Origin of the sequence: Phyllobacterium sp. CCNWLW109 (assembly GCF_037203905.1) — a bacterium.
Classification (GTDB): domain Bacteria; phylum Pseudomonadota; class Alphaproteobacteria; order Rhizobiales; family Rhizobiaceae; genus Phyllobacterium; species Phyllobacterium ifriqiyense.
This window is the reverse complement of sequence record NZ_JBBCBK010000003.1, coordinates 342,247-399,917: the sequence shown is the minus strand read 5'-3', so window position 1 is coordinate 399,917 and position 57,671 is coordinate 342,247. Positions and strand designations below refer to the sequence as shown.

50 protein-coding genes, 1 tRNA gene and 1 pseudogene (2 of these 52 only partly in view) are annotated in these 57,671 nt (G+C 52.4%); 26 read left to right on the top strand and 26 right to left on the bottom strand.

The window, feature by feature from the left end; translation table 11 throughout:
• On the bottom strand, window positions 1-880 hold the 5' portion of the coding sequence (locus V9K92_RS12420; RefSeq protein ID WP_337354132.1) for an aldo/keto reductase. The gene continues 116 nt to the left of window position 1, outside the view; the window shows 880 of its 996 coding nt (coding positions 1-880); its start codon is at window positions 878-880; the stop codon falls past the left edge of the window.
• Between the two features lie 138 nt (window positions 881-1,018).
• On the opposite strand from V9K92_RS12420, the gene V9K92_RS12415 reads away from it, so the two are divergent.
• From V9K92_RS12415 to V9K92_RS12380, 8 genes are all read left to right on the top strand, one after another.
• Window positions 1,019-1,909 carry a LysR family transcriptional regulator gene (locus V9K92_RS12415; protein WP_115054798.1) on the top strand — a complete coding sequence of 297 codons (891 nt, stop codon included), beginning with the start codon at window positions 1,019-1,021 and terminating at the stop codon, window positions 1,907-1,909.
• 74 nt (window positions 1,910-1,983) lie between these two features.
• Complete coding sequence (locus V9K92_RS12410) at window positions 1,984-2,970, top strand: Gfo/Idh/MocA family protein (protein ID WP_337354131.1); 987 nt, start codon at window positions 1,984-1,986, stop codon at window positions 2,968-2,970.
• Between the two features lie 240 nt (window positions 2,971-3,210).
• Window positions 3,211-5,130, top strand: coding sequence for a molecular chaperone DnaK (gene dnaK / locus V9K92_RS12405; RefSeq protein ID WP_115054552.1), 1,920 nt, complete (start codon window positions 3,211-3,213; stop codon window positions 5,128-5,130).
• 300 nt (window positions 5,131-5,430) lie between these two features.
• Window positions 5,431-6,561 carry a molecular chaperone DnaJ gene (gene dnaJ, locus V9K92_RS12400; protein ID WP_115054553.1) on the top strand — a complete coding sequence of 377 codons (1,131 nt, stop codon included), beginning with the start codon at window positions 5,431-5,433 and terminating at the stop codon, window positions 6,559-6,561.
• Window positions 6,562-6,644: 83 nt separating this feature from the next.
• The gene (gene pmtA, locus V9K92_RS12395; protein WP_115054554.1) at window positions 6,645-7,241 is read left to right on the top strand and encodes a phospholipid N-methyltransferase PmtA; all 597 of its coding nucleotides are present in this window, start codon (window positions 6,645-6,647) and stop codon (window positions 7,239-7,241) included.
• A gap of 62 nt (window positions 7,242-7,303) precedes the next feature.
• Complete coding sequence (gene pyrF, locus V9K92_RS12390; protein WP_337354130.1) at window positions 7,304-8,014, top strand: orotidine-5'-phosphate decarboxylase; 711 nt, start codon at window positions 7,304-7,306, stop codon at window positions 8,012-8,014.
• Between the two features lie 103 nt (window positions 8,015-8,117).
• Window positions 8,118-8,405, top strand: a complete 288-nt coding sequence (locus V9K92_RS12385) for a DUF1330 domain-containing protein (protein ID WP_115054556.1) — start codon at window positions 8,118-8,120, stop codon at window positions 8,403-8,405.
• A gap of 186 nt (window positions 8,406-8,591) precedes the next feature.
• Complete coding sequence (locus tag V9K92_RS12380; RefSeq protein WP_337354129.1) at window positions 8,592-9,863, top strand: polyhydroxyalkanoate depolymerase; 1,272 nt, start codon at window positions 8,592-8,594, stop codon at window positions 9,861-9,863.
• 138 nt (window positions 9,864-10,001) lie between these two features.
• Here the strand turns inward: V9K92_RS12380 and V9K92_RS12375 are convergent, their stop codons facing one another.
• Entirely contained in the window at window positions 10,002-11,441 is a 1,440-nt protein-coding gene (locus V9K92_RS12375; protein WP_337354128.1) for a calcium-binding protein, read from the bottom strand.
• A 550-nt stretch (window positions 11,442-11,991) separates the two neighbouring features.
• On the opposite strand from V9K92_RS12375, the gene V9K92_RS12370 reads away from it, so the two are divergent.
• From V9K92_RS12370 to V9K92_RS12355, 4 genes are all read left to right on the top strand, one after another.
• Window positions 11,992-13,518 (top strand): UxaA family hydrolase, encoded by a 1,527-nt coding sequence (locus tag V9K92_RS12370; RefSeq protein WP_337354127.1) that lies wholly within the window; start codon window positions 11,992-11,994, stop codon window positions 13,516-13,518.
• Window positions 13,519-13,694: 176 nt separating this feature from the next.
• Window positions 13,695-14,885, top strand: a complete 1,191-nt coding sequence (locus V9K92_RS12365; protein WP_337354374.1) for an ABC transporter substrate-binding protein — start codon at window positions 13,695-13,697, stop codon at window positions 14,883-14,885.
• 12 nt (window positions 14,886-14,897) lie between these two features.
• Window positions 14,898-15,938 carry a Gfo/Idh/MocA family protein gene (locus V9K92_RS12360; protein WP_337354126.1) on the top strand — a complete coding sequence of 347 codons (1,041 nt, stop codon included), beginning with the start codon at window positions 14,898-14,900 and terminating at the stop codon, window positions 15,936-15,938.
• Window positions 15,935-16,951 carry a Gfo/Idh/MocA family protein gene (locus tag V9K92_RS12355; RefSeq protein WP_337354125.1) on the top strand — a complete coding sequence of 339 codons (1,017 nt, stop codon included), beginning with the start codon at window positions 15,935-15,937 and terminating at the stop codon, window positions 16,949-16,951. Before V9K92_RS12360 ends, V9K92_RS12355 begins: the two co-directional genes overlap by 4 nt.
• A gap of 56 nt (window positions 16,952-17,007) precedes the next feature.
• On the opposite strand, the gene V9K92_RS12350 is transcribed toward V9K92_RS12355, so the two are convergent.
• The 6 genes from V9K92_RS12350 to uxaC all read right to left on the bottom strand — a co-directional run bounded on the left by V9K92_RS12350 (window position 17,008) and on the right by uxaC (window position 24,084).
• On the bottom strand, window positions 17,008-17,853 hold the full coding sequence (locus V9K92_RS12350) for an ABC transporter permease (RefSeq protein ID WP_337354124.1): 846 nt from the start codon (window positions 17,851-17,853) through the stop codon (window positions 17,008-17,010).
• Between the two features lie 2 nt (window positions 17,854-17,855).
• Window positions 17,856-18,761 (bottom strand): ABC transporter permease, encoded by a 906-nt coding sequence (locus V9K92_RS12345; RefSeq protein WP_440808066.1) that lies wholly within the window; start codon window positions 18,759-18,761, stop codon window positions 17,856-17,858.
• 5 nt (window positions 18,762-18,766) lie between these two features.
• Window positions 18,767-19,834, bottom strand: coding sequence for an ABC transporter ATP-binding protein (locus V9K92_RS12340; RefSeq protein ID WP_115054564.1), 1,068 nt, complete (start codon window positions 19,832-19,834; stop codon window positions 18,767-18,769).
• A 61-nt stretch (window positions 19,835-19,895) separates the two neighbouring features.
• Window positions 19,896-21,074 carry an ABC transporter substrate-binding protein gene (locus V9K92_RS12335; protein ID WP_115054800.1) on the bottom strand — a complete coding sequence of 393 codons (1,179 nt, stop codon included), beginning with the start codon at window positions 21,072-21,074 and terminating at the stop codon, window positions 19,896-19,898.
• Between the two features lie 117 nt (window positions 21,075-21,191).
• Complete coding sequence (locus V9K92_RS12330) at window positions 21,192-22,670, bottom strand: mannitol dehydrogenase family protein (RefSeq protein ID WP_337354123.1); 1,479 nt, start codon at window positions 22,668-22,670, stop codon at window positions 21,192-21,194.
• A 16-nt stretch (window positions 22,671-22,686) separates the two neighbouring features.
• Window positions 22,687-24,084 (bottom strand): glucuronate isomerase, encoded by a 1,398-nt coding sequence (uxaC, locus tag V9K92_RS12325; protein ID WP_337354122.1) that lies wholly within the window; start codon window positions 24,082-24,084, stop codon window positions 22,687-22,689.
• 195 nt (window positions 24,085-24,279) lie between these two features.
• Here uxaC and V9K92_RS12320 point away from each other — a divergent pair, with 195 nt between their 5' ends.
• The 6 genes from V9K92_RS12320 (at window position 24,280) to V9K92_RS12295 (ending at window position 30,277) form a co-directional block, all read left to right on the top strand.
• On the top strand, window positions 24,280-25,050 hold the full coding sequence (locus V9K92_RS12320; protein ID WP_337354121.1) for a GntR family transcriptional regulator: 771 nt from the start codon (window positions 24,280-24,282) through the stop codon (window positions 25,048-25,050).
• A 36-nt stretch (window positions 25,051-25,086) separates the two neighbouring features.
• Window positions 25,087-26,277 carry a mannonate dehydratase gene (gene uxuA, locus V9K92_RS12315; RefSeq protein ID WP_337354120.1) on the top strand — a complete coding sequence of 397 codons (1,191 nt, stop codon included), beginning with the start codon at window positions 25,087-25,089 and terminating at the stop codon, window positions 26,275-26,277.
• Window positions 26,278-26,704: 427 nt separating this feature from the next.
• Window positions 26,705-27,058, top strand: coding sequence for a septal ring lytic transglycosylase RlpA family protein (locus V9K92_RS12310; protein WP_307281671.1), 354 nt, complete (start codon window positions 26,705-26,707; stop codon window positions 27,056-27,058).
• A gap of 87 nt (window positions 27,059-27,145) precedes the next feature.
• Window positions 27,146-28,087: a glutathione synthase gene (gshB, locus tag V9K92_RS12305; protein ID WP_337354119.1), complete on the top strand. Its 942-nt coding sequence runs from the start codon at window positions 27,146-27,148 to the stop codon at window positions 28,085-28,087.
• 106 nt (window positions 28,088-28,193) lie between these two features.
• Window positions 28,194-29,744, top strand: coding sequence for a YifB family Mg chelatase-like AAA ATPase (locus V9K92_RS12300; RefSeq protein WP_337354118.1), 1,551 nt, complete (start codon window positions 28,194-28,196; stop codon window positions 29,742-29,744).
• 74 nt (window positions 29,745-29,818) lie between these two features.
• Window positions 29,819-30,277 carry a metallophosphoesterase gene (locus V9K92_RS12295; RefSeq protein WP_337354117.1) on the top strand — a complete coding sequence of 153 codons (459 nt, stop codon included), beginning with the start codon at window positions 29,819-29,821 and terminating at the stop codon, window positions 30,275-30,277.
• 49 nt (window positions 30,278-30,326) lie between these two features.
• Here V9K92_RS12295 and V9K92_RS12290 read toward each other — a convergent pair whose 3' ends face one another.
• From V9K92_RS12290 to V9K92_RS12275, 4 genes are all read right to left on the bottom strand, one after another.
• The gene (locus V9K92_RS12290; protein WP_435530097.1) at window positions 30,327-30,941 is read right to left on the bottom strand and encodes a transglutaminase-like cysteine peptidase; all 615 of its coding nucleotides are present in this window, start codon (window positions 30,939-30,941) and stop codon (window positions 30,327-30,329) included.
• A 421-nt stretch (window positions 30,942-31,362) separates the two neighbouring features.
• Entirely contained in the window at window positions 31,363-31,692 is a 330-nt protein-coding gene (locus tag V9K92_RS12285; protein WP_115054573.1) for a PepSY domain-containing protein, read from the bottom strand.
• 115 nt (window positions 31,693-31,807) lie between these two features.
• A complete protein-coding gene (locus V9K92_RS12280; protein ID WP_337354116.1) occupies window positions 31,808-32,422 on the bottom strand; it encodes a dihydrofolate reductase family protein in 615 nt (204 codons plus the stop codon).
• A 105-nt stretch (window positions 32,423-32,527) separates the two neighbouring features.
• Entirely contained in the window at window positions 32,528-33,418 is an 891-nt protein-coding gene (locus tag V9K92_RS12275; RefSeq protein ID WP_337354115.1) for a helix-turn-helix domain-containing protein, read from the bottom strand.
• Between the two features lie 86 nt (window positions 33,419-33,504).
• Between V9K92_RS12275 and V9K92_RS12270 the strand changes: the two genes are divergently transcribed.
• From V9K92_RS12270 to V9K92_RS12250, 5 genes are all read left to right on the top strand, one after another.
• Window positions 33,505-34,785, top strand: coding sequence for an ABC transporter substrate-binding protein (locus tag V9K92_RS12270; RefSeq protein ID WP_337354114.1), 1,281 nt, complete (start codon window positions 33,505-33,507; stop codon window positions 34,783-34,785).
• A gap of 72 nt (window positions 34,786-34,857) precedes the next feature.
• The gene (locus V9K92_RS12265; protein WP_337354113.1) at window positions 34,858-35,718 is read left to right on the top strand and encodes a carbohydrate ABC transporter permease; all 861 of its coding nucleotides are present in this window, start codon (window positions 34,858-34,860) and stop codon (window positions 35,716-35,718) included.
• Window positions 35,715-36,551: a carbohydrate ABC transporter permease gene (locus V9K92_RS12260; protein WP_337354112.1), complete on the top strand. Its 837-nt coding sequence runs from the start codon at window positions 35,715-35,717 to the stop codon at window positions 36,549-36,551. Before V9K92_RS12265 ends, V9K92_RS12260 begins: the two co-directional genes overlap by 4 nt.
• 14 nt (window positions 36,552-36,565) lie before the next feature.
• Complete coding sequence (locus V9K92_RS12255; protein ID WP_307281696.1) at window positions 36,566-37,654, top strand: ABC transporter ATP-binding protein; 1,089 nt, start codon at window positions 36,566-36,568, stop codon at window positions 37,652-37,654.
• A gap of 145 nt (window positions 37,655-37,799) precedes the next feature.
• The gene (locus V9K92_RS12250; protein WP_337354111.1) at window positions 37,800-39,806 is read left to right on the top strand and encodes an aldo/keto reductase; all 2,007 of its coding nucleotides are present in this window, start codon (window positions 37,800-37,802) and stop codon (window positions 39,804-39,806) included.
• Between the two features lie 304 nt (window positions 39,807-40,110).
• Here the strand turns inward: V9K92_RS12250 and V9K92_RS12245 are convergent, their stop codons facing one another.
• The 3 genes from V9K92_RS12245 to V9K92_RS12235 form a co-directional block, all read right to left on the bottom strand.
• The gene (locus V9K92_RS12245) at window positions 40,111-40,626 is read right to left on the bottom strand and encodes a hypothetical protein (protein ID WP_337354110.1); all 516 of its coding nucleotides are present in this window, start codon (window positions 40,624-40,626) and stop codon (window positions 40,111-40,113) included.
• Window positions 40,605-42,008, bottom strand: a complete 1,404-nt coding sequence (locus V9K92_RS12240) for an HD domain-containing protein (protein WP_337354109.1) — start codon at window positions 42,006-42,008, stop codon at window positions 40,605-40,607. The genes V9K92_RS12245 and V9K92_RS12240 overlap by 22 nt, the downstream gene beginning before the upstream one ends.
• 629 nt (window positions 42,009-42,637) lie before the next feature.
• Complete coding sequence (locus V9K92_RS12235; RefSeq protein ID WP_337354108.1) at window positions 42,638-43,723, bottom strand: extracellular catalytic domain type 1 short-chain-length polyhydroxyalkanoate depolymerase; 1,086 nt, start codon at window positions 43,721-43,723, stop codon at window positions 42,638-42,640.
• Between the two features lie 377 nt (window positions 43,724-44,100).
• Here V9K92_RS12235 and V9K92_RS12230 point away from each other — a divergent pair, with 377 nt between their 5' ends.
• Window positions 44,101-44,322, top strand: a complete 222-nt coding sequence (locus V9K92_RS12230) for a hypothetical protein (protein ID WP_337354107.1) — start codon at window positions 44,101-44,103, stop codon at window positions 44,320-44,322.
• A gap of 304 nt (window positions 44,323-44,626) precedes the next feature.
• Here the strand turns inward: V9K92_RS12230 and V9K92_RS12225 are convergent, their stop codons facing one another.
• The 7 genes and pseudogenes from V9K92_RS12225 to V9K92_RS12200 all read right to left on the bottom strand — a co-directional run bounded on the left by V9K92_RS12225 (window position 44,627) and on the right by V9K92_RS12200 (window position 52,896).
• Window positions 44,627-45,364, bottom strand: coding sequence for a calcium-binding protein (locus V9K92_RS12225; protein ID WP_337354106.1), 738 nt, complete (start codon window positions 45,362-45,364; stop codon window positions 44,627-44,629).
• Complete coding sequence (locus tag V9K92_RS12220) at window positions 45,291-46,757, bottom strand: calcium-binding protein (RefSeq protein WP_337354105.1); 1,467 nt, start codon at window positions 46,755-46,757, stop codon at window positions 45,291-45,293. Before V9K92_RS12220 ends, V9K92_RS12225 begins: the two co-directional genes overlap by 74 nt.
• A 144-nt stretch (window positions 46,758-46,901) precedes the next feature.
• A pseudogene (locus tag V9K92_RS22860) lies at window positions 46,902-47,024 on the bottom strand (calcium-binding protein); the annotation flags it as partial.
• 681 nt (window positions 47,025-47,705) lie between these two features.
• On the bottom strand, window positions 47,706-49,403 hold the full coding sequence (locus tag V9K92_RS12215) for a Hint domain-containing protein (protein WP_337354104.1): 1,698 nt from the start codon (window positions 49,401-49,403) through the stop codon (window positions 47,706-47,708).
• A gap of 455 nt (window positions 49,404-49,858) precedes the next feature.
• Window positions 49,859-51,406 (bottom strand): calcium-binding protein, encoded by a 1,548-nt coding sequence (locus V9K92_RS12210; RefSeq protein ID WP_337354103.1) that lies wholly within the window; start codon window positions 51,404-51,406, stop codon window positions 49,859-49,861.
• Window positions 51,407-51,609: 203 nt separating this feature from the next.
• A complete protein-coding gene (locus V9K92_RS12205; RefSeq protein ID WP_337354102.1) occupies window positions 51,610-51,897 on the bottom strand; it encodes a DUF982 domain-containing protein in 288 nt (95 codons plus the stop codon).
• Between the two features lie 138 nt (window positions 51,898-52,035).
• Window positions 52,036-52,896, bottom strand: coding sequence for an FkbM family methyltransferase (locus V9K92_RS12200; protein WP_337354101.1), 861 nt, complete (start codon window positions 52,894-52,896; stop codon window positions 52,036-52,038).
• 596 nt (window positions 52,897-53,492) lie between these two features.
• On the opposite strand from V9K92_RS12200, the gene V9K92_RS12195 reads away from it, so the two are divergent.
• A complete protein-coding gene (locus tag V9K92_RS12195; protein ID WP_337354100.1) occupies window positions 53,493-55,268 on the top strand; it encodes a calcium-binding protein in 1,776 nt (591 codons plus the stop codon).
• A gap of 230 nt (window positions 55,269-55,498) precedes the next feature.
• The gene (locus tag V9K92_RS12190) at window positions 55,499-55,960 is read left to right on the top strand and encodes a hypothetical protein (protein WP_337354099.1); all 462 of its coding nucleotides are present in this window, start codon (window positions 55,499-55,501) and stop codon (window positions 55,958-55,960) included.
• Here the strand turns inward: V9K92_RS12190 and V9K92_RS12185 are convergent.
• The 4 genes from V9K92_RS12185 to dapB form a co-directional block, all read right to left on the bottom strand.
• Window positions 55,919-56,398 (bottom strand): Arm DNA-binding domain-containing protein, encoded by a 480-nt coding sequence (locus V9K92_RS12185; RefSeq protein ID WP_337354098.1) that lies wholly within the window; start codon window positions 56,396-56,398, stop codon window positions 55,919-55,921. The genes V9K92_RS12190 and V9K92_RS12185 overlap by 42 nt on opposite strands.
• A gap of 94 nt (window positions 56,399-56,492) precedes the next feature.
• A tRNA-Leu gene (locus V9K92_RS12180) sits at window positions 56,493-56,577 on the bottom strand.
• Between the two features lie 178 nt (window positions 56,578-56,755).
• The gene (locus tag V9K92_RS12175; RefSeq protein ID WP_115054581.1) at window positions 56,756-57,376 is read right to left on the bottom strand and encodes a 2,3-bisphosphoglycerate-dependent phosphoglycerate mutase; all 621 of its coding nucleotides are present in this window, start codon (window positions 57,374-57,376) and stop codon (window positions 56,756-56,758) included.
• Between the two features lie 26 nt (window positions 57,377-57,402).
• On the bottom strand, window positions 57,403-57,671 hold the 3' portion of the coding sequence (gene dapB / locus V9K92_RS12170; protein WP_115054582.1) for a 4-hydroxy-tetrahydrodipicolinate reductase. The gene runs 568 nt beyond the window's last position; only the last 269 of its 837 coding nucleotides appear in the window; its start codon lies off the right edge, out of view; it ends in the stop codon at window positions 57,403-57,405.

Sequence of the window (57,671 nt, the reverse complement as noted above, 5' to 3'; positions counted from 1 at the left end):
CGGCAGTGTTTTCCTCCAGGTGCTTGATCTTGCGGGCACCGGGAATAGGCACGATGAAGTCGCCCTGATGGAGCACCCAGGCAAGCGCCAATTGCGCTGCTGTCACGCCCTTATCGGCAGCCAGCCCCTTCAATGTTGCGATCAGTGCGGCATTGGCGTTCATGTTTTCCGTTTGAAAACGCGGCAATGTCTTGCGCCAATCGTCAGCGCCAAGTTCGTCAGGTTTGTTGATCGTCCCGGTCAGGAGGCCACGGCCAAGCGGGCTGTAAGGCACAAAGCCGATTCCGAGCTCACGGCAAACTGCAAATACTTCGTCTTCCGGCTCGCGGCTCCATAGGGAGTATTCGCTTTGGACCGCAGCAATGGGATGCACCTTGTGGGCGCGGCGGATCGTGGCGGCGCTTGCTTCCGATAGGCCCAGCGCCTTCACCTTACCCTGCTGGACCAGTTCGGCCATGGCTCCGACTGTTTCCTCAATAGGAACATTGGGATCCACCCGATGTTGGTAGAACAGGTCAATCTGTTCAATACCCAGTCGTCCGAGCGAGGACTCGGCAACAGCCTTCAAATGTTCCGGTCGGCTATCGACGCCTATCATGCGGGCGGCGCCTTCACCCTCATCGGCAATCTTGAATCCGAATTTGGTGGCGATCACAACCTCGTCGCGGCGGCCCTTGAAAGCCTTGCCAAGCAGAATTTCATTGTCGAACGGACCATATACCTCGGCAGTATCGAAGAATGTAACGCCGATATCGATAGCGCGGTGAAGGGTGCGGATCGCATCCGCTTCGTCCTGTCCGCCATAGGCAAATGTCATGCCCATGCAGCCGAGACCGACCGCTGATACGTTAAGATTGGTTCCAAGTTTACGCTGTTCCATCACTTATCTCCTTTTACGCAATTCCTGACGGAAAACCGCTTCGCTGAAATTGCCTGGTGTGGTGAAGCAAACATAGGTCGTAAATTGCTGTTCGATAATTCGCTTAAAATTTCACAGCTTGTTCTATATTATAGATCAATGGATCGTTCTCATTTGCCCCAACTCGCCATTTTCACCACTGTCGCCGCCTGCGGTGGTTTTCGCGGTGCCGCCAAGGAGCTTCGCATTGCGCCTTCGGCGGTCAGTCATGCCATAGCCGCGCTGGAGCAATCGCTGGGGGTTCGATTATTGACCCGCACCACGCGCAGCGTCGCCCTGACGGATGAAGGGGCGATGCTGCTGAAGCGCTTGAAGCCTGCCCTTGGTGAGATCGACCTGGCGCTGGGTGCAGTTAAAGAAGCCAATAATCGTGTGGCAGGCAATCTGCGGCTCAGCGTACCGCCCTTCGCCGCGCATTGGCTGCTGGGTCCAAGACTCGCGGATTTTAGCCAGACCTATCCCGGAATCACGCTGGAATTGCGGGTAGAGGAACAATTCAATGATATCGTTGCCGCTGGCATGGATGCGGGCATGCGGCTTGGAGAGAGCCTGGAATCGGATATGATCGCTGTGCGCATGAGCGATACGATTTCTGGAAGTGTCGTTGCTACGCCGGACTATTTCAAACGCAATCCGGTGCCGTTACACCCGAGAGACTTGCTCAATCATCGCTGTATCCGCCGCCGGTTTTCCAGCGGCCAAGTCTATCGCTGGGAATTTGAAAAAGGCGTGGAAGAAATCGTCCTTGATGTCGATGGCCCGCTTATTCTGGGTGATGATACGTTGGTTCTTGAAGCAGTGCTTGGCGGCGTGGGCATTGCTTTTCTTTTGGAGCATATGGTGCCCAAAGCAATTGCCGACGGGCGGCTGCAACGCGTTTTGGAGGATTGGTGCACGCCATTTCCCGGCGTCTATCTTTATTACCCCAGCCGCAGGCAAATGCGTCCGGCACTGCGCGCATTTATCGATTTCTTCAAATATACCGGTTGAGCGGTCTTTCCTTCCGTAACCGAAATACAATAGGGTGCTGACCGCCTATCGGGCCGGTCATAGAAGGAGTTTGCATGTTTCGCTGGGGTATTCTGTCTACTGCCAAAATTGGCGTCACCGTGGTTATTCCCGCCATTTGCGATGCGGAAAATTCGGTTCTATCGGCCGTTGCCAGCCGTGACTTGTCGAAAGCACGCGCGGTGGCGGATCGTTTTGGCGCTCCCCATGCATTCGGCTCCTACGAGGAAATGCTCGCCTCCAAGGATATTGACGGCGTCTATATTCCCTTGCCGACCTCGCAGCATGTCGAATGGTCGTTGAAGGCAGCCGAAGCTGGAAAGCATGTCCTGTGCGAAAAGCCGATTTCGCTGCATGCCGATCAGATTGCCGCCTTGCAGCATGCCCGCGATACGCATGGCGTCTTGATTTCAGAAGCCTTCATGGTCACCTATCATCCGCAATGGCTGAAAGTTCGTGAGTTGGTGCAGGGTGGAACCATCGGAACCTTGCGTCGGGTTCAGGCAGCGTTCACCTATTTCAACAAGGATGCGGGCAATATGCGCAATCAGCTATCGCTGGGTGGCGGTGCCTTGCCCGATATTGGCGTCTATCCGACTGTTGTCACGCGTTTCGTCACCGGCAAGGAGCCGCTTCGGGTTAGCGCCACAGTCGAGCGCGACCCGGATTTCGGCACGGACCGCTATGCCAGCGTCCGTGCTGATTTTGATGGTTTTGAACTGGGTTTCTATGTCGGGACCCAGCTTGCGTCGCGCCAGTCCATCGTTTTTCATGGCGACAAGGGCTATATCGAGGTTCTGGCGCCGTTCAACACAGGCAAGTATGACCACGCAAAGGTTTGGCTGCATAACGCGGCACATGACGGTGCGCAGGAATTCAACTTTGGTGGCGTCAACCACTACAGGTTGCAGGTCGAGGCATTTGCCCGCGAGGCCCAAGGCGAGAAGGCCGGTGTGTTTTCGCTGGAAGATTCGGTACGGAATCAAAAGCTCATTGATGCCGTTTATCGCTCCGACAAGAGCGGCAAGTGGGAAACCGTCTGACGACTCTTATAAGTATCCGCATAAAACGGGCTGAAAACGCCATTTTATGTGTCTTTTTGGGCTATTAAGGGTGTAAATTGCACTGCTTCTTACTTGCATGGCAATTTACCCCTTCTTATATAGCCCTCAACACTGTAAGGAACTGCCCGCCCCGGCAGCCCTGATTTTGTTAAACCCTAGGGGCTGCCCGTATGGAATGCTCGGCAGAGGTCCCGGCAGCCTGCTGAATGGAGAAGAGTAATGGCTAAAGTTATCGGTATTGATCTGGGTACGACCAATTCCTGCGTTTCCGTTATGGACGGCAAGAGCGCGAAGGTCATCGAAAATGCAGAAGGTGCACGTACAACGCCTTCGATCATCGCTTTTACGGATAGTGATGAGCGCCTTGCTGGCCAGCCGGCCAAGCGTCAGGCTGTAACAAATCCGGAAGGAACCGTTTTTGCGGTCAAGCGCCTTATCGGCCGCCGCTACGAAGACCCGACTGTTGCCAAGGACAAGAAGCTTGTTCCTTATGAAATCGTCAAAGGCGATAATGGCGACGCTTGGGTAGAAGTGCACAAGAAGAAGTATTCGCCTTCGCAGATCTCCGCAATGATCCTGCAGAAGATGAAGGAAACAGCTGAAGCCTATCTGGGCGAAAAGGTTGAAAAGGCCGTTATCACCGTTCCGGCTTACTTTAACGATGCCCAGCGTCAGGCAACCAAGGATGCCGGTAAGATTGCCGGTCTTGAAGTTCTGCGTATCATCAACGAACCGACTGCTGCTGCTCTGGCCTATGGCCTCGACAAGAAGGAAGGCAAGACCATTGCCGTCTACGATCTTGGCGGTGGTACATTCGACGTATCCGTTCTGGAAATCGGCGATGGTGTCTTCGAAGTTAAGTCCACCAATGGCGATACATTCCTTGGCGGTGAAGATTTCGACATGCGTCTCGTTGAATATTTCGCAGCCGAGTTCAAGAAGGAACAGGGCATCGACCTGAAGAACGACAAGCTTGCTTTGCAGCGCCTCAAGGAAGCTGCCGAAAAGGCCAAGATCGAGCTTTCCTCGTCGCAGCAGACTGAAATCAACCTGCCATTCATTACGGCAGATGCTTCGGGTCCAAAGCACTTGACCATGAAGTTGTCGCGCTCGAAGTTCGAAAGCCTCGTTGACGATCTGGTCCAGCGCACGGTTGAGCCATGCAAGGCCGCGCTCAAGGATGCAGGCCTCAAGGCTGGCGAAATCGATGAAGTGGTCCTCGTCGGCGGTATGACCCGCATGCCGAAGATCCAGGAAATCGTCAAAGCCTTCTTCGGCAAGGAACCACACAAGGGTGTGAATCCGGACGAAGTTGTGGCCATGGGTGCTGCCATTCAGGCTGGCGTTCTGCAGGGCGACGTCAAGGACGTTCTTTTGCTCGACGTAACGCCATTGTCACTTGGCATCGAAACACTTGGCGGCGTGTTCACACGTCTGATCGAACGCAACACCACGATCCCCACCAAGAAGTCGCAGACTTTCTCCACGGCTGAAGACAATCAGTCCGCCGTGACGATCCGCGTCTTCCAGGGCGAGCGTGAAATGGCTGCTGACAACAAGTCGCTTGGCCAGTTCGATCTCGTTGGTATTCCGCCAGCACCACGCGGCATTCCGCAGATCGAAGTCGGTTTCGACATTGATGCGAACGGTATTGTCAACGTTTCGGCCAAGGATAAGGGCACTGGCAAGGAACATCAGATCCGTATTCAGGCATCGGGCGGTCTTTCCGACGCCGATATCGAGAAGATGGTCAAGGACGCCGAGGCCAATGCCGAGAGCGACAAGAAGCGCCGCGAGGCCGTTGAGTCGAAGAACCAGGCTGAAGCTCTGATCCATTCGACTGAAAAGTCGCTGAAGGATTATGGCGACAAGGTTTCGGCTGAAGACAAGGGCTCCATTGAGACCGCCCTTGCCGAGCTGAAGACTGCTGTCGAAGGCGATGACGCTGAAGACATTAAGGCCAAGACGCAAGTTCTTGCCGAAGTTTCGATGAAACTTGGTCAGGCCATGTATGAAGCCTCACAGGCTGCGGAAGCTGGCGAAGGTGCTGAAGCCGATGCGACTGCAAAGGCAGATGATGATGTTGTCGATGCCGATTTCGAAGAGATCGACGAAGACGGCAAGAAGAAGTCTGCCTGATCCTAACGCCCTGCGTTTAACGAAAAGCCCGGCCATTGAGCCGGGCTTTTTGTTTGCTCGGCGGTCAAGCTGGAACGGCCTTCGAAGTTCAAGAAAATTTTGGTCGTTCGATTTGCCGCGTTATTGATTGGCTGGCTTGGCCCAGATTGTTGCCACATAAACGCTTTAAACAGCAAATATGCGCCATTTGATTAGAATCAATGTAAGTTAACTATGGCATTTACGGGCGTGAGCACCTAAATACCGCTCTTAAACGAGCTTCTGCGGAAGTTCTGGCGATCCCATGGAACGAGTATTTGGATGAAGGCTGACTATTACGAAACCCTCGGCGTAGGCAAAGGCGCTGATGAGAAAGAGCTGAAGAGCGCTTTCCGTAAACTGGCAATGCAATTCCACCCTGACAAGAATCCGGGCGATGCCAATGCCGAGCACAAGTTCAAGGAAATCGGCGAAGCCTATGAAACGCTGAAAGATCCGCAAAAGCGCGCGGCCTATGATCGCTTCGGTCACGCTGCCTTTGAAAATGGCGGCATGGGCGGCGGTGGTTTCGGTGGCGGCGGCAGCGGTGGCTTTGCCGACATATTTGAAGACATTTTTGGCGAGATGATGGGCGGCGGACGCCAGCGCCGTTCCGGTGGTCGCGAGCGCGGTGCGGACCTGCGCTACAATATGGAAATCACGCTTGAAGAAGCCTATGCAGGCAAGACGGCGCAAATCCATGTCCCGACATCGATTACTTGCGACGAATGCTCCGGCAGTGGTGCCAAGCCCGGCACGCAACCGGTCACATGCGGCACCTGTAGCGGTTCCGGCCGCGTGCGTGCAGCTCAGGGTTTCTTTTCCATTGAACGCACCTGCCCGACCTGTCACGGCCGCGGCCAGATCATCAAGGACCCTTGCCCGAAATGCAGCGGCCAGGGACGTATCACCGAAGAGCGTTCTCTCTCGGTCAATATTCCAGCCGGCATTGAAGATGGAACACGCATTCGCCTCACGGGTGAGGGCGAGGCAGGACTTCGCGGCGGCCCCTCAGGCGATCTTTATATTTTCCTCTCGCTGAAGCCACATGAATTCTTCCAGCGCGATGGTGCCGATCTTTATTGCAAAGTCCCGATCTCGATGACTACAGCCGCGCTTGGCGGACAGTTCGAGGTGGCGACACTGGATGGCACCCAGACGCGCGTCAAGATTCCAGATGGTACGCAAAACGCCAAGCAGTTCCGCCTGAAAGGCAAAGGCATGCCGGTTCTACGGCAACCCGCCATGGGCGATCTCTATATTCAGATCGCAATTGAAACCCCGCAAAACCTCAACAAGAAGCAGCGCGAATTGCTGGAAGAATTCGAACGCGTTTCTTCGCAGGACAATAGCCCGCAATCGACAGGCTTCTTTTCCCGCATGAAGGATTTCTTTGAGGGGTTGAGCGAGTAGTTTATTGAGTTTTTCGCAAGTTGCAGCCTTGCATCTATCGTCGGTTGCGTCATAAATTGTTCTTGCTGCGACGGAGGAATGGCATGTCACGACCACTGGGCAAGAAGTTTGCCGAAAAATTCGGCGAGGAAATTCGCTTCTTCAAGGGTTGGATGCACGGGCCGAAGGCTGTCGGGTCAATTTTGCCGACAAGTTCTGTCACGGCTCGCCGCATGGCAAGCGTCATCAATCCGCATTCCGGCCTTCCTGTGCTGGAGTTGGGGCCGGGCACGGGTGTTATCACCAAAGCCATTTTGAAGCGCGGTGTAGAGCCATCCGACCTTTACTGCGTTGAATATTCAGCGGATTTTGCTGAACATTTGCGAGAAGATTTTCCAGGCGTAAACATTATCGAAGGCGATGCTTTCGATCTGGATACGACCCTTGGCGACAAGCGTGACCAGAAGTTTGATTCGGTCATTTCGGCGGTGCCCTTGTTGAACTTCCCCGTCGGCGACCGCGTTAAAATCATCGAAGATCTGTTGCGCCGTATCCCCCATGGCCGCCCGGTCGTTCAGATCACCTATGGCCCCATGTCGCCTGTTCCTGCTGGACGCGGTAATTACAAGGTCGAACATCTCGACTTCATTATCCGCAATGTGCCGCCAGCCCGGCTTTGGGTGTATCGGCGCGCCGATTAGGTTCTTTCCTGTTGGCCGTTTCTGTGCGATTGGAATACGATCAACAGAAAAGGTGATTTGTCATGACGAATGCGGCTTTGCGCGAGCGCCTGATCGTGGGCCTTGATGTGCCTACGGTTGAAGTGGCCAATGAGGTTGTCGGCGAACTTGGCGATATGGTGACCTTCTATAAAATCGGCTATCAGCTGGTATTTGCCGGGGGATTGGATTTTGCATCTGACCTGGTCCGGTCGGGCAAAAAAGTCTTTCTGGATATGAAGCTTCTCGATATCGACAATACTGTCGCCAAGGGCGTCGAGAATATTGTTAAAATGGGCGTGTCGATGCTCACCTTGCATGCTTATCCGAGGGCCATGAGGGCAGCGGTTGAAGCAGCGCACGGATCGGATCTGTGCTTGCTCGGTGTCACTGTTCTGACTTCGATGGATGGGCAAGACCTCATTGAGGCCGGTTACGCCGACAGTCCCGAAGCTCTTGTTCTAAAGCGCGCAAAACAGGCCGCCGACGCCGGCATGGGCGGCATTGTGTGCTCTGCCGCCGAAGCATCGGGCGTACGCGAGATTGTCGGGCCGAAACTCAATATTGTGACACCGGGTATCCGCCCGGCAGGTGCGGATGTTGGAGACCAAAAACGGGTAATGACACCTGCGGATGCGCTTCGTGGCGGGGCGACACATCTTGTGGTCGGGCGTCCAATTATTGCCGCGCAAGATCGGCGTTCAGCGGCTGAATCGATATTGAGCGAAATGGCAAACGGATTTGCGCCAGCATAAGCTCGATTAGGATGGGATGTGATTCTCAAATCGAGCTAATGGCTGGAAATGAGAGCACAGTCTCAAGCTGTAAGAGTAACCAATTGCAGAAGGTAGAGGGACTATGGCCAAGGGATATTGGATAGCACGTGTCGACGTTCGGGATGCTGAACGGTACAAGGATTACGTCTCGACGGCAAAACCGGCCTTTGAAAAGTTTGGCGCCAATTTCCTGGCACGGGGCGGTCCATTTCACACATTGGAAGGGCAAGCCCGTGGCCGCAATGTCGTGATCGAGTTTCCGTCGGTCCAAGCAGCATTAGATTGTTACAATTCGCCGGAATATCAGGCGGCTAAAGCAATTCGGCAAAGCGTGGCTGACGCTGAAATGCTGATTGTCGAGGGCGCTTGACACTTTAGCTAATAATTTCAATGGTTTCTGGCTATGCCGGGCTAAGGCATTTTTATCCAGCCTTAGCTGTTTGTTGCATTGCAATATTACCAAAACCGGATAGGCTCACTGATCAATCAAGAACTTTTTCACCTGTGAGTGAGATGGTCTTTAGGTTGCAGTTGTGCTGATGGATCGGACAGTGGAATGTTTTACCAGCTTTATGAACTCAACCATGCGGCGCTTCAACCCTATCGCGCTCTGGCTGACGCTACCAAGTTGTTTTACGACAACCCGTTGAATCCATTGTCACAAACGGTTTTAGGGCGTTCGATTACTGCTGGCTGCGAGCTGTTTGAGCGCGCCACGAGAGCCTATGCAAAACCAAAGTTCAACCTTCCGACGACTGTCGTTGATGGCGTTGAAACGGAAATTCGCGAGAAAACGGTCTGGTCAAAGCCATTCTGCAACGTGGTTCATTTCAAGCGCTCATTGTCGGCAAAACGGGCTGCCGATCCCAAGATCTTGATCGTGGCTCCCATGTCCGGGCACTATGCGACTTTGCTGCGCGGCACAGTCGAGGCCTTGCTGCCGGATGCCGAGGTTTACATTACCGATTGGGTCGACGCGCGCACTGTTCCTTTGAGCGATGGTTCTTTCGATCTTGACGACTATATCGATTATGTCATCGAAATACTTCATGCATTGGGCGAGGATACCCACGTTGTCGCGGTCTGCCAGCCCTCTGTGCCCGTGCTTGCTGCCGTGGCAGTCATGGAAGCCAATGGCGATCGGTTTGCCCCGTCGAGCATGACGCTGATGGGCGGGCCAATTGATACCCGCAAGAATCCGACAGCTGTGAACAAGCTTGCCGAAGAAAAGGGTATCGACTGGTTCCGCGAAAATGTAATCATGTCTGTTCCATGGCCGCATGCCGGTTTCATGCGCGATGTATATCCAGGGTTTTTACAGCTTTCCGGGTTCATGAGCATGAATCTCGACCGGCATATTACTGCCCACAAGGAATTTTTTGTGCATCTGGTCAAGGAAGATGGCGATTCCGCAGACAAGCATCGCGAGTTCTACGATGAATATCTTGCGGTAATGGATCTGACAGCCGAGTTTTATTTGCAGACTGTGGATACGGTTTTTGTGCGCCAGGCTTTACCAAAAGGGGAGATGACGCATCGCGGCCTGCCGGTTGACCCATCTGCGATTCGCAATGTGGCGCTTCTGACTGTTGAGGGAGAGAACGATGATATTTCGGGCGTGGGTCAGACAAAGGCCGCGCAAACGCTATGCGTCAATATCCCTGAAGACATGCGGCTACATTATCTACAGCCCAAGGTTGGCCACTACGGCGTTTTCAATGGGTCGAGATTCCGCGCTGAAATCGCGCCGCGGATCGTCAAATTCGTCAATGACCACGCACAGGCAAAACGTCAATCAAATGTAACACCCATCACGCGACGCGCTTGATACGAGCGGAAACGTCGGGCGCGTTAGAGATTAGTTTGCCGACTTAAAAAGCGCCCGGCGCTCTGGCAAAATTAGCCGCATCATCCAAATAGTCCATAAGATAAGGGCCGCTTGTTCAGCGGCCCTTTCTCATTTCCATTACAGATTGAAGTCGTTTGCCGACCAGTCATGGTCCGTATTATTGACCTCAATGATAAGGTCGGCAATTCCGTCGCCGTCACTATCAGCCTCGATATGCAGATATTGCGTATCGCTTGCCTGTTCCGGCACCACGATCCGCAATTCGCCTGCCGCACCGGAGAAGTCGCTTTCGCCAATGAAATGGTAAGGCTGGTTGCCAGCGGTATTTGTATCCGCATCGAGACGGCTCAGATCGATCTTGTCACCGTCAGTTGCGCTGAAGTCGGTAATGTGGGCAGTCCGCCCGAACGTCTCGAAGATAAACGTGTCTGCTCCAGACCCACCGCTCAGCCAATTATTGCCGTCGCCACCATTAAGAATGTCATTGCCTTCGCCGCCGTTCAAGCGGTCATCGCCCGCACTGCCATTCAGGACATCGTCGCCTGAGCCGCCACGAAGGAAATCATCGCCTTCGCCGCCTAACAACGTGTCATTGCCATCGCCGCCATCAATCCAATCCGTGCCGGCTCCACCATTGAGCTGATCATCGCCGCCATCGCCGCTGATCCTGTCATCGCCGGAGCCACCAAATACCTTGTCATCGCCATCGCCAGCATTGACCCAGTTTGCAGCACCGCTGGTGTGGATCTCGTCATCACCAGCCCCGGCATCAATCCAATTGGTTCCTTCGCCGCCGTCAATTGCGTCATTGCCGGTGCCGCCACTGATGCGGTCGTCGCCGTCGCCGCCATTCAGAACGTCATCGCCAGCGCCGCCGATCAGTGTGTCGTCGCCAGCATCGCCGCGAATATGATCATCGCCCAGACCGCCATTGAGATAGTCATTTCCCGTACCGCCGTCGAGCCAGTCATTACCGGCACCGCCGAGCAATTGGTCGTCGCCTTCGTCGCCACTAAGCCGGTCATCGCCATTGCCGCCGTCGAGAACATCATTGCCAGCGCCACCATAGGCGTAGTCTTCGCCTGAGCCGCCGAGCAGCTTGTCGTCGCCTGTTCCGCCGTCCAGCCAGTCATTGCCGGCACCGCCGACCAATGTGTCATTGCCGGCGCCGCCGCCAAGGCCGTCATCCCCGTCGAGGCCAGCCAGAACATTGTCTCCGGCATCGCCGGAAATGACATCGTTGAAACCGGAACCCACAACGTTTTCGAAACCGACGGCAAGCCGGTCACCTTCCGCATCGCCATGCCAACCGCCGAGCGTGCCCGAACCGTTAAGTCCGCCCAGACGTACCATGACTCCTTCTTTCGAACCGGCATAACCCAGCGTGTCGATACCCTCATTGCCGAACAGCAAATCGGTTCCGCTCCCACCTTCGATATATTCGTTGCCGCTGCCACCGAAAATTGTGTCGTCGCCATTATTGCCGATAATGACCTCGTCGAGACCATTTTCCGGATGAATATTCAAAAGGTCGAGCAGGGATTGATTGAGCGCCATGGCAGTCCTCGATTTGGAGAGTTTCACTCAGATAAGCTTGGATATATTTTGAATATGAACTACAAATTTAGTTCTATTCCAACCCAAATTTTTATGACAAAGTATGTTTGAAATATAGCTTCAATATATTTCAAAAGTTGAATTAAAATATATTTGGAATTTCGCTTATCTTTCAACGAACGCAGGTTTGAGTAACGAAGGGTACGGCGCCCTATGCCGCCAATTGCCTCCGAAAAAAAGTTTGGCCATGGCCGCCGAAATTCATGGGGGGTCTGTGAATTTTGCTTCCTGGAAAATTGAAAAGAAAGCTTTGTCTCCTGCGTGATTTGACCATATCGGTTGGAAACTTCGCAATGTTTGCCGATTTTTCCCCAAAACCTGGCAAATTTTGCCGAATATTCTCTATCGCAGCGTGTGTTTTAGTTGTGATCGGTTGATAATTCACCGTGAGCTCAGCCTTTTAACCCGGAATGTTTCCGCTGTTTCATCTTGACACATTGCAAGCCAGCGCGACGCGACTAATATATTAATTGACCAATTGGAGAGTTACATGGACACCCTCACCGCACCGCGGCATTTGCGCCTGCATGCCAGCGACAATGTCGTCGTTGCTGTCGACACGTTTCAGGTCGGGCAACGCATTGAAAATGTTACCGTAACGGATCGCGTGCCGCGCGGCCACAAACTCGCTTCGCGGTTGATTGCCAAGGGTGAGCCGGTTCGCAAATTTGGCCAGATCATTGGTTCTGCTTCCAAGCAGATCGAGCCAGGCCAATGGGTGCATGAACATAATCTCGACTACAGCGATTTCGCGCGCGAACCTGATGCGGCTCACGCGACCTCCGTGCATGGCGTACTGCCCATTAGCCAACGTGCTGTTTTTGAAGGGTTTCGCCGCGCCAATGGGCGTGCCGGAACGCGCAATTATATCGGCGTTTTGACCTCCGTGAACTGCTCCGCTTCGGTTGCCCGGTTCATCGCTGAGGCAGTGCAAAAGTCCGGTATTCTTGACGAATATCCGATGGTTGACGGCATAATTCCGCTGGTTCATGGCGGTGGATGCGCGCTTGATGTGAAGGGTGAGGGTTACGAGGTTTTGAAGCGTACCCAGTGGGGCTATGCAACCAATCCCAATATCGCCGCAGTGCTCATGGTCGGCCTTGGATGCGAGGGATTCCAGATCGGACGCTGGAAAGAAGCCTATAATATTGTCGAAAGCGACACATTCCGCAGCCTGACAATTCAGGAGGTAGGCGGCACGCGTAAGACCATGGAAGCGGGTGTCGCTGCCGTGCGTGACATGCTGCCGACAGCGGCAAATGTGAAGCGCGAAACCATTCCCGCATCGGAACTCATGCTCGCCTTGCAATGCGGCGGCTCGGACGGTTATTCCGGCATCACCGCCAATCCGGCGTTGGGCGCGGCCGTTGATCTTCTGGTGCAGCAGGGTGGCACCGCCATTCTTTCCGAAACGCCGGAGATTTATGGTGCAGAACACCTGTTGATTGAGCGCGCTTCAAACCCTGAAGCGGTCGAACGCCTGCAATCGGTCATCGCTTGGTGGGAAGATTACACGGCGCGTAACCGCATGGAAATGAACAATAATCCTTCACCCGGCAATAAGGCGGGCGGATTGACCACCATCCTTGAGAAGTCGCTTGGCGCGGTGGCAAAGTCTGGCACAACGCCGCTCGAAGCGGTCTATGGCTATGCGGAACCAGTTACGGCGCGCGGTTTGGTTTTCATGGATACTCCCGGCTACGATCCAGTTTCCGCGACGGGCCAGGTGGCAGGCGGTGCCAATATTCTTGCCTTCACCACGGGCCGTGGTTCTGCCTATGGCTGCAAGCCGACGCCTTCCATCAAGCTCGCCACCAATACCCCGATGTATACGCAGATGATCGAGGATATGGATATCAATTGCGGTGACGTCCTCGACGGTGTCTCCATCGAAGACAAGGGACGCGAAATATTCGAGCATATCCTGAAGATCGCCTCAGGTGAGCGCAGCAAATCCGAGGCCCTGGGCTATGGCGATGCGGAATTCGTGCCATGGCAAATCGGGGCCACAATGTAAGGTCTCTCCAAAGAAATGAGTTAAATCAAGGGAGCCGGGGCTCCCTTTTTTATGGAATTCCCGACTTAAGCGAATATTGAGGCCGGGTTGCTTTTCCTCCGATTAATATACTAATATGATTATTCTTGTTTTGGGAGAAATAAGAATAATCGGTCATTTCTGGGAGGAAAATAATGATCCGAATTAATCGCAGACAAGCAATCGGGGGATTGGCTGGCATTGCCGGAATAACTGCATTGCCGCGCTTTTCTTTTGCGCAATCACTACCTCTGCCATCGTCACCTGTCGCGCTGCACATCATCGATGTAGCTGGAAATCTGCAGCTGACACAGGCGGCAATCGAGAAGTTTGCCAAGGAAAATCCAGCACTTATATCGAAAGTGATTTTCTCGCGCGCCCCCTCACCGGAGCTTCCGGCCAAGCTCAAGGCGCAGCAGACTGCCAACCGGGTCGATATTGATCTGGTGCTGACAGGCCCCGGCGCTATGTCAGATGGCATTACACAAGGTCTTTGGATCGATGTCTGGACGAAATACCCGGACCTCTTGCCGAAAGCAGATGAAATCTATCATGAGAAGGCACTCATGATGCAGAAGAATTTCGGCCAAAATGAAGGCGTGGCTGTCGTCTACTCACCCTCCGGACCATTGTTTGAATATGCGCCGGATCGCGTCAAAACAGTGCCGAAGAATGCGGAGGAATTGCTCGCTTGGGTCAAGGCGAATCCTGGCCGTTTTTGTTACGCGCGCCCGGTTAATTCGGGACCTGGATGGACCTTCTTGATGGCCATGCCCTATATTCTCGGCGATAAAAACCCCAGCGATCCCATCAATGGCTGGGAAAAGACATGGGCATATTTGAAAGAACTCGATCAGGGCATCGATTATTACCCGCCCGGCACCACCGCGACCATGAAGGAGTTTGCTGAAGGCACGCGTGATATGATCGTGTCCACCTTCGGTTGGGACATTAATCCGCGCGTCCTTGGCGTGGTACCCAAGGAAGCAGAAACCTTTGCGCTTGATGGCACCCATTGGGTTCCGGACACCCAGTTCATGTGTATTCCGCGCGGGGTTGGTGATGACAAGGTTGCCGTGCTGCTCAAGCTCATGTCCTACATGCTCGAACCGGCGCAGCAGGCCTATACCTATGACAAGGGCTATTTCTATCCCGGTCCGGCAGTAAAGGACGTTCCGCTCAATATGGCGCCGCAGGAAAGCCAGGATGTCATCGCCGAGTTTGGGCGCCCAATCTATGAAGATTTGATCGCGAAATATCCGGTGGAGGCTCCCTTGAAGCCGCAATTGCTTGTTGCAGCTTTTGAAAAATGGGACCGTGAAGTCGGTGCCAATAAGATGAACAAGTAGCAGGTAAAAGTCATGCGGTTTGCCGTCATTGGCATTGATCATCGTCATATCTACCATATGATCAATGGTCTGATTGAAGCCGGCGCTGAGTGCGCCGGTTTCGTTTCGCAAACATCAGACGGGAAAATTCTTGAAGGCATTGCCGAGCGTTTTCCCGACCTCAAATCCGTACCCGATGGCCGGGTTTTTATCGATGATCCATCGATTGATATAATCGTTACAGCGGCAGTGCCAAGTGAGCGCGCAGCAATTGCCATTGCAGCCATGAAGGCTGGCAAGGACGTGATGTCGGACAAGCCGGGGATCACCGATTACGCACAGCTTGCAGAGATCGAAAAGGTCGTAGCGGAAACGGGACGCATATTTTCCATCTGCTTTTCGGAGCGTTTCGTTGTTCCAGCAACCGGAGTGGCGCAGAAGCTGATTGATGAGGGTTCCATCGGGCGTGTAATCCAGACTATCGGTCTTGGACCCCATAGACTGAACCGCCCCATTCGGCCTGACTGGTTCTTCGATTCTGCATTTTACGGCGGCATTCTGGTCGATATTGCTTCGCACCAGATCGATCAGTTTCTGACCTATACAGGGTCTGACACTGCGGAGATCATATCCAGCGCAATTGGCCATTTTGGTGCCGACGATATTCCGGCGTTTCAGGATTTTGGCGAAGTGTTACTGCGCAGCGATCAGGCAACCGGCTATGTTCGCGTGGATTGGTTCACCGCCGATGGGCTTTCCACCTGGGGCGACGGCAGGCTGATCATACTTGGCACAGAAGGCACGATCGAGCTGCGTAAATATGTCGATATTGCCGGTCGCGACGGGACGGACCACGTGTTCCTCGTGAACGGCAAGGGCACAAAACATATGGATGCCAGCCGGGAACCGATCACTTACTTCAGGACCTTTCTGACGGATGTGCGCGAGCGCAGTGAAACCACGATGAAGCAAAGCCACGTCTTTACCGTGAGCAGACTGGCGCTTGACGCACAAAAACGCGCGACCATCCTCGCGCACCGCCCCGCGTTTCGACCGCAGGAGAACAAGCAATGAAAATGCTCGGCCTTGCAATCATCGGCCTTGGGCCCGCGGCGCTGCCCCATGCGAAAAGCCTTGTCGACCTTCAGGACAAGGTGGATGTGATATGGGCGGCCAGCAGGACAAAGGAGCGTACGGAAGAGTTTTCGAAGAGTTTTCCTTTTCCGGTGACCAACGATGTTGATGCTGCCATCGCAGACCCTGCTGTGGACATTGTGCTGGTGTTGACACCGGCCAATGCCCACCTTGAAATCGCCGAGAAGAGTTTTGCCGCTGGCAAACATGTGCTTCTGGAAAAGCCGTTGGACATTACGTTGCAACGTGCGGAGCAAATTGTTTCACGCGGCCGTGCCAGCGGGCTGACATTCGGTGTTGTATTGCAGCACAGGTTCAGGCCCGCCAGCCTCAGGCTACGCCAAGCGCTGGAAGACAAGAGTCTGGGTGATGTGCAGGCAACGTCGCTACGCGTACCCTGGTGGCGTCCGCAGAGTTATTATGATGAAGGTGGAAGGGGAACCTTCGCTCGCGATGGGGGAGGCGTGCTGCTATCGCAGGCAATCCACGCATTGGATTTGTTCCGTTCGCTTCTTCCCATCAGCACTATTGTGGCCTCGCAGGTACGAACGACCGCTCTGCATCGCATGGAATCGGAAGATCATGTGACAGCCTTAATGACCCTGGCCAATGGCGCGCCTGCATCTCTTTTGGCCACGACAGCCGCCTTTCCGGGTTTTCCGGAAACCTTGGAAATCACCGGATCGCTTGGTTCGGCTCATCTTGCGGGCGGCGCCTTGAAGCTTTCCTGGTTGGATGGACACGAGGAAATCATCGAGGCGGAAGGCAAGTCCGGCAGTGGGGCGAATATCATGGATTTCCCCCATGATGCGCATCGGGCGCTCATTGCGGATTTTCTGGCCGCAGTCGCCGAAAAACGGGACCCAATAGTGACAGGGGAAGAAGCTCTGGCGACCCAAAAATTTATCGCGGATATCATCCGGGCGGATCCATCCAATTTCCAGCCAGTTTGAGCAGCTTTGAAATGAAAACCCGCCGGAATGATTCCGGCGGGTTTTGCATGTGCAGATCAGGCCGTTGTCTGTTGTGTCTTTGCCCGTGCCACGATCTGTGTCGGGTTGACGAAACGCAGTGCGATAAGCAACCAGACCAGCGTGGTGACCATATAGACAACCGCCATCGCGTCGATGGACTGCACAGCACGAACGCCAGATGCAAATACAGAGTAGTAAAGGGCGACCACAAGCGTCTGGCTGGTTGGTCCGGCGGTCAGGAAGGTCAGCTCGAACATAGCCACCGTGCGCACCAGTACCAATAGCAGCGCTGCTAGTATGCCGGGCAGGAGCATTGGCAGCAGCACATATCGGAACAATTGGAATGTGCCGGCTCCAAACACCCGTGCGGCAGCTTCAACCTTCGGATCGATCTGCTCTATGAAGGGGATCATCACCAGAATAACGAAGGGCACTGTCGGCACCAGATTGGCAAGAACCACACCCCAGAAAGTGCCGCCTACGCCCGCTTGATAGAGCACCGTGGCCAGTGGAATACCAAAAGTAATCGGCGGCACGAGCAGGGGCAAAAGAAATAGGAGCATGATCAGTTTCTTGCCGGGAAAGTTGCGGCGCGCCAAAGCATAGGCAGCCGTAACGCCGAGCAGGCCCGAAAGCGACACCACCGTGAAGACAATCTGGAATGTAACGATCAGCACGTCGCTAAGCTGGAATTCCGACCATGCGGTGAAATACCATTTTGTCGTCCATCCGGCCGGTAGCCAAGTGCCAAGCCAACGCGTACCGAAAGACGATATGATGACTGTTGCGATCATCGCCAGAAGATTGATGATGAAGAAGGCGACCACCACCCATACGGCAGTGATCCAGAGCTTTGCTCCAATGGTCGTATCGCGGATCATCGTCAGCCCTTTCCGCCAGCGGTCGAGCCGCGATAGAACAAGTTACGAATAGAGAGCAGTGACACCACAATCAGTAACTGGACGGCTGCCATGATCATGGCGATGGCCGATGCCATTGAATAGTCATACTGCTCGAAAGCTGCCTGATAGGCCGCAATGGAAATGACGCGGGTGGGTCCTGCCGGCGCGCCAAGCAGAACGGCTGAAGGAAAGACTGCGAAGGCCTGCACAAAGGACAGACAGAACGCAATGGTGAGGCCGGGCACAAGCAAAGGCCACATCACATAACGAAAACGCTGCCAACTTTTTGCGCCATGCGTGGCGGCAGCCTGCTCCAATGCCGGGTCGATGCCTGAAACATAGGACAGGGTCAGCAGGAAGGTGAATGGAAAGCCGGTAATGATGAGCGATGCGAAAACGCCCCAATAATTATTGGTGAGCTTTACCGGACTGTCAATCATGCCGATCATCATCAATGTACGGCTGAACCAGCCTTGCGGACCAAGGTAGTTCAACAATCCTTCTGCTACCAGCACCGTGCCAAGCGTGACTGGCAAAACCAGTATCGTCGTCAACAAACGCTGGTGGGTCATCAGACGAACACGGAAGGCTACCGGCAAGGCTATGGCAATGCTTATCAGGGTAACCGGCACCGCAAGCCAAAGCGTCGTCAGGATCGTGTCATAGAGAAACGGGTCGGAGAAGAATTTCTGATAATTGGCAAACATGCCTCCCTCTTTGGGTTCAAAGGAGAGGATAAGACCGTAAATGAACGGGTAGATAAAAACCGCCAGCAGGAAAATAACCGCAGGCAAGACAAGCAATGTCACACCGTCAATCCCGCGCAGGGCGAGCCGCTGGCGCAAAGATAAATGGTTGACCGAAGGCGTTGAGGTCACACTGATCATGGCTGTCACGCCGCAAAAGCCAGCGCGCGCGCCGGATCGACTGAAAGCCAGATAGCGCTGCCAAGTGCAGCCGTCTGAGGGGCATGAAATACAAGCTCAAGCCCTTCAGCAGTGCGAGCGGTCCCAACGAATTCACGACCGCGATATTCGATGGTTTCGACGACAGCTTCGACAGTCGTTCCGGATTTCGTCCCCGCGACAACATCATCGGCACGAGCTGCCACAACTGCAGTGTCACCAACCTTCAACGTGTCTCGGGCAATTCCGGATAGCGTTGAAGCGCCAACGGCAATGCTGGTCTTATCTCCGTCAACCGCAATGACTTTCCCGGTCAGGCGATTGCGATATCCCATGAATTCAGCCACATCCAAATGGTCGGGACGCTCATAGAGATCGCTCGGCACGCCAACCTGACGGATTTCGCCATCTCGCAGCACGACAACCCGATCAGCAAGCGACAAAGCTTCATCCTGATCATGCGTTACATAGATGGTTGTCGCACCAAGCTGGTTGTGAATACGGCGGATTTCGGCGCGCATTTCAAGGCGCAGCTTCGCATCGAGATTTGAAAGCGGCTCGTCCATCAGCACCAAAGGCGGTTCGATGACAATGGCACGGGCAATGGCGACACGCTGCTGTTGACCGCCGGAAAGCTGGCCTGGCAATTTATGTCCCTGTCCTTGCAACCGCACCAGGTTCAAGGCTTCTTCGATGCGCTTTTCAGCCTCAGCCTTGGGCACGCGGCGCATCTTTAATCCAAAGCCGATATTCTGTCTGACGGTCATATGCGGAAAAAGCGCATAGTTCTGAAACACCATACCAAAGCCGCGATCCTCGGGCTTCAACGTGTCAATGCGCTTGTCGTCAATGAAGATACCTCCACCCGTAGTGGACAGAAGACCGGCGATGCAGTTCAGCGCCGTGGATTTGCCACAGCCGGAAGGGCCGAGCAAAGCGATGAATTCTCCTTTTCGGATCGAAAGAGAAACATCTTTAAGCGCATTGTGCGAACCGAAGGCACGGCTCATCCGATCGAGACGGATTTCCTTGAACGGGGATGACGCAAGCAGCATCGATTACCTCATAATTATAAGCCATCCGGTCTCACCGGATGGCTCCATGTTCGTCTAGGGATCAGGACTTTTTGGCTGCGACTTCTTCATCCCAGCGGCGGAAAGCCACGACCATGGATGATGGCTCGAGGGGAATTTCGACCGGGTTATTGGCGATCCAGTCAGCATATTCGGCACGACCGAATTCAGCGATGGCATCCTGACTTTCCTGGGGGGCCATCGTAATGGGAACATCCTTCACCGCAGGACCCGGATAGAAGTAACCTTGATCATAAGTATATGCCTGCTGCTCTGGTGTAAGCAGGAAGCTCATCAGATCAAGCAGAACAGCAAGCTTCTCATCGGCGATACCTTTTGGCACGCACATGTAATGCGCGTCAGCGACCCAATGGAAACCTTTCAACGGTGCAACAGCGGCTTCCTTCGGGACAACGCCCAGCACACGTGGATTGATATCCCAGCCGGTGGTGGAAACGGTCATGTCGCGCGTTCCTTCGCCGAGTTCCTTCATCAAGGCGCCCGTGCCGGTTGGGTAGTATTCAATATATTTGTGCAATTCCTTAAGATAGGCCCAGGTCTTGTCCCAGCCTTTGACCGGATCTCGCGGGTCGATATCGCCCAGCAAATAGGGCAGGCCCATCAAAAATGTACGGCCCGGGCCGGAGTTTGCGGGGCGCGCATAGAGGAACTTGTTTGGATTTTCCTTTGCCCACGCAAGCAGTTCCTCGGCGGTCGTTGGAACTTTTTTCACACGCTCCGGCATATATTCGAGGAGCGGCCCAGAGGGATAATAGGTTACGATTACGCCGTGATCCTTGCCCAAGGCAAGCATGCGGTGCGCAGGCTCGAGATAGATTTTAGCAAGATCGGGCAAGGAAGCCGAATGATCAGGCAAAAGCTTGACCCACAAATCCTGGTCAAGACCCGCCGAAAGCGCATCTGTGCCCGTCAATACAAGATCGATATCGAGCCTGTTTGCGGCCTGCTGCGCCTTGATTTTTCCGGGAAGTTCCGGTGCCGGCGCTTTCGTGAAGGTGATCTTAGAAACGAGTTCCGGTTTTGCCTTGGCGTAGTTTTCGATCGCCGTTTGCGTCAGTGCAAGGTTGCCCGCCACGTCAGCAATATTCAATGTGATGGGTGAACTCGGCAAAGCCAGTTTGGATTGAGCAAAAAGACGTGTTGCCGGCAAGGTGGCAACCGCCGCCAATCCGGCAATAGCGTGCCTGCGTGTAATGCGGATCATGACTTCCTCCCTGTTTAATTCTCTCGCCCTATTTTCGGGCACGACCAGCTTCCCGACTGGTCAGTATTGTCTAATATATTAATCTATCAGATGGAGATAGCAAGGGCCTTCATCTTAGACTATCTGTGTAACGGTTTTTGCTGCTCCAAGTCGCATCAACTTCGCAAGTTGGGTCTTTACCAATTGAACGAATGCTTCATTTTCTGGCAAATCCCGTCCAAATATTTGGTCCATTCCGATAAATGCGGTCACCAACTCCTCGGCATTGTTCTTGTTCGCTGCGCGCTTCTTGAGTTCAGCTGCAAGCGGATCGCGAACGTCGATAGCGTCTCCTTTTTCGTCTGCGCCAGTCACGTATCGCATCCAGGCGGCTACTCCGAGCGCCAGACGATCAAACGGCAAGCCGTTGTCGATACATTTGCGGATAGTATTCAAAAGGCGTTGGGGCAGTTTCTGTGAGCCGTCCATGGCAATCTGCCACGTACGATGCCTAAGAGCAGGATTACAGAAGCGTTCACGCAATTGCGCCTTGTAAGCCTCCAGATCGAAACCCGGAAGCGGTGGAAGCGTAGGGGAAATTTCCTCATCCATCATCGCTTTGATGAGTTCGCTGAAACCTGGAGCTTTCATAACGTCCGAGACCGTTTCATGGCCCGCCAGATAGCCAAGATATGCCAATGTGGAGTGGCTGCCATTCAGGAGCCGAAGCTTCATCAGTTCAAAAGCATCAACATCTTCCACGAAGGTTGCGCCGAAATTTTCCCAAGCTGGTCGGCCAGCCGGAAAATGATCTTCTATAACCCACTGCGTGAAGGGTTCGGTCATAATCGGCCAGGCATCAACTAGCCCTGTTGCGCTCAAAGTCGTTGCGCGGTCAGCTTCAGTGGTCGCTGGAACAATTCGATCAACCATCGTTGATGGAAAGGCGATTTTCTCCTTGATGTAATTTGCAAGTTCGGAATCGCGCAGTTCAGCAAAGCGTGTCACTACACGTCGCAACGTCTCGCCATTTGCGGGAAGATTGTCACACGATAGAAGCGTAAAAGGTTCGATCTTATTGGCGCGCCGACGAGAAATAGCTTCAACGATGAAGCCTATCGCCGATTTCGGAGCAGCGGGGTTCGCAAGATCGTGAACAATGTCGGGATGAGCTTCGTCGAGCGCTGCGGAAGCCGGTGAATAGCAATAGCCCTTTTCGGTCACGGTAAGCGAGACAATCCGAACCGCCGCATTCGTCATGGCGTCGAGAACGGCAGCCGGATTTTCCGGGGCGACCATAAGCCCACCAATGCTTCCGATCACACGGAAGCTGTCTTCATCTCCACTGCGTGTTGCAACGGTATAAAGCCCGTCCTGTGGCTCCAAAGCATCACGTGTATCACCACTGCGCAAAGACACGCCGAGGATACCCCAGCTATTATCGCCGCTGGCCAATACGCTATCCGTATAAACTGCCTGATGCGCGCGATGAAAAGCTCCAATGCCAAGATGAACTATGCCAATTTTTGTCTGGCTTCGATCATATCCAGGGCGCGTCACCTCCTTTGACAGATGTGAAAGTGTTGCATTGGAGAGACGTGCTGGTTTAGTCATTTTTGTATTCTTTCAGTCAAAGCTTGTAGGCTTGTTTTGCCAGGCGGTAGGCCAAGTCATGGGCGATTTCATGCGCCTCGTCTTCGTCCAGTCGATGATCGGCAACAAGCCGGGCAAGATATGAGCAATCGACCCGCCGCGCCATATTATGACGCGCCGGGATGGAGAGATAAGCTCGCGTGTCATCGTTGAAGCCGACCGTATTGTAGAAACCAGCGGTTTCAGTCGTCAATTCACGAAACCTGCGCATCCCTTCAGGACTATCATGAAACCACCATGCAGGTCCGAGCCGCAGGGCAGGGTAATGACCTGCCAAAGGTGCAAGTTCCCGGCTGTAACTCGTCTCATCCAGCGTAAACAGAATGAGTGTCAGGCGGCTATCATTGCCGAATGCGTCTAATAGCGGCTTCAATTCCTCCACATAGCCTGTTGATCGCGGAATGTCGGCGCCCTTATCCAGGCCAAAGCGCTCGAACACCGATGCATTATGGTTTCGGAAGGAACCCGGGTGTATCTGCATGACCAGCCCGTCTTCGGTGCTCATGCGCGCCATTTCGGTCAACATTTGAGCTCGGAAAAGATTCGCATCGGCTACTGAGGCGTTCTTCAGCACACGCTCAAACAATGCCGAAGCTTCCGAAGCCGAAAGATTGGCGGTACGCGCGTTCGGATGGCCATGATCTGATGATGTAGCGCCACGCTTCTTGAAGTAGGCTCGCCTTATGCGATGAGCTTCAAGATAACCTTGGTAGTCAAGCTTCGTGCCAGCCAAAGCGGTGAAGCTCTCAACATTGCTCCGGAAATCCGGACGCGATGCGTCAATCACGGCATCGGGGCGATAGGCTGGCACCACGCGGCCATCCCAGCCGGATTTTAGTATCGCATCATGTGCGGCCAGATCGTCTGTAGCGGCATCCGTGGTGGAGATGGCTTCAATCCCGAACTGTTTGTAGAGGGCCCGGGGACGCATGGATGGATCAGCCAACCGACCGGCGATTTTGTCATAGAGCGCGTCTGCATTTTTCTCCGTAAGGCGCTCTTCAATCCCAAATACGGTTTCGAGTGCATGCTCGAACCAAAGTCGTGATGGAGTGCCTCGAAACAGATAAAAATGCTTCGCAAACAAGCGCCATATCTTGCGCCCGTCGGTCTCGACCGGCCCGCCGTCCTGTCTTGGCACACCAAGATCCTCAAGCTGGATACCTTGCGAGTAAAGCATGCGGAAAATATAGTGGTCGGGCTTCACAAAAAGGCTGGCCGGATCGGGAAAAGCCTCGTCCTTGGCATACCATGATGGATCCGTATGGCCGTGCGGCGAGATGACAGGTAGATGCTCCACTGCGTCGAACAAGCGTCTCGCAATCAAACGCGCGTCAGATTCAATTGGGAATAGTCTGTCTGGGTGGAGTGCCATGGATGTTCCTCGCCGCCGTTCAATTGATGTGAACGATGATCTTGGCGAAGAGTAAATAATAATATATTAGTATGTCAACAGCGTGCGATTGCGTTTATATCGCCGGATAACGATGCCATTGGACTATGAATTTATACGGAATTCCATCATTCAATGAGACTGACGGTCTGTGATAGGTGGAAATGGAGTGCTGAAATGACAGCAGAGAATGTCGGGGGGAAGACTGCGGAGCTAGTATCGCCAGCGCCGGAATCCAAGCCTGATCGCGCCGTTCAAGCTGCGCGATCCAGTTCGAGAGGCGCTCCTGCAGGGCGTATGACCACCGCGATGGCTATTTATCGCGAACTTCATGCAGCCATTGTCGCCATGGAAATGACGCCTGGCACCGCACTTAACGAGAAAGTTTTGACGGAGCGTTTCGGTGTGAGCCGCACGCCTGTCCGCGAAGCATTGATCCGCCTCGTTGAAGACGGACTTGTCGACGTGTTTCCGCAATCGGGAACTTTCGTTGCCCGTATTCCTGTAGCATTGATACCGCAAGCGGTGATCATCCGGCAGGCGCTTGAAGGCGCTACGGTCGAACGCGCGGCGGCGGTTGCGACGGCGAAGGATGTTGAATGGCTGGACGAGATACTCGCCCGCCAGCATTTCTTTGCCGATAGGCAGAATATGAGTGCATTCCACGAAGCTGATGAGGCCTTTCATGAGGCCATCGCGGGAATTTCCGGACATCCTGGCATCTGGCACTATTTAAAACCCGTGAAAGTGCAGATTGACCGGGCACGGCGTATGACGCTTCCGGGTCTGGGCCGCATGAACCATGTTCTTTCCGAACACAAGATCATTCGCGACGCGATTGAAAGCCATGACGTTCCCGCCGCTTGCGCGGCAATGAAGCAGCATTTGAATGCCGTCATTCCCGACATTGAAACATTGAGAAAAACCCACCCTGGATCATTTGTCTGATCCGCGGTTGGAATACGAAAATTTGACGGAGGAATAATGCGTCAGGCATGGAGATGGTTTGGACCCAAGGCCGGGGTTTCGCTTGATAATGTGCGTCAGGCAGGCGCGACCGATATTGTATCTGCCCTGCATGAAGTGCCAATCGGCGAGGCTTGGACGACAGATCAGGTTCGCGCTCGTAAATCATTAATTGAATCGACTCCATCGGATCGTACACCGCTCACATGGTCCGTGGTGGAAAGCATTCCAATTCCTGATGCCGTAAAGCGTCTTGGTGGCGCGGCAAAACACGAAATTGCCGCGTGGATCGCCAGCATGGAGGCGCTTAGCGCCAATGACATCAAGGTCATTTGCTACAACTTCATGCCCGTCGTCGATTGGTGCCGTACAGATCTTGATTATGTAACGCCTACGGGCTCGACGGCCATGCGTTTCGACCATAACAGCTTCGCCGTATTCGATCTGCATATCCTGCAGCGTAACGGCGCTGAAAAAGACTATTCTGCTGCCGATCGTGAAATCGCCAGCGATCTTTACGAAACTATGGGCGCACAGGAGATTTCTGACCTCACCCGCAATATTGCGAGTGCGCTTCCAGGGTCGACTACTGAACCGCTTACTATTCCAGCCTTCCGCGACAAGCTTGAAGCCTATTCTGGCATTGATGCACCGCGTTTGCGCAAGCATCTGATCGAATTTCTTGAAGCTGTGACGCGTGTGGCCGACGATCTTGGCGTGAAGCTTACCTTGCATCCGGATGATCCGCCCCGTTCGCTCTTTGGCTTGCCGCGTATTGCTTCGACAGAAGCCGATTATGCCGCCTTGTTCGACGCTGTGCCATCTGCTGCAAATGGCATGTGTTTCTGTACAGGGAGCCTTGGCGTACGCGCCGATAATGATTTGCCAAAGATTGCGCGGCGCTTTGCCTCGCGCATTCATTTCTCCCATTTGCGTGCAACAACGCGTGAGGGCGATGGGCGCAGTTTCCATGAAGCAGCGCATTTGGAAGGCGATGTTGATATGGTTGCGGTGTTGCGCGAATTGCTCGCCGAAGATAGGAAGCGTGCCAAGTCGGACAGCATTATTTTCCGCTCGGACCACGGTCATCGCATGCTTGATGATCTGAACAAGGAAGTTACCCCCGGCTACCCTGCAATCGGTCGTCTGCGGGGGCTTGCCGAGCTGCGCGGTATTATTCACGCTCTGGACGCGAGCGCACTCGTTTAAATCTGATCACATTTTGGATTTTCTTCAGCCCCGGTTCAAATCGAGCCGGGGTTTTCTACATCTAAAGACTTAATGGTTTTTAATCCTTTTAGCGCCAACCCACATCTTAATGGCATCCTGTTTAATAATTCGATCATAAATCATCACATTATCGCCATAGTTCGAAAGCCCCAGAGGCATATCTAAACCCCAGATAAGCAACCGTGATCACGTTTTGAGTCACAATAAGACAAGTTTTTTTAGTAACTTGGCATTTCTATTCAGATAGACTCAACTGTTCTTATCAATGGCGACACCTCGGTGCCACATTTCTACAAAATAGAAGAGGCGCATCATCCGCGCTGCGATCTACTTGCCCAAGATCATTTCCGAGCGTGTTTCTTCATCAGGCGTTTCTGCCGTGGGCCATTTAAAGTGCGATTTATTTATGATCTCTTTTGCAGGTATCCGTTCGGTACTCGTCACCTCCATTGTTCTTTTAATGTTTGGTGCGGCTTCCGCCAATGCCGCATGCGGTGGCGCTTCCTGGTATGCACTTCACTCCAAAACCGCCTCAGGTGAACGCATGAACCCTTCCGCTCTCACAGCTGCGCATCGCACGCTTCCTTTCGGCTCCAAGGTTAAAGTTACCAATCAGCGCAATGGCAAATCCATCGTCGTGCGTATCAATGATCGGGGTCCGTTCATCAAAGGTCGTGTGATCGATCTTTCAAAGGGAGCTGCAAACCGTCTGGGCTTTGTCGGCGCGGGTCACACAAATATCTGCATGGCCCGTCTCTAATAAATGCGCCAATAATCTCGGCATTGACCTTGATCGTTGAACGTGACATCGCCATGTGAACATTCGCGTTAAAATCGGGGGCGTTCCATGGCACTGAAAGTCGCGGTCCAGATGGACCATATCAATTCTATCCGGATCGGCGGCGATACGTCCTTCGCGCTTTGTCTTGAAGCGCAAAAGCGCGGTCATGAGCTTTATCACTATACGCCCGACCGGCTGAGCATGCGCGATGGTGTTGTCCATGCGCGGGTTGAAGAGCTGAGTGTTCGCGACATAGAGGGTGACCACTTCACGCTTGGTGAGCAGATATCCCGCGACCTGTCAGAGATGGATGTGGTGTTGCTGCGGCAAGATCCGCCGTTTGACATGAACTACATCACAACAACCCATATGCTGGAGCGCATTCATCCGAAGACGCTCGTTGTCAATGACCCTGCCTGGGTGCGCAACAGTCCGGAAAAGATTTTCGTTACCGAGTTTCCCGATCTCATGCCGGAAACGCTTATCACCAAAGACCCACAGGAAATCGCTGATTTTCGTAAAGAGTTTGGCGACATTATTCTGAAGCCGCTTTACGGCAATGGCGGCGCAGGCGTATTTCATCTGGCTGTTGGTGACCGCAATCTGACATCGCTGCTGGAAATGTTCGGCCAGATGTTCCGCGAACCCTTTATCGCGCAGCGCTATCTCAAGGATGTCCGCGCCGGCGACAAGCGCATCATCCTGATTGACGGTGAACCAGTGGGCGCGATCAACCGGGTTCCTTCCGAAACCGATGCACGGTCCAACATGCATGTTGGCGGGCGGGCCGAGAAGACCGAGCTGACAGACCGCGAGCGCGAAATTTGTGCCCGGATCGGCCCGTCATTGCGTGAAAGAGGTTTCATCCTCGTCGGGATCGATGTCATTGGCGACTATATGACCGAAATCAATGTGACTTCTCCGACCGGTGTAAGGGAAGTCAAAAAGTTCGGCGGTGCTGATATTGCGGCTTTGTTCTGGGATTCAGTGGAAGCCAAGCGGCGATAAAATTCGCCTGTTCACTCAATGTTCTTGTCATGCGTGATGAAACGTGCTGATGTGAAAACATTAGCACTTTTTCATTTTGGATTATTGTATTTTCAAGGATCATTGCATGGTTACCCGTGTCCGTACGGTCGCCTTTCAGGGCATTGAGGCCCAGCCCGTCGATGTGCAGGTGATGATCGCTCCCGGGAAAATGGGGATGCATATTGTTGGTCTTCCGGACAAGGCTGTTGCCGAAAGCCGCGAGCGCGTACAGGCAGCTTTGCATGCATCCGGACTTTCGATGCCCGCCAAGAAGGTTACCGTAAATCTTGCTCCCGCAGATTTGCCCAAGGAAGGCAGTCATTATGACTTGCCCATTGCGGTTGGGCTTATGGCTGGCCTTGGAGCCATTCCGGCTGATGCGCTGCAATCCTATGTCGTGCTGGGCGAGCTTTCACTTGATGGCACAATAACGCACGTTGCAGGCGTCCTGCCCGCTGCCATTGCGGCAAACCGGCAGGATCGTGGCCTCATATGTCCTGCGCCTTGTGGACCAGAAGCGGCATGGGCTGGTTCGGAGATCGATATACTCGCGCCGCGCAGCCTGATTGCCCTCGCCAATCACTTTCGTGGCACGCAGGTTTTGTCGCGCCCGGAACCTGCAATGCAGGCCAGTGCGACGGGCTTGCCGGATTTGACCGATATAAGGGGGCAGGAGAGTGCCCGGCGTGCTTTGGAGGTCGCAGCTGCGGGCGGACACAATATGCTGATGTCGGGCCCTCCAGGGTCCGGAAAATCCATGCTGGCGCAACGGCTCCCCTCTATCCTGCCGCCATTATTGCCGCGCGAATTACTGGATGTATCGATGATAGCTTCCATCGCAGGCGAGCTGATGGGTGGTAAGCTGACCGACCGACGTCCCTTCCGTGCGCCCCACCACTCTGCATCCATGGCGGCGATGGTGGGGGGAGGAATACGGGCGAGACCGGGCGAGGTCTCGCTCGCCCATCGCGGCATATTGTTTCTCGATGAGTTTCCTGAATTTACACCGCAAGTTCTGGATTCGCTGCGGCAACCGCTAGAGACTGGAGAGTGCATGATTGCCCGGGCCAACCATCGCATATCCTATCCGGCGCAAATCCAGCTAATTGCTGCCATGAACCCGTGCAAATGCGGCATGGCGAGTGAACCGGGGCACCGTTGTGCAAGAGGCCCAAGATGCCGCGAGGACTATCAGGCGCGGATTTCAGGCCCGCTGCTGGATCGTATTGATATCAGGATTGACGTACCTTCCGTGAGCGCGGCTGATCTTATCAAGCCTTCGGCTTCGGAAAGCAGCGCAGTGGTGGCGCAACGCGTTGCGCGCGCCCGCACGATGCAGAAGCTGCGTTTCGAGCAGCTGGGGGTTTCGGCCATTACGACAAATGCGCAATGTTCTGTCGCGATAATCGAGAAAATAGCTCAACCGGACAAAGCAGGCACGGCCCTGCTGCATCAAGCCAGCGAGCAGATGAAGTTTTCGGCCAGAGCCTATCACCGGGTGCTCAAGGTAGCGCGAACTTTGGCGGATCTGGAAGGACAGGAAACAATCGGTCGTATCCATCTCGCCGAAGCTATCTCATACCGAATGGGTGCAGATATGGCGACGACGCAGCATGAAAGTATAAGAGGTAATTGATGGCACATTGATAAACGGCTGATCCCCACTTCGATCAAGAAAACATCCTGCGCCAGCGAAATGACGCGGCGATATTGGCCAATTATGCGCAATGGGTGATGCCAGATGATGAATTCTGGATCATTGGAAATTTCAGCCATGGTCGGCTAAAGGATAAGGAGGGTTATTTAAGATCGCTATTTGAACGAGTTCCGGGAAAGAAGCATCTGGTTGCCGGTAATCACGACAACAGACAGGTGAAAACACTCGGCTGGGCACCCATTTCCCAATTGATTGAAATCAAGGACGGCGAGCAAAGCCTGACCTTGTGTCACTATCCTATGATTACCTGGAGCCATGCAAGATGTGGAGCAATTCAGCTGTTCGGGCATGTCCACCAACACTGGCAGGGTTCGTGTAACAGCATTAATGTTGGTGTCGATCTTTGGAATTTCATGCCGGTCCGCATTGATACGATCAGGCAACGCGCTAAAGACTTACTCGTGAACCAACATTGGCATCAGGTCGAACGCAATGCGGATATTTTTAGCTAGAGCCTTCTCGTTCAACAGAGCGATTTATTTAAAGATGGGTTGAACGCTGTTACTGAACTGAACCGACCAGAATGTTGCTTGGGGCTTCAATGCTGACCCAACGGCCAGTATTGTTGGAGGCCTGACGCTTCAGATAGGTATAATCGGTTTCCGACCAGTTCTTCACGCCATCAACGAGATTGTCGAGGATGAAGTCGCCGCGATCGGTACGCACGGTTAAGACGGCATGGCCTTCGCCATCAGGCTTGCGAACCACAGTAATCAAAAGATTGGCTGGCGAAATACCAGCTTCCATCAAATCGCGACGCTTCAAAAGAACGTAATCTTCGCAATCGCCGACCGCATCGGGATAAGCCCAGAATTCTTCAACACCATAGATTTCCATATCGGTTAGTGGCTTGATCTTCTGGTTATCATTGCTGTTGACGCTGACAATGAGCTGCCAGAAATCATGATTCATCGTTTCCGGCATTACATTCCGGCTTTTGATATTGCATTCTGCGGGAAGCCTTTTGCAAAATTCGTAATGACCGATCGGCTGCGATGTCATTCCGCCCGTCTGCATGAAAGGCTCAGCGGCGGCGGCAGGATTTGCACAAAATGCAGCAGTGAAAAGCGCAAGGGCAAAGCCCAAGGATTTCATTTTGTTGACTGCTGCAAACATTCTTAACTCCAACCGACTGCCGATCATTAACAAAACGTTAATGTCGGAGTGGACCATGAGTCAATCACAATGGCGCCACGATCCCGCCATTGTTAATATATGGTTAAAATTTGAACTTTCGCACTTCCGCAATAGTGATGATGTAATTTTCGGCGCTTTTTGTCATATCCTGTTGAAGGCAAGCCATCCGGACAACGCTTTGAACGGCGCTGCCTTGCTCCGTAAATAATTGATATGGCGCGCCTTTTAAAAGTGGCCGTTCTGTGCGGATTGGTTCCTGCCGGAAGGTTTTATACTTGGTGCTCAATCTAATGGATTAGCCTGAAAGCCCTGACGACCGCCGTGTCGTGCTAAAGTTGGCCGATCTTGAAAGTTCAGCCAAAGAATGCACGCATCCTTTGGCTGTTCCGATCAAACCTTATCAATCGACAGAAAGAACATCTCCCGTGCGACGGTCAACACTGACTTCGATATCCCGGCCGCGACGATCAAGGCCTTCAATCACATAGCGCGAGCGTGTTCTTTTCACTTCATCGACGGTCCTCACCCCTTCAGCGCGCGCAATACGAACGGCCTGGCGCTCGCTGATCTCGCGGCGATCCCGGTCTCTGCGGTCGCGCCGGTCCATACGATCCGGCTCAACGATACGCACACCATCGGGGCCCAACTGGATACTTTGCGCGAAAGTCTGTGGCACAGCCGTGAGTGCCATAAGGGATGCCGCACCAATAATAATCAATTTCTTCAACATGATTTTCGTCTCCTCCGATAAACAGTCAATTCGCCAGCTTGCTCAAGGGAACGCTTTATAAGCAATAGCGTTCCCTTGGTTGTGTCTTATCAGTGTGTCATCTGCACAGGATTGACTATTCCAGCGCGAAGGAACCAGTCTTGATTTCACCGGCCCTATGATAGGTGTTAATAACCACGCCGGTCGTTGAAGCCTTCGAACCAACCAGTTTCAGTGCGCCGGGCTTGGCCTCCGCGCTGAAAAAGGCTTTGCCTTTGCCCAGCACAATCGGGAAAATCCAAAGGTTCAGCTCATCGATAAGATCATCCGCCAGCAATGCGTGCACGAGCTGGCTGCTGCCTTGAATAAGTATGTCGGCACCATCAGATTGGCCGAGTTTGCGCACTGCTTCGGTTATATTGGGATCAAGTGCGACAGTGTTCTTCCAGGTGAGCGTATCGGGGGAAGAGGTGGCTACATATTTTGTGGCAGCGTTGAATTTGTCACCAATAAGGTCACCCGCTTCGACTCGTGGCCAATGTGCCGCAAAAATATCATATGTTCTGCGGCCAAGCAGAAGATCGAAAGGTGTAGCCATGGCTTTGTCCATGACCTCACCCATGATTTCGTCCCAGTAATGAAATGTCCAGCCGCCATATTTGAAGCCGCCATCCGTGTCCTCCTCGGGGCCGCCTGGCGCCTGCATTATACCGTCGAGTGACAGGAAGGCTGTTGCGATGATCTTTCTCATGTCTGTGTTCCTCACTTTGGGTTGTACGAAACTAGGACGAACAAGCCTTGTCTTTCCCGACATGGGTTTTGATTTTTTTAGCAATAGGATTCCAGGCTGACGTTGCTATGTTCGGCACTTCACATCGCGGCGGAAGTCCGACGGAGACATGCCGGCAATATTGCGAAAGGACTTGTTGAAAGCGCTCAACGAACCGAACCCGCTCTCCATAGCCACCTGCAAGACATTGACTTCCTGCCGGAGCAGCATTGCCTGTGCATAGGAAAGCCGTAGCAAAGTGACATAATTATTGAGAGTCATGCCTGTCGATTTCTTGAAAACGCTCATCGCATATTTTGGATGCAGATTGGCCGAGACAGCGATATCGACGGAATCGATATCTTCCAGGAAATTGGCGGATATGAAATCGCACATGCGGCTGACTGCACGCGCCGACTGCTGAATGGACGAAGCTTCGAACGCCCCAACCGGCTTTTCAGGAACCATTCGATAGGGATCGAAGCAGATGCGCTCAATTCGAAGCAATAACTCGCTGACCGCATGCGCTTCTTTGGAGGGGTTGCCGGAACGCGCATAATGAAACCATCGTACAAAATTCTCTTTGTCGGCGGCATCAGTCGCCGATGTGACCAATGTTCGGCCCTGCATCAATTGGCTGGGTACGGTTTCGGGCAGATGCATCCGAAAAAAATGCACAAGCGGCAGATGCGCACCTGCATAGATCGCATCGTCGGATGAATCGTCCATTTGATGGGGTTGTCCACCCCAGAACAGGCACATATCGCCTGCATTGAGGCGAATGGCATGATCATTCATTCGATAATGAACTGTGCCGCTGATGATATAGTTGACTTCTACCTGCGCATGCCAATGAGGCATAGTCATAGTTGCGGGGTGGTTGTAAAACATCTGCAACGAAGTCGGCATTCCCTCGACGCTGCTTGCTCCGGGATGGTAAACCGGCCTTTCCCGCATCTTACTTTCCGCCCAGTTCATGTGTCCTTTTTAGGAGACAGGCGCTCCCTTGCCGCTACTGTAGCCATGTTTGCAAAGAGCGAGCAATTGAAAAGGGAGGAATTTCAATGCGCTTCAAATCTTTTTGCGTGACAGCGATTGTCACGATACTTGGCTTAAGCACCGCGCCGGCATTGGCGCAATCCGGCAATATAACAATTTGGGCATGGGATGTAGCGGCTTCATCCTTGAAGTTGGTACTTGAGGATTTCAACAAGAAGTTTCCCGATATCAAGGTTGACGTTCAGGATTTGGGCAATCAGCAAGTGTTCGACAAGACGCTGGCCGCCTGTGCTGCCGGTGGCGCGGGACTGCCCGATATTGTGCAAGTCGAAAATTTCGAAGCTGAAATTATATGGAACCGCTTTCCCGATTGCTTCAGCAATTTGAAGGATCTGGGCTATACGGCCGATATACAGGCCAAATTTCCGGAGTTTAAACGTACTGAGCTGGAAGTCGGCGATGTCGCTTATGCTATGCCTTGGGATTCTGGGCCGGTGGCGGTTTTCTATCGGCGGGATTTCTATGAAAAGGCCGGTGTTGATCCGGCATCGATCAAGAGCTGGGATGATTTTATCGAGGCGGGTAAAAAAATCGCTGCCGCCAATTCCGGCGTCAGCATGGCGCAAGCCGATTTCAATGGCGATAGCGAATGGTTCCGGATGCTCGCGAATGAGCAAGGTTGTGGATATTTTTCCACGGATGGTCAGTCTATTACGATCAATAGACCGGCATGCGTGGCGGCGCTGGAAAAGGTGAAGGAGATGAAAAGCGCCGGTACGCTGGCAGCCGGCAATTGGAATGAAAAGATTCAGTCCAGCACGGCGGGTACAGTCGCAAGTCAGCTTTACGGCGGCTGGTACGAAGGCACTATTCGCTCCAATTCTCCCAAGCTGGATGGCAAATGGGGTGTTTATCCCATGCCGAGCCTGACTGCTGATGGTCCGCACGCCGCCAATATAGGCGGTTCAGCACTGGCTATCAGCGGCACTTCGGAAAACAAGGAGGCGGCATGGGCATATCTCAATCATGCCCTTGGGACCAATGAGGGGCAGGTCGCCATGCTCAAAGGATATGGCCTTGTGCCTTCTTTGTTAAGTGCTGCCAGTGATCCTTTCATTTCGCAACCCCAGCCCTATTGGGGCGGGCAGGCCATCTGGTCTGATATTCTGGCTACGCTCCCCAAAATCGTGCCAAGCCGCGGAACGGCGTTCCAGGGGGATGCTGATAATATATTCAAGGCAACCCAGATCAAATACTTCGAAGGTGGGTATCCAGATGCAAAGACAGCTCTGGGCGATGCCGCAGCTCAGATTGCATCGGCGACCGGCCTTCCGGTCGCGGAATAATCCTCATCACCGGGCGGTGAGTATGCCTGTCCGGTTGCCTGTCGATTGGCATTCACGCCAAGGGGAGAAACGATGCAGCTGAGAAACCGCGCCGCCTATGGGTTCCTGGCGCCCTATCTCTTGATCTTTGCCATTTTCTGGATATGGCCGATTATCAGTTCGTTCTGGATGTCATTTCAGAACACGCGCGTAAATCCGTGGGTCTTCAACCCCGGCATGAACTGGGGGCGCCTGTTTTCTGATCCGGCGTTTTACAATGCGCTGAAGAATACGATGATCATCCTTGTCATTCAGGTGCCCGTGATGATCACGCTTGCAACTGTTATCGCGGTTCTTCTCAATTCACCGCTCTTGAAAGCCAGAGGCATTTTTCGTTTTGCCTTCTTTGCGCCGGTGGTTGTGGGTGAGGTCGCCTATGCAGCGGTTTTCCGGCTTATGTTCAACCTTGACTTCGGCATCATCAACAAGCTGCTGAACAAGATCGGGATCCCTTCCATATCCTGGTTCGCCGACGCTCCTTTTGCCATGGCCTTGTTGATTATTGCCGTGACCTGGCGCTGGGCGGGATACAACGCCATCATCATTCTCTCCGGTCTTCAATCGATCCCCGAAGATGTTTATGAGGCAGCAACGCTCGACCGGGTAAGCAAGTTCAAGCAGTTCATTTATATTACCTTGCCCCTGCTCAGACCCGTGATTCTGTTTTGCGTGGTTCTGTCGATTATCGGTTCCATGCAGCTTTTCACTGAACCGTTCCTGATCACCAACAGAGGTGGGCCAGGCGGGGGCACTGAAACGCTTGGCCTGTTCCTGTATAGGCAAGGCTTCGCTTCACTGAACTTTGGTTATGCATCGGCCATTGCCTACACAATGGCAGGGCTGGCGATCGTGATTTCACTTTTAAACCTCTGGCTGGGGCGTGAACCAAAATGAGATCACAATCCAAATCCACCTTTATTCGCTCCGTGTCGCTGCATGCCTTGCTTATTCCATTGGCCATTATCTGGTTATTCCCGCTATGGATGATGTTCATCTTCGCGACGATGCCCGATTACGGCATTTTCAGCCCTGGGGTTGAACTTCTGCCTTCAACACATTTTTTCGAGAATGTGAGCAATCTGCAAGCGGACACGAATTTCATCCGTGCCTTGATGATCTCTATCGGCGTCGCGCTTATTTACACGCTCTTGTCGGTTCTGCTGACTTCCATGGCCGGTTGGGCGCTCGCCCGATACCATTTTCTGGGAAAATCCGTCGTGGTCGGCATCATTCTGGGCACGATCACATTGCCCTATTTTGTCGTGGTCATTCCCCAATTCATCATGGTGGCGCGCGAGTTCAAAATGGCGAACACATGGGCCGCGCTCATCGTGCCGCCACTGTTCAACTCGCTTGGCGTTCTTTTCATGCGGCAGTCCTTTTCGATGATGCCGGCAGAATTATTTGACGCTGCCCGTGTTGAAGGCGTCAAGGAATGGCAGATTTTCCTGCGCATCGCATTGCCTTTGGCACGGCCGACGATGGCCGCCCTTGCGATCATTCTCTTTCTTGCGTCATGGAACAATTATCTCTGGCCTTTGCTGATTAATTCACGGCCGGACATGATGACAGCGCCGGTGGCGCTTGGAACCCTGATTGGTCTTACCAAGGTTTCATGGGGTGGTATCATGGCGGGCGCCGTCCTGCTCACCGCGCCAATTCTCGTCGTCTTCGTTTTATTGCAGCGCCACTTCATCGCCGGCATAGCCGCTGGCGCAATCAAATAATCGGAGACCGCCGCATGGCTGAACTTGCTCTCAAAAATGTTGTCAAACGTTTCGGTACTTATGAAATTATCCACAATGCCAGCCTTGACGTGGCCGATGGCGAGTTCGTCGTTTTCGTCGGCCCGTCCGGTTGCGGCAAGTCTACCTTGTTGCGCATGATCGCCGGGCTTGAAACCATATCGGGCGGAGAAATCCACATTGGCGGGACAATCGTCAATGATGTGGAGCCTGCTGATCGCGGCATTGCCATGGTCTTTCAATCCTATGCGCTCTACCCGCACATGACGGTCGAAGAGAATTTGGCCTTCGGATTGCGCATGACGGGAAACCCGAAGAACGATACCGAGCGCCGGGTCCAGCGTGTTGCCGACATTTTGCAGATCAAGGAGTTGTTGAACCGGCGGCCAAGGCAACTTTCCGGCGGTCAGCGTCAGCGCGTTGCCATTGGCCGGGCTATTGTGCGCGAACCGCAAGTGTTTCTGTTCGACGAGCCACTCTCCAACCTCGATGCGGAATTGAGGGTGCAAATGCGTGTTGAGATTGCCCGACTCCATAAGGAACTTGGGGCGACAATGATCTATGTTACCCACGATCAAACGGAAGCGATGACGCTGGCTGACAAGATCGTCGTGCTGCGGGGTGGCAATATTGAGCAGATCGGTGCGCCGCTCGATCTTTATGACAATCCCGCCAACCAGTTTGTGGCCGGTTTTGTCGGCTCGCCCAAGATGAATTTCATGAGCGGAGCGGTCATCGAAGCGCAGGGTCAAACAATTACTGTCGCTCTCTCAAATCAGGGAAATGTACCAATCACCCTGCCGGTTGAAAATTTCGAACCCCGTATCGGCGAGAAAGTGACGCTTGGCATCCGTCCTGAACATTTTTTCAAAGCCGGCCAAGGCGATGCAGATCTGACGATCAAGGTCGATGTCGCCGAACATCTTGGCAATACCAGCTACGTCTACGCCAATGTGAGCAGCGGCGAACAAATCATCATCGAACGCGAGGAATCCCGCAATGAAAGCAATCGCGACACTCTCACGATCGCCATCAGGGCAAGCAACGTCTTCCTGTTCGACAATACCGGCAACAGAATCCGCTAAAAATCGGTCCGTAACTTAGGCACGACTTCGGAAATTCCGTTGCACCCACGATCGCCACTCTGCCTCCGTCAGAATCCGGCGATCTAAGTCCAGCCGCGCCAACTCCCAAGGCAAAACCCGTCAAAAGTCCCAAGGAGGACATATCATGAATGATACAAAGCTGATCCGCTGGGGCATTATCGGCCCAGGCAGCATCGCCAGAACCTTCGCCGATGGCATTGCCCATTCCCACTCCGGTCAACTCATCGCCATAGGTTCGCGTAACCCGGACAACCCTCTGCTTGTGGAACGTTTCCCAAACGCCCGTATTGTCCACGGCTATGAGGCTCTGTTGAATGAGTCCGATATAGATGCGATCTACATCGCGACGCCCCATACCGGCCATGCGGAGTGGGCGATTAAGGCTCTGCGTGCGGGCAAGCATGTGCTGGTGGAAAAGCCCATAGGCTTGAGCGCCTTCGAGGCGGAAGCCATTTTCCACGAGGCACGAAAGGCAGGCAAGTTTGCCGGCGAAGCGTTTATGTACCGGTTTCATCCACAAACCCGAAGATTGATAGAGCTTATCAAAGAAGGAGCCATTGGCGATCTTCGCATCATCCGGTCAAGTTTCGGGTTCAATATGGGGCGTGTACAACCGGATCATCGCCTCTTTGCAAATGCTACCGCTGGCGGCGGCATACTTGATGTTGGTTGTTATCCGGTCTCTATGGCGCGCCTGATTGCAGGAAGTATGGAAGGGAAGAATTTCCTTGAGCCTGAAGTTCTATTCGGCGCAGGCCATCTTGGCGAGACAGGCGTCGATGAATGGGCTTCAGCCATTCTCAAGTTTCCAAATGACGTGATCGCCGAAGTCTCCTGCTCCATTATGGCCGAGCAGGACAATACGCTTCGCATTATCGGTTCGCGCGGCAGGATTGAAGTCAAGGATTTCTGGTATGCCTCTGGTCAAAAGGGTGGTGTTGGCAAGCTGGAATTGTTCAAGTCCGATGGGACGCATGAAACGATTGAGATAAAAGAGGAACGCTGGCTTTATTCGTTCGAAGTTGATGCGGTAAGCGATGCTATCCATGGGGGACATCAACAATTTGCTGCCCCGGGTATGGAATGGGCTGATTCTATCGGCAATTTGCGGGTGCTTGATCAGTGGCGGGCGGCAATTGGTCTCGAATATACGGCCGAAAAAGCCGCTTCTCGCACAAAAACTATTTCGGGTGATGTGCTCAGGCCCGGCAACACTGTACCGAAACGGACCATAGCCGGCCTCGAAAAACCTCTATCTGCTGTTGCGCTCGGTTTCGAGTTCTTCCCAAACTTTGCGGCAGGCTCCCTAACCCTTGATGCCTATTACGCAGCTGGGGGAAATCTTTTCGATACGGCCCATATTTATGCCAATGGCAAGACTGAGGAGATTCTGGGTGACTGGCACACCAGTCGAGGCATTCCACGGCAAGAGATTGTCGTGATAGGAAAAGGTGCACATTCTCCACTCTGCTATCCAGACATGATCGGCAAGCAATTATCCCGTTCGCTTGACCGGCTCAAAACAGATCATGTCGATATCTATTTCATGCATCGCGACAATATCGATATCCCGGTTGGAGAATTTGTCGATGCGATGGATGCAGAGGTAAAAGCAGGCCGTATTCGCGGACCTTTTGGCGGTTCGAACTGGACCCGCGAGCGGATGAACGAAGCCATCGCCTATGCCGAAAAGAACGGCAAGACAGCGCCAGCGGCATTGTCCAATAATTTTTCCCTCGCTGAAATGCTTGTGCCGATATGGGATGGTTGTGTAGCAGCATCGGATGATACATGGAAAAATTGGCTTGATGCCACGCAGATTCCCAATTTTGCCTGGTCCAGCCAGGGACGCGGCTTTTTCACAGAGCGGGCAGGGCGCGACAAGCGTGATGACGAAGAGCTTGTGCGGGTGTGGTATTCTGAAAAGAATTTCGACCGACGTGAAAGGGCATATGAGCTAGCCAAAAAGCTTGGTCGCAACCCTATCCACATCGCGCTCGCCTATGTGCTTGCACAACCCTTTCCCGTTATCCCATTGATCGGACCCCGCAATCTCGATGAACTCGAAGACAGCCTGTCGGCGCTCAATATGGAATTGACGCCGGAAGAGGTTAAATGGCTTGAAGGATAGTGTTTATCGGGTACCTCGGCCGGATGGTAGTTGATTGCCGTCCGGCCGAGCTGACGCATGACAACAAGCAACCCTGTTGCGGATCAATCGTCCAAACTCGGTTAAGACATCAGCAGGTAACAAAAAAGCCCAGAGAAAACCGGGCTTTTTGAGTGTTTCCAACAGGTCATGGGACCTGTGTGAGAGAGAATTGGTGCCAGAAGAGGCGTCGAACTTATAAGCTAATTTCTTGTTTTTGTTCAAGTTAGTGTATGGACATATGCGAGAATGCCAACAAAAATACCAGCGGATCAAAGTGCGATAATTAGGCTATCTGTGGCCAAGCTGTAGGTTTTGGTAGGTCACTTAATTTGTGATAAAGATCCTTTGCACGTTCCAGTCTGCCACCCGTTGACTTTTCAGGCTTCCGACGTTCAGTCTCGGCCCATGGGTCTCCAATTCCTTCTTTTGCTAGATACAAGGCGGTGGCAGCTAGTTCCAATTCGATTGCGTCAGCAGCGGCTGCAAGTTTCGCAAGTGGCTCGCGTTCGACGGAAGGATTTCCCTCAGCAAAATTTGCTATATCAAAAACTGAATAAACCCCGCCCCAAGAAGCTGTTTTTTCAGTTTCCTTGATAAATCCTAGCAAACTTGCGTCGCTGGTCAGCTGAGCCAAATCTTCGCTATAGGGACCGTAGTGCTTATAAGAGAACGCAAATTCTTCCTCTAGGCCCGAAGCAACCAAAATATAGGCGATTTTTTGCAAGCGAGTACGTCCGACGATATGCCCTCCGGCATCCTGCACAATAGCCGCTGCTTTTAGTGCTTTTGCTTTAGACATGTCTCAATTTCTCCTTCTACAATCTTGGTAATTGCATCCTTAGCCAAGGAATCCTCAAAGCTGATGTATGCACGAAAAAGTTTAAAGTCTTGAAGTGCAGCCACCACAGCGGAACGCTCTTTAAGATCAATCAGCCCCTCCGAGGTGCGGATGTTAATCCGGTCAAGAGGGCCCTTTGATATCTCAATTGATTTATAAGGCGACCGCGTCGCCTCATCTTTCAGAACTCTTGGTCCTGCTCCTTCATTAGCCGCTTTCCACTCATCAATTTTCTCATCAATCGCTTTGCAACATACATCGACCTGATACTTGATTCCCAAGTCATTGCTGCTCTTTGGATTGATCTTGCCCGATACGATATTGCGAATATCAACGCACTTGAACAGCTTTCGATCTCTCAATCGGCAAGCATATTCCGAAATCAATGGATCTGAACCCTCGCACATTAGTGATAGAGCGCCCCAAATCACCGTATCATCAAGGGAAAGTGCGATGTCCACATCTTCTGGATTTAACGCGAATTTAATCAAGGGGTGGTTCTTCGGCAGCCCCGTGGACTTAATGTTCTTCATGCGGGCAAGTTCGACAGCTCTAACAAGTAACTCCGAAAATAACTTCTCTGCCCCGCGTGTGGTTTTATGAAAATAAACCGTAGGGTACAATTGAAAAAGACCAAGGACGAAAGCTTCCGCGGCGTAAACCGATTTCGGGCCAAGAACTAAAGTATCAATTTTCCCCGTTTCGACATCGTCAACGCCAATGGGAACGCTCCCTATCTCAAGATTAGCCATGAGCCACGGAAAATCAATTGCCGAATGTTGTGTGCCGGTCATCAACCTGTCTCGTCTCATGTAATCCAATCGATCCGCATCAAATTGACTTGAAACCACAGCGTGATGAACGGTTTTAACGCCACCCTTTAAGATGATATCAGCCGTATCGCTTGCTGTGCCGCTTCCTAGTTCATTAAGTACGCCCGTTACTTCACTATCGCGAATTAGGATATCACTCATATCTTCATGGTTTGCTAATTTGAGTTTAAGGCGTTTGCCGACTTCCTCAAATGCGTGGCTGAACGGACCATGCCCCAAATCGTGAACCAAGGCGGCTGCCAGAGACGTTGTCTCCTTACTCGATTGCCGTTCGTCCAACTGTAAGCGAATAATTTCCATAAGTTGCCGCGCTGTATGGAATACACCCACGCTATGTGCGAAACGAGAATGACTTGCGCCAGGATAAACTAAATCAGAGAAACCAAGCTGCTTCACCCGACGGAGACGTTGAAAAGGTCGAGTTTGCATGGCCTTCCACAGAATACGCTCTAATTCTGACGTCGAGAATTCCACAATATCATGCAGTGGATCACGAATTCTCTGAACCATTTTTTCCCTATTTGTTCTTATTTTGTTCGCGTAATAATTGCAAGTGTTATTTGCGGTGATTCGCCTCGAAACCATAGAGCAGCATTACAGTGAGTTCGGCAAGTGTCCTCCGCTTTGGGGGTTAGTCATGTCTCAAAGCGCAGTGATACTTTCGTGGGGAAATTCTGCTTCTTAACTTGTTTTGGGAGGCGCGCTGGTTGAGTCAATAACTCAGTGCTGTTCACATGGGACATGCCACAGATGACAACCGTTGGAGCTTTGGTTTGGGGCGCGACTTTACAGGATGATGTCCGTCTCAATTGGATTGCGCTCTAACCGCCATTTTTTAGCGGCGAAGATATCGGAGGGCTTTTACAACCAACGTTTCATTGAAGCCGCGCGCTCATGCACTTCTTGCTTTAGTTGTTGGGATTGCACTTCGAATAAATGGTCATCTTGAAATCAAACGTATTGATAGGCTTCGTAAAATTATTGAGAGACAAAGACTAAAAGAACAACCAAATCCCTATAAATAGAGCTTTAGCTTACCGGTTGAAGTCGGTCATCCTGTTGCATCACTGTGTTCCATTGGTTTGCATCACTGTGTTCCATTGGTTGAAGCTCCACGGCCGCTTGAGGCGCGGTCGGCCTCATTTCAATAAACCAGCCGATTTGAGAGCGTTTTCAATCGTGTTCTTAATCGTATTGCCGTTCTGTTTGTCTGCAGATGCTGAGTACAAGCCGGCCGTCGGATTTAAAACCGAAGCGGTCTCTGTGGATTTGCCGATTAGCCCCCACGATTGAGCAATATGCCAGGTAGATGAAGTCCCTACGTCGAGCATGAAGGGCCGCGCTGACCCGACAGCGTTTTTACCTCTACTGTTTATGGGAGTGCCATGAGCCATACCGTTGATAGCATAAGCCTCCAAAACTGTTTGACCGTCCGCATTTTGCCATTTTCGAACCTGATGTCCGTCAAGAGTGCTTTTTGATGCAGGTCGGTCTAATTCGTGCAGAATTCCCCACTGGCCAATAACCGCTTCCATATTAATCGGGTCTACGGTGGTGTCTGCCGTTCCGTGCCAGACTGATACCTTCGGCCAAGGGCCTTTATGGCTCGAAGCCTGACGAACGTGTGCGGCAAGTGCGGCCCCATCTTCAAGTCCATGACCTCGCATTCGGTCAAATGCTTGGGGAATGGTGGATGCCGTGCCGTGTGCAATCCCCGCTATGATCGCCCCTGAATTGAATAATTCAGGATAAGTTGCCAGCAACGACGCGGTCATGGCTCCCCCTGCAGAAAGCCCCGTCACGTAGACGCGCGTTCGATCAATCCGGTGGTTTTTCAGCAGGGTCTCGATCATTTGTGAAATTGAACAAACTTCACCTTCGCCGCGCGTTGTGTCACTGGTGGAAAACCAGTTGAAGCAGAGATTGGGATTATTCGTTCTTTGCTGCTCTGGGAAAAGCACGCCGAATCCGTAGCGCTCGGCAAGAAGTGACCAGCCTGAACCAACATCATAATCGTCGGCCGACTGCGTGCATCCATGAAGAACCACAACGAGCGGGGCGTCGGGCGGCAGTTTGTCTGAGAGGTAAGTCCAACCTCGCAATTGTCCGGGATTGGAACCAAAATCAGCGAGAGGGGACAATCGCCCTCGGTTGTTTGCACTTCCGCTGGACAGGACGCTCTGCTGTTTATTCAACCGCCTGATTGTGTCGGAAATCGTTCTCATTGCGCACCTCGTTGTGAAGAATTTCACATCAACTTTACAGCAATGCTGCAAGTGCGAAATAGTTGCTGCGGTGCACAATAATTTTGAATCTGGCGATATTGATAAATTGATGGACAAACAGTCGCCCCGCAAGGAGCACGAGCGGGCTTGGCTTTCATATGATGCGCAACTCGCGGCAGACCGCGAAGCTCGAATTGCGGCCGACATGAACCTGCAGCGCAGTAGACGAGATTAAACAGACGCAATCCGGGTTCTTCGGTCAGCGTGATTTGAATATGCAAATGCTGGATCGACCGGAGCGTGTCGAGCGGGAGAGGCGAATAGCGCTGCCTTCCAATTAAGTGTACCAATTCTCAGACAGGGGGATGACGCAGCTAATGAATGACGTGTTTTTTACAGTACTCTATTTGTTCTCTGTCTTTAACGGATTTTATTATTTGTATGGCTTGGCCATCATTCTTGCGTTTGTTGCTGCAATGACGAGAAGTAATGGTTCAGCGTATAAATGGATGGTTGCCGCACTGGTTTGCCTTGCCTTCGGAGCAGTCACCCATTTTGCTGCCACTAATTTGCTTAGTGGCTTTTACGCACGGGGATAACAAAATCTTCCTATCAATCAGCCCCGGTGTTCTCACGGTTGTGGGATCGGTTGGAGCGAATAGAGCGTGACCGGAGGCAGGCCGCAGTTCCTTGAACGTCGAACTAACCGAGTGGGCCGCGTGGGAAATAAAGGCATGCCAGCCAATTTGCGGCGATAGATCCGATGATGAGAATAATATGGTGCATGCCGACAAACTGATGCAGCAGCAAACGATTATCAAATCACAATAATGTTTGAAAAAATTGAGATATGAGCAAGCCCGGCATCCGCAAGGACGCCGGGGCTTTTCGATTGTCCGTGTTTCAGATCACGAGGAAATCCGTATTGGTCAGGGCAAGACCCTTTCCCAAAGTGGCAAATTGCACTGCCGCACCTGAACCCGATCCATCGGCATCGTAGTATAGAGCGCCAGAGGATGAGTTGTAGATGATACGGTCACTCGCATCTGCAGCGCCTGCTCCGATGTGGAAAGCGCCAGCTGCGAGCGTGCCATTGGCACCGAGGGCTGCGAATGCAGCATTGTCCATCCAGACCGTATCAGCCACGACGTTGAAGTCGGTGATCGTATCGCGATTGGTCGTGCTGTTTGCCACTGTGTTGAAAACAAATGCGTCCCTTCCTTCGCCACCTGTCAACGTATCAACGCCCGCACCACCGCTGATGATATTGGCTCCGGTATTGCCAACGAGATAGTTGTTTAGTGCATTGCCAGTGGCATTAATACTGGCCGAGCCGGTTAGTAGAATGTTCTCTATAAACTGTCCGCTAGTAGCAAAAGACACAGAACTGGACACGACATCGACACCAGCGACATTACCTTCATAGACGCGATCACCGATATTATCGACGTAGTATTTATCGTTTCCGGCACCGCCGTCGAGCGTATCGCTGCCTACGCCGCCGTCGAGAGTGTCGTTACCTGTCCAGCCGTAGATCGTGTCATTCCCGCTCAACCCGTACAGCGCGTTATTGCCGCCATTGCCGTGAAGAAGGTTGTTGAGTGAGTTGCCTGTACCATTGATATTGGTCGATCCGGCCAAGGTCAGGTATTCTACGGCACCACCGATACGGTATGTATCGGAAAGGCTGAAAGTTCCATGATATCACCCTGTCAGCGCCACTTGTGCCGATTTCATTCACGTAATCATTTGCGTTGTCGACATAGTAGGTGTCATTGCCAGCGCCGCCATCCATTCGATCTGCACCCGCGCCACCATCCAGTACATCGTTGCCTGTCCCACCGCTGAGCACGTTGCTTCCCGCATTGCCTATCAGAGTGTTGGCCAGCGCATTGCCGTTGCCACTCACGTTGGCGGAGCCGAGTAATTCAAGTCGTTCGACATTTGTGGCAAGCGTCCAGCTAATAGCTGATCGGATCGTGTCCATGCCTTCACTAGCGTTCTCGAATGTAACATCACCCGCTTCAGAAACGATGTAGATGTCGTTTCCTTTTTCGCCGAACATCAGGTCTGCCCCTGATCCACCATCTATAAAATCATTACCCATACCGGCTTGGATTTGATCATCACCGCCTTCTCCGTAAATTGTGTCGTTACCACCTATGCCAAAAACATCGGTGTCACCTTTCAAGAAGTTGGAATCATTATTGCCATAGACAGTATCGTTGCCGTCACCCCCGCGCTGGATCGTCATGGAAAAGAAATCACTCAGCGCTAGATCAGGAGCACCCTTTAGGTAAAACTGTACGCCATGCCTTGCATCATCCGGTTCAGTCTTTTCAACGGAGAGTATTCCGGTTTTCTTATCATAAGAAAAATGAGCAGCCCCTTGTGGACCCAAAGAACCAAAATAAAGAGTGTCGAAACTTAGATTGTTAGCATTGTTTACAATATTGTACTTCGGCATATCAATCCGGCGAGTTACATCTAAATCGTAATGTACTGCGCTCTGCAAACCAAATCCAAGCCAATCCTCCCCTGCCTTGAAATCAACGATGGTGTCTGCCTCTCTGCTGTCCTGAAGGTGCATTTTTACAAAGCCGTCGGCGCCCGAACCTCCCGACAACTGGCTATTCGCATCGTAATCGGCGTACCTACTAAAACTAGCGATAATCATGTCATTACCATCGCCGCCAGAAGCGATGTGGGGATTGTTGCTATTTGCGCCAAGTGCCGCAATGATGTCATTGCCAGCGCCGCCGTATAGCCGATTACCTATCCCTGCACCACTCTGCAGGAAATCATTTCCGCCGTTGCCATATACGGTATTAAAGTCGCCTTCTCCAAAAAAATAATCATTCAGCTCGCCAAATTGGACATTCTGAATAGCGAACGTGTCAGCGAGAGAAACACGTTCAAAGCCGGAGATTGTATAGCCTTCTATCTTTAGTATGCCTCCTCTAGAAAGGCCACGCAGGTCAAGTGTTTGGGGGCCAAGGCCCATATTTTCACCGCCTAGTATCAATGTATCCAAGCCAGCCCCTCCTACTAAGGTGCTGGTAGTACCCGCAATGTCGGCAAGAGCCACATATGCCGTGTCGTTGCCGGATCCAAGATCAACTTCATTGTGGTCCGTCGTGTAGGTATGCGAACCTGAGAACGCAAAATAGTCATCACCTGACCCAGCGTTGACAGTGTCACTGCCGTAAGAATCGTAAATGGTATCATTGCCATTCCCACCTAATATGGTGGAATCGTCTGTGCCGTCATAGATAATATCATTGCCGTCACCAGCATCGATGTATGTTCCATAGTGGATTATATCATTCCCCTTTAGGCCATAAACGTGCCAGCCATCACTCGCCCAAATCTCGTCATCGGCATCCGTGCTGTACCATTTGCTAACCCATCCTAGGAATTCTAATTATCAATACTGTTCTATGATTGACTGTTGATTTTCTAAAACGCAAATTCTTAATGCCATTCTGGAGCGAATTAAGCTTCAACCGGCCTGGCAATCGTGGCAACAATATCACCGCCATGTTCGGCAATCAGTTGACCAACTTTGCTCTCATAATCCGGTTCCGGTTCGTTCGTGGCTTTCTCCTTCGAGACAAGCCTGTCCGCTTCCCATCCCAGACAGAGTTCCAGTTTTAAACTGTGTTTGAAGCAGCCGCAATCTGCCCGCGTTGTTCCTAAAATGTTCTCATTGCCTGGAAGGGTCAACAGCGGTTGGATTTTTAATGCCCAGAGTCTTCATGTTGGGTCGTATCGAGACGAGGAGCGCAATTGAATGCGCAGCATGGGTCAATCCTTCGAAATCCTTTAGAACGCTGTGTACGGGCTTCTATGGGGTTTTCCGTTTTGAGCCGATGAACGGTCGTGTGAGGTTTTGTGAGGTTGCGCTATCAAGCCGAGGTGCAAAAACCACCTATTTAATTCACTTAAAGCATTGATTTTGCTCACGATGGTCAAGCAGCAATCATCTCTGGTTGCGTGGCAAAGGTTTTATGCTGTTCACCTGTGGCGCCGGGGGTATCCATCGCCGCTGACCGCCAGCATTCACGCTCAACTCCAAGCATCTGCTTCCATAAAGGTCTGCGAATAACGTATCTGGCACCCTTAATAAACCTTTGGTCCATCGCCATAATTTGTTGTCGTAAGATTCGACGGGGTGGCATTGCTGATCCAGGTAAACGTCCGCCATCTCAATACGACGGCATTGTCCTTTGTCATCGCTGATCTGGAACCCATTGAAGGAGATACCAAGTTTTCGCGTGTCTCCGCCGTCAGACCACTCCGCCGGTATAAACGTTTCTGATAAAATATGGACGTCCCGAGCATTTGATGGAATCTGGAACCGCATCAGATTACCGGTGCCCTGCGGATTAATACGCATGCCATCGGCAACAACATGAATATCCATATCACTTGTCGTCGACCAGCCGAGTAGCTTGGCTCTTTCACGCAACCGAATAGCCACAGCTTCTACGGATGATCTATCCAACGTCAGGGGGCGACAATATTGTGCGGTAACCTCGCAGATATCGATTCCGCGCCGCTTGCACGAGCTTTGCTGGAATGATGCTCGCGTTCCACAATCCAAATAGCTTTCTGTGGGCAAGCCGTTGGCTATCAGGATGTCATGGCTATCGAGCTCCACGTGCCAGTAAGTGACTTCAGCGACATCTACCTGTTTGATTGTCGCACCGTTAATGAGATAACCGATTGGAATAAGCACTTCATCCAGAACTCGCACGCAGACGGCATGCCCGGGGGAGATCCACAAATCGGCGTATGGCTGTTGCTCACCAAAGGCATTGGCTTGAATACGAACCGGGCGGGATATCTCGTATTGGCTCGAGCGCGTGCGTTTCAGATTGTAACAGCCAAGCCAGACAATCGGACGCTCAGCACCGCTTGACGTGACCACCAAGTCTCCAACTTTTAAAGTTTCAACGGCGACATCCCCCCTGACTGTACGGATTAATGTTCCCTTCGCAAAACATGGAGCGTTTGGATCAATTTGGAGTGTGGTGATTTTTCCAGTGCTTACATCGAAGATCAGATCAGAGACATCGACGTTGTCACCAAACTTTAGCGTGTAGTTGCCCGCCGTTGTCGTATAAGTCACCGTATGACCGTCTAAGGACATCCCGGTTATGCTGGCACCATTCACATTGAAATTGATAACATTGTGCACGTAAAAAGCTTCAATGGTCCCGTCAAACTGAGTGGAGAAAGAGAATACAGAACTCTCCACAGGCGAATGGTCGGGATCAACCGATGCCATCTTGATGGTTTGGGTAGAATTCGTGCCATTCCACTCATAAGAAGCTCCGCTGCCAATCTCAACTATCCCTGTGGCTGAGGACACGCCAGAACCGGCAATGAAATTGGCGCCATGCAAATATATCAAACCGCCCGAAATCACTCCGGGGTTGAGGTATCCGACCAGTATTGAGTTGCTGACCAGCAGCGAGGAGTTGTTTAATACTAAACTAGCTACGTCCACGACATAGGAAGTAGTGCTGGTGTTGTTCAGGATTGCGACATCGCCCATTCCTGGAATGCCGTTATCCCAGTTTGACGAAGTGTTCCAAGGATTGAAAATCGGGTCGACGTTGGGATTTGACCACTGCATGTTATCAGTGCCCCCAATCCAGGTAGTTGTTGCCACGAAACCCTCCCAAAACGAGCCGCACCACTCCGGTCCAGCTGCCGTTATTGAATCGTTAGAATGCTGGCTTCAAAAAGAGGTGGTAAGCGCCGCAGCCCGGTGAAAGCCACCATTTCGAAACTACTACCTCAGGCTCGAATGAAGCCCGGCGGTCTTTCTTGGGGAAAATTAATGCCGGGCCTCACGCTGGGTTGTGACCAGCTCTGCTACAAGCCCACATGTAGGTATCGTCATCAAGCTGATGCACGAAACGTTCAGACAAAACACGACGACAGAGCTAGTGCTTTTTTCTTCGCGATGGAAAAGCTTCTGCTTTTAAATCATGTATCGTTTATGATACTCTCGTAGTCGTTTAGCGTACTCGGTTGCCGTTTCCCGTCTTAAGTTCGGTTTTTGCGGTCAAGCCATGCGCCGCTCTGTCCTTCGGACAGGCGGCGGTTTCATTGAGAGCTGCGTCAGATTACCAGAAAGTCGGAACTCGTCAAAGCTAGACCTGTACCGAGCGTTGCGAACTGGGTGGCACCGCCAGCGGCAGAGCCGTTGCTGTCATAGGTTAGGGCGCCGGTGGTCGAGTTATAGACGATCCTGTCACTGGCATCCGCTGCTGCTGCCCCAATGTGGAAGGCCGCCGCTGCCAAAGTGCCGGTAGTCCCGAGTGCAGTGAATATGGCATTCTCCACCCAAATCGTATCCGCCACCGCATTGAAGTCGGTAATTGTATCGCGATTGGTGCCACTGTTTGGTGCGGAATTAAATAGGAAAGCATCGTTTCCTAGGCCACCACTTAACGTATCGTTTCCAGCAGCACCGTTAAGAAGGTTGTTGCCAGTGTTACCAACGATGTAGTTGTTGAGTGAGTTGCCTGCCGAATTGATATTGGCTGATCCGGTCAGAAGCACATTCTCGATGAACTGGGCACCAGCGTAGAAAGATACCGAACTGGATACAACGTCGATACCCGCGACATTCGCTTCGATCACTTTGTCTCCAGAATTGTCTACATAATATTTGTCGTTGCCTGCTCCACCTTGAAGCGTATCGGCTCCGGTTCCGCCGTTTAGTGAGTTGTTGCCGCTGTTGCCAACCAGATAGTTGGCCAATGCATTTCCTGTTGCGTTGATATTGGCAGAGCCAGTTAAAAGGACATTTTCAATGTGCTGTCCGCCTGTAGCAAATGACACTGATGTGGATACTACATCGACACCCACCACATTGCCCTCGATCACCTGATCTCCGACACTGTCGACATAATATTTATCCGCACCTGCTCCACCATCCAGCTTGTCGAAACCAGTTCCGCCGTCGAGCGTATCATTGCCGGATTGGCCGTACAGTCTGTCATTATTCTCATTGCCGTATAAAGAATCGTCCTCCGTGCCACCCGACACATAGTCGTCGCCCGTTCCCCCGCGGACAGTATCTTCGCCGCCATATCCATACATGAAGTCGTTACCAGCATCACCAAACAAGGTGTCGTTGCCGTCATTTGCTGGCAGGCCATTATCTCCGACAATCGTGTCACTTCCAGCTCCGCCGCGGATGACATCGTTGCCGTCGTTACCTCTGAGTACGTCACCCAAATTTCCACCGGTGAAACTGTCGTTTCCGGAAGAACCGTTCCATATCCATTCCAGATCAGCAAACAACGTCCGAACTGCACTCTCCCCACTCTGAGCAGCCGCAAATAGCTGTTGGACTGATAGGCCAAGACCGGTAATTTCGAGAGGCACATAAGGGGGTTGCCCGGGAAGGAAGAAACCGGGATTTATCTTGATAGATTCCACCGTTCCACTAAACGGAATGAGCTGGCCTTCATAATTAAGGTATAGAAAATCCGTACCAGTTACCGTCATTGAGCCGAATGTCACTGGCGCAGTTAGGTCTTGGAATGAGAAGCTAGTGCTAGTTTCAGTGTTCGAATTGATTCCCCATCCATCCCGTTGAACGTAGTTCGACAGTATGACGATTGGATCGCCTGCCTGTTGTTGATTAATTGTTGGCATCACTCTCTCCCAATCTGTTGTTTATTGTTCCCCGTTCGCGGAAGTAGAATGCATGCGTAAAACAGTGTCTATACATCATAAGGGCTAGATCAACGCGTTTCCCTGACGCGAATTGATAAGTCCGTCTCGCACGAGTCGTTTTTCGTATGGCTACGGCTGCGATAATAGAATTGCCGTGCTAAGCCCTGGGGTGCATCTTGCCCTTACGCCACTTTTCCAGCTTGCCGGTGGATGGCGGGGCGACCAACTGCCTGGACGTATATGTCAGCTTCCTTGGCGGCCTCAATGAAAGCCATTCGAGCAACGCCGGGTGACAGCTTGCCATCGTAGCATTCCAGCAGTGCATGCTTGGCCATATCTAGCCTTTCAGTATCCGTTCCCGGCCACTCATTCACAATGAACTCTGCCGCCTGCATGATGGAGGTGATGACGTTCATCTTGCCGAGCTGGCGGGTCAATACGGTTACTTCTTTGAAGGGTTTATCTTCCATGAGTCGGTGAACGACTCTTGCAGCGAAACAGTTCCCGCTTGGCCAGGACGTAAAGTGGTTATGGTCAAGTAAACCATCGGGGGATATAATAAGAAAGTGTACGATTGCGGTCTGTCTTGTGGACCATGAAATCGAGGTTTATCCCTTACCGCTGTCCCTAAACTCTTTCGAATCAATCCTGCCCCGCCTGTTCAACATCTCACGAAGCCAGTGCGGCAAAACGATATCAAACTTACGTCGCAGAAATTTTTCCAACCGGGTGCGCGCCTTAGGCTTCGCCATCAGATGCGGGTTAGGCAGCGAACAGAGATAGTACATATTGATTTCATGTGCCTCACACCAATGGGCGCTTTCATCAATTGAGAATAAGTATCCATCAACCGGCAAAACGTCTAGCAGCGCAAAGCAATGGTCTTTGGCGCTCGGAAAAAGAAAATTATGGATCTCGATATCCAGCACAGGCAACTGTCTGAGCAGTCGACGCGCGCCGTGCAGCGCCGCGACTTCATGGCCTTCTACGTCGATCTTGAGAAAATCAACATCCCCTAACAACGCATCGTCTAGAGCAATAACCTCTACCGTGAAGTCGCCGTCTGGGGCGTGGATCATCTCGTCGTTCAGTATCACATTGCTGGTATCGGCTAATACTTTATGGGTGCCGGTTTTGTCGCCTATTGCCTTGCCGTGGGCCGTTATGTTCGGCATTCTATTTAAGACTGCATTCTCTCGAACGACTTGGGCGTTACTCTCCAGTGCATCAAAGGCCGTCACTTTCCCTTTCGGTCCAGTCTTTTGCGCAAACAGCACGGTCATGAGGCCGTGATGCGCGCCGCAATCAACGACGTGAGATCCGGGCTTGACGAAGTGCAAGCATTTTTCACGTAGTAAATTATGGTTATCGTCAACGGTAATATACCATTCGTACCCCACTGCATCGGCGATGGAGAACGGCATTGTTCTATCCCGATATTTGATATCCGCCACGAAGGGATAGTTCATTCCGTTGCCCCATCATATGCCCCTCGATCGAGATTAGATTGAAGTTATCGTTGAATCAATCCGATCGCTTCAATGCACGAATAGTCCGGTGCAGTGTATTCGGGCTTGGGCGAGGGCGGTATTTCAGACATCAGAACTTTTTCGATAAGATTGGGTCATATTCCAGGGCAAGTATGACCATGACCAATAGGATTATTCCGACGCAAATTACCCCAAGTTGATAGTAGCCGTTCGGCCAAACCACCTTGGACTCTTGAGATTTATCAGCCCACACCGCCTCAATCTCTTCGTCTTGCTTTTCAGACATAAGGTTTCTTCATTGATTTCGACATATGTATTCTTAAGGACTCGGCCACGGTTGCATCAAGTGCGAGTGCAGTATTGTCATCAATAAGAGTCAAGAGCAGTCGGCGTGTCTGCAATCGAGATTTGAGATCAGCTGACCCATATCGAGTCGAGGAGCGCAATTAACTGTGCAGCATGTCGTCATCTCCGAAGTTAGTGAGGGGGATTTCCAACCCAAGACTCCTGTGTTTGTATTGATATATTCCGGCGGCAAAAGGGCCGCAGACCTTTAATGGATAGGGGATGGGTGCATGGCGGTGATAAATGGAACGGGTAGTAATGATCGTCTGGACGGCAGCATCGACGATGATATCCTGAATGGCTTCGGTGGCAATGACTGGCTGAGCGGCGGCGATGGCGATGACGAACTTAACGGTGGCGATGACTATGACATCTTGGACGGCGATGCTGGCAATGACACGCTGAACGGCGGCAATGGGGTCGACGATCTAAATGGTGGCGATGGCAATGACATTTTAAACGGCGATGCTGGAAATGATTTTTTGGACGGCGGCTATGGCAACGACACGTTGAACGGTGGCGATGGCGATGATTCTTTGGAGGGGTTCGATGGCGATGACACGCTGAACGGCGGCGATGGGGATGACAAGCTGGAAGGTGCATATGGTAATGATGCGATGTCCGGTGGTTTTGGGAATGACACGTACTATGTGGACAGTGTTGGGGACAGCGTAATAGAGGATGACGGTGCAGGCACAGATACTATCTACACGTCCATCTCATTCTCTATTGCTAATCTATTCGTCGAAAACCTCACGTTTAGTGGTATTGGCGATTTCAATGGCGTTGGCAACGCGCTCGACAATATTATTGTTGGCGGCAATAACGGAGTCAGCACCTTGGACGGCGGCCATGGTAACGACTTTTTGTATGGCGGAAACGGCGATGACTTTTTGGACGGCGGTTTTGGCAATGACTTTTTGAGCGGCTTCTTTGGCAATGATACACTGAATGGCGGCGATGGCGATGACACGCTATATGGTGACGATCAGTACATTGGCGGTGATGGCAATGACACGCTAAACGGCGGCGAAGGTGATGACGCGCTGCATGGCGGTGGCGGTGCAGATACGATGTTGGGCGGTGTCGGGAATGACACATACTATGTAGACGACATTGGAGATAAGGTAATCGAGGAAAATACCTTAGGTATAGATACTGTCTACACGTCTATCGCATTCACTATTGCTAATCCATTCGTCGAAAATCTCACCTTAACTGGTTCTTACGACATCAACGGCGTAGGCAATGCCCTCAACAACATTATTACCGGCAATACGGGAGACAATGCCTTGTATGGAGGCCTTGGCAATGACTCGTTGTATGGCGGAGATAATTACGACTTTTTGGACGGCGGCGCGGGCAATGACTTTTTGGACGGAGGCGATGGCAATGACACGCTGGGGGGTGGCACTGGCACCGACACCTTGAGTGGCGGTGCTGACAATGACAAGTACTACGTCGACAATGCCGGAGATAAGATCCTTGAGGGGAATGTTGTTGGTACCGATGTGGTTTCAACATCGGTCTCCTTTGTGTTGGGCGGACAGCATATTGAGAATATGTTGTTAACCGGATCGTCCAGTATCAATGCCACCGGCAATGCATTGAACAACTATCTGGTCGGCAATACCGGAGCCAATATCATCAGCGGTGGTGCGGGCGTTGATACGTTGACAGGTGGCGAAGGAAGGGACGCATTTGTTTTCAACACAGCGACAAACAGCACGACCAATCGCGATACAATTACCGACTTCAATGTGGTTGCGGATACGGCTTGGTTAGACAATGCCATCTTTACGGCGCTGGGCGCTACCGGAGCTCTGGCAGCATCAGCGTTCCATATCGGTGCTGCCGCGCACGATGCCAATGACCGCATAATCTACAACTCGTCCACCGGTGCGTTGTTCTACGACGGCAATGGCTCGGCGGCGGGTGGCGCAGTTCAATTCGCAACCCTGTCCAAAGGTCTTGCGATGACCAATGCAGACTTTCTAATCATCTGAGTGGGGAAACCTAGCCCATTCAATTAACCAGCCTCGGTGCCAAAAGGTGCCGGGGCTTTTTTGCGTTTGGAAACTGATTTGCTCCAACGGTATTATGGCACTTTTCTAACAGCTCCGCCGCCTTAACGGGCCAAACTAGCTAGAAGTGATTAGCCCAACTATCCGCGCTCTGCTTGTGCAACCCCTCGAATGCCGATTGATTGATGTGGGGAACACGGGGATGGGGTATAATGAAAAGAATTGTCTCGCTGCTGATGGTGGCGACGATTGGTGTTGGCTGCACAACTTCAAGTGAAAGTTTTTACAAGGATAAAACCAAAGGGGATAAAACGTCGATTTGCCGTGCCTACCTGAAGGCGCAGGACCCGACGTTCCGGCTCGATCTTGAGGTGGAACTTACCCGGCGCGGGATTGCTCCACTCAATTGCCCTTCAATTGTTCAGGCGCAAAACACTGCCATCGCTGCTGGAGCGGCGGTTCTATTGGTCGGTGCGGTTGCGGTTGCATGCGCAAACAGCAGCAGTGGTTGCAGAGGTGGAGGCGGATATAACGCGGGCTCCGATTGGGATATGTTCTACAACCAGTATGGTCAGCTTGTGTGGGCTTGCCGCGATATCACAACGGGTCAGTTTGCTTACGAATACACGTGCTCAGGGAAAGCGAAAACTGATTATCGTTGGCCTGGCGTCTAGCTTTACATTGCGGGCATTATTTTTGAGAAAGTCGTCAGCAACCGCGTTAAATGTTGTGGCATTCGATGTCTGTCGATGGATTTTATCGAGTTTGGCCTGCTGCGATGGATCTATATTGGATGCCAATAGTTTCTTGGCCGCGTCACGCTTCTTACGAGCATCGCCAAGGGACGTTATTGGATAAGAACCGAGCGCTAACGTTTTCTGCTTGCGGTCAAAGCGATATGCAAGACGCCAAAGCTTTGAGCCTTGCGATGTAACCAGTAGATGCAACCCGCCCCCGTCGCTGAATTTGACGGGTTTATCGCTAGCTTTGATGGCTTTGATTTGCGTATCGGTCAAAGGCACTTGTTGGTATCCATCTAATCCGATGTTGGCTTTTTCAGGAAAGCACCCCGAATATACCAACAAAATTTGTGGATGCCAACAACCAGCCATGAACGCCGGTGGACGGTAAACAAGAAAAAACCCCGAATTAACGGGGCTTTTTTAGTCACTTACGGACGTTGGTGAACGTCTGTGAATTGGAATTTGGTGCCCAGAAGAGGACTCGAACCTCCACGCCTTGCGGCACACGGACCTGAACCGTGCGCGTCTACCAATTCCGCCATCTGGGCAGCGCGTCTCATCTAAGGGGCGCTCAAGAGTCTGTCAATGCATATATTGGCCAATATCGGGCATTCATTGTTAAATTGAATGCCACGACAAGTGTGGGACAATTTCGGAAACGCAATACATGATTCCCGAGCGCTGTTTGCATGGTGAAGCGGCGGAATCGCTCAGCCGCTTGAACGATTACCCTGCTAGCACTTCCTTCGATGCGATCGTCGAGTCGGCATTAAGCTTGTAGACAATCGGTACGCCTGTGGCGAGTTCCTGCGCTACGATCTCTTCGCCTGTCAGGCCGTCGAGCGCCATGATCAGCGCGCGCAATGAATTGCCATGCGCAGCCACCAGAACTGTTTCGCCGCGCAGGACGTGGGGTTGAATCTCGTGAAGATAATACGGCCAAACGCGAGCGCCGGTATCGCGCAGGCTCTCGCCTCCGGGTGGTGGCACGTCATAGGAACGGCGCCAGATATGCACCTGATCTTCGCCCCATTTGGCACGCGCGTCATCCTTGTTGAGACCGGAGAGATCGCCATAATCGCGTTCATTCAAGGCCTGATCGCGGATGGTTTGAAGACCGGTCTGACCAACCTCTTCGAGTATGTGCTGTAGGGTGTTTTGCGCGCGCGAAAGGACGGAAGTGTAAGCAATATCGAATTTCAGACCCTTTGCCTTCAAGCGTTTGCCGGCGTCCTTGGCTTCTTCGTGGCCGAGCTCAGTCAGAGCCGGATCACGCCAGCCTGTGAAAAGATTTTTCAAGTTCCATTCGCTCTGGCCATGGCGAACGAGGACGAGGGTTCCGGACATTCTGAAGACTCCTTTTAAGGCAGTATTTAGTTGGAAATGCTTTGATCGCTGAGGCCAAGCACATCGAGCATGGAGTAAAGACCAGGCTTGCGGCCTTTGCCCCAAAGTGCGGCCTTGATTGCGCCGCGCGCAAAGATAGTGCGGTCCTCCGCATGGTGGGACAGCGTGATGCGCTCGCCTTCACCCGCAAGAATGACAGAGTGGTCACCGACCACCGAGCCGCCGCGCAAGGTGGCGAAACCGATCGTCCCAGTCTGTCGGGGGCCTGTATGTCCGTCGCGCACGCGAACACTGT

Bases quoted from the DNA above. Each gene is read 5' to 3' on its own strand.
- V9K92_RS12260 (WP_337354112.1), top strand. From the start codon at position 35,715: ATGAGATCACAATCCAAATCCACCTTTATTCGCTCCGTGTCGCTGCAT.
- V9K92_RS12375 (WP_337354128.1), bottom strand. From the start codon at position 11,441: ATGGCGCTCAATCAATCCCTGCTCGACCTTTTGAATATTCATCCGGAA.
- V9K92_RS12270 (WP_337354114.1), top strand. From the start codon at position 33,505: ATGCGCTTCAAATCTTTTTGCGTGACAGCGATTGTCACGATACTTGGC.
- V9K92_RS12200 (WP_337354101.1), bottom strand. From the start codon at position 52,896: ATGAACTATCCCTTCGTGGCGGATATCAAATATCGGGATAGAACAATG.
- V9K92_RS12285 (WP_115054573.1), bottom strand. From the start codon at position 31,692: ATGTTGAAGAAATTGATTATTATTGGTGCGGCATCCCTTATGGCACTC.
- V9K92_RS12380 (WP_337354129.1), top strand. From the start codon at position 8,592: ATGTTTTACCAGCTTTATGAACTCAACCATGCGGCGCTTCAACCCTAT.
- V9K92_RS12320 (WP_337354121.1), top strand. From the start codon at position 24,280: ATGACAGCAGAGAATGTCGGGGGGAAGACTGCGGAGCTAGTATCGCCA.
- V9K92_RS12280 (WP_337354116.1), bottom strand. From the start codon at position 32,422: ATGAGAAAGATCATCGCAACAGCCTTCCTGTCACTCGACGGTATAATG.
- V9K92_RS12275 (WP_337354115.1), bottom strand. From the start codon at position 33,418: ATGAACTGGGCGGAAAGTAAGATGCGGGAAAGGCCGGTTTACCATCCC.
- dnaJ (WP_115054553.1), top strand. From the start codon at position 5,431: ATGAAGGCTGACTATTACGAAACCCTCGGCGTAGGCAAAGGCGCTGAT.
- V9K92_RS12345 (WP_440808066.1), bottom strand. From the start codon at position 18,761: ATGATCAGTGTGACCTCAACGCCTTCGGTCAACCATTTATCTTTGCGC.
- V9K92_RS12255 (WP_307281696.1), top strand. From the start codon at position 36,566: ATGGCTGAACTTGCTCTCAAAAATGTTGTCAAACGTTTCGGTACTTAT.
- V9K92_RS12195 (WP_337354100.1), top strand. From the start codon at position 53,493: ATGGCGGTGATAAATGGAACGGGTAGTAATGATCGTCTGGACGGCAGC.
- uxaC (WP_337354122.1), bottom strand. From the start codon at position 24,084: ATGGCACTCCACCCAGACAGACTATTCCCAATTGAATCTGACGCGCGT.
- V9K92_RS12340 (WP_115054564.1), bottom strand. From the start codon at position 19,834: ATGCTGCTTGCGTCATCCCCGTTCAAGGAAATCCGTCTCGATCGGATG.
- dnaK (WP_115054552.1), top strand. From the start codon at position 3,211: ATGGCTAAAGTTATCGGTATTGATCTGGGTACGACCAATTCCTGCGTT.
- V9K92_RS12370 (WP_337354127.1), top strand. From the start codon at position 11,992: ATGGACACCCTCACCGCACCGCGGCATTTGCGCCTGCATGCCAGCGAC.
- V9K92_RS12205 (WP_337354102.1), bottom strand. From the start codon at position 51,897: ATGGAAGATAAACCCTTCAAAGAAGTAACCGTATTGACCCGCCAGCTC.
- gshB (WP_337354119.1), top strand. From the start codon at position 27,146: ATGGCACTGAAAGTCGCGGTCCAGATGGACCATATCAATTCTATCCGG.
- V9K92_RS12385 (WP_115054556.1), top strand. From the start codon at position 8,118: ATGGCCAAGGGATATTGGATAGCACGTGTCGACGTTCGGGATGCTGAA.
- V9K92_RS12190 (WP_337354099.1), top strand. From the start codon at position 55,499: ATGAAAAGAATTGTCTCGCTGCTGATGGTGGCGACGATTGGTGTTGGC.
- V9K92_RS12310 (WP_307281671.1), top strand. From the start codon at position 26,705: ATGATCTCTTTTGCAGGTATCCGTTCGGTACTCGTCACCTCCATTGTT.
- V9K92_RS12230 (WP_337354107.1), top strand. From the start codon at position 44,101: ATGAATGACGTGTTTTTTACAGTACTCTATTTGTTCTCTGTCTTTAAC.
- V9K92_RS12235 (WP_337354108.1), bottom strand. From the start codon at position 43,723: ATGAGAACGATTTCCGACACAATCAGGCGGTTGAATAAACAGCAGAGC.
- pmtA (WP_115054554.1), top strand. From the start codon at position 6,645: ATGTCACGACCACTGGGCAAGAAGTTTGCCGAAAAATTCGGCGAGGAA.
- V9K92_RS12330 (WP_337354123.1), bottom strand. From the start codon at position 22,670: ATGACTAAACCAGCACGTCTCTCCAATGCAACACTTTCACATCTGTCA.
- V9K92_RS12360 (WP_337354126.1), top strand. From the start codon at position 14,898: ATGCGGTTTGCCGTCATTGGCATTGATCATCGTCATATCTACCATATG.
- V9K92_RS12245 (WP_337354110.1), bottom strand. From the start codon at position 40,626: ATGTCTAAAGCAAAAGCACTAAAAGCAGCGGCTATTGTGCAGGATGCC.
- V9K92_RS12410 (WP_337354131.1), top strand. From the start codon at position 1,984: ATGTTTCGCTGGGGTATTCTGTCTACTGCCAAAATTGGCGTCACCGTG.
- V9K92_RS12265 (WP_337354113.1), top strand. From the start codon at position 34,858: ATGCAGCTGAGAAACCGCGCCGCCTATGGGTTCCTGGCGCCCTATCTC.
- V9K92_RS12210 (WP_337354103.1), bottom strand. From the start codon at position 51,406: ATGCCAACAATTAATCAACAACAGGCAGGCGATCCAATCGTCATACTG.
- uxuA (WP_337354120.1), top strand. From the start codon at position 25,087: ATGCGTCAGGCATGGAGATGGTTTGGACCCAAGGCCGGGGTTTCGCTT.
- V9K92_RS12415 (WP_115054798.1), top strand. From the start codon at position 1,019: ATGGATCGTTCTCATTTGCCCCAACTCGCCATTTTCACCACTGTCGCC.
- pyrF (WP_337354130.1), top strand. From the start codon at position 7,304: ATGACGAATGCGGCTTTGCGCGAGCGCCTGATCGTGGGCCTTGATGTG.
- V9K92_RS12250 (WP_337354111.1), top strand. From the start codon at position 37,800: ATGAATGATACAAAGCTGATCCGCTGGGGCATTATCGGCCCAGGCAGC.
- V9K92_RS12290 (WP_435530097.1), bottom strand. From the start codon at position 30,941: ATGTTTGCAGCAGTCAACAAAATGAAATCCTTGGGCTTTGCCCTTGCG.
- V9K92_RS12175 (WP_115054581.1), bottom strand. From the start codon at position 57,376: ATGTCCGGAACCCTCGTCCTCGTTCGCCATGGCCAGAGCGAATGGAAC.
- V9K92_RS12240 (WP_337354109.1), bottom strand. From the start codon at position 42,008: ATGGTTCAGAGAATTCGTGATCCACTGCATGATATTGTGGAATTCTCG.
- V9K92_RS12355 (WP_337354125.1), top strand. From the start codon at position 15,935: ATGAAAATGCTCGGCCTTGCAATCATCGGCCTTGGGCCCGCGGCGCTG.
- V9K92_RS12300 (WP_337354118.1), top strand. From the start codon at position 28,194: ATGGTTACCCGTGTCCGTACGGTCGCCTTTCAGGGCATTGAGGCCCAG.
- V9K92_RS12350 (WP_337354124.1), bottom strand. From the start codon at position 17,853: ATGATCCGCGATACGACCATTGGAGCAAAGCTCTGGATCACTGCCGTA.
- V9K92_RS12185 (WP_337354098.1), bottom strand. From the start codon at position 56,398: ATGGCTGGTTGTTGGCATCCACAAATTTTGTTGGTATATTCGGGGTGC.